Origin of the sequence: Paraburkholderia kirstenboschensis, from assembly GCF_032806925.1 — a bacterium.
GTDB classification, from domain to species: Bacteria; Pseudomonadota; Gammaproteobacteria; order Burkholderiales; family Burkholderiaceae; genus Paraburkholderia; species Paraburkholderia kirstenboschensis.
Genome location: NZ_CP136512.1, coordinates 922,746 through 979,925, shown reverse-complemented (window position 1 = coordinate 979,925; position 57,180 = coordinate 922,746). Strand labels below are relative to the sequence as shown.

Annotated in this window: 52 protein-coding genes, 1 tRNA gene, 1 pseudogene and 1 riboswitch (2 of these 55 running past the window's edge); of the genes and pseudogenes, 33 read left to right on the top strand and 21 right to left on the bottom strand. The window is 60.7% G+C overall.

What is annotated here, in order from left to right; translation table 11 throughout:
• The 3 genes in view from RW095_RS13080 to RW095_RS13070 are tightly spaced (at most 26 nt apart) and all read left to right on the top strand, a layout consistent with a single transcriptional unit that may run on beyond the window.
• On the top strand, positions 1-733 hold the 3' portion of the coding sequence (locus RW095_RS13080; RefSeq protein WP_317019415.1) for a CitMHS family transporter. 572 nt of this gene lie to the left of the window's left edge; the window shows 733 of its 1,305 coding nt (coding positions 573-1,305); its start codon lies beyond the left edge, outside the window; it ends in the stop codon at positions 731-733.
• 26 nt (positions 734-759) lie between these two features.
• A complete protein-coding gene (locus RW095_RS13075) occupies positions 760-2,118 on the top strand; it encodes an acyclic terpene utilization AtuA family protein (RefSeq protein ID WP_317019414.1) in 1,359 nt (452 codons plus the stop codon).
• Between the two features lies 1 nt (position 2,119).
• On the top strand, positions 2,120-2,437 hold the full coding sequence (locus RW095_RS13070) for an AtuA-related protein (protein WP_317019413.1): 318 nt from the start codon (positions 2,120-2,122) through the stop codon (positions 2,435-2,437).
• Positions 2,438-2,473: 36 nt separating this feature from the next.
• Here the strand turns inward: RW095_RS13070 and RW095_RS13065 are convergent, their stop codons facing one another.
• A complete protein-coding gene (locus tag RW095_RS13065) occupies positions 2,474-3,184 on the bottom strand; it encodes a FadR/GntR family transcriptional regulator (protein ID WP_317019412.1) in 711 nt (236 codons plus the stop codon).
• A gap of 413 nt (positions 3,185-3,597) precedes the next feature.
• Between RW095_RS13065 and RW095_RS13060 the strand changes: the two genes are divergently transcribed.
• The 3 genes from RW095_RS13060 to kdgD all read left to right on the top strand — a co-directional run bounded on the left by RW095_RS13060 (position 3,598) and on the right by kdgD (position 7,391).
• Complete coding sequence (locus tag RW095_RS13060) at positions 3,598-4,929, top strand: MFS transporter (protein ID WP_317019411.1); 1,332 nt, start codon at positions 3,598-3,600, stop codon at positions 4,927-4,929.
• A gap of 131 nt (positions 4,930-5,060) precedes the next feature.
• The gene (gene gudD, locus RW095_RS13055; RefSeq protein ID WP_317019410.1) at positions 5,061-6,410 is read left to right on the top strand and encodes a glucarate dehydratase; all 1,350 of its coding nucleotides are present in this window, start codon (positions 5,061-5,063) and stop codon (positions 6,408-6,410) included.
• Positions 6,411-6,473: 63 nt separating this feature from the next.
• The gene (gene kdgD / locus RW095_RS13050; protein ID WP_317019409.1) at positions 6,474-7,391 is read left to right on the top strand and encodes a 5-dehydro-4-deoxyglucarate dehydratase; all 918 of its coding nucleotides are present in this window, start codon (positions 6,474-6,476) and stop codon (positions 7,389-7,391) included.
• A 33-nt stretch (positions 7,392-7,424) separates the two neighbouring features.
• On the opposite strand, the gene RW095_RS13045 is transcribed toward kdgD, so the two are convergent.
• The 5 genes from RW095_RS13045 to RW095_RS13025 all read right to left on the bottom strand — a co-directional run bounded on the left by RW095_RS13045 (position 7,425) and on the right by RW095_RS13025 (position 12,625).
• The gene (locus tag RW095_RS13045; RefSeq protein ID WP_317019838.1) at positions 7,425-8,933 is read right to left on the bottom strand and encodes an MFS transporter; all 1,509 of its coding nucleotides are present in this window, start codon (positions 8,931-8,933) and stop codon (positions 7,425-7,427) included.
• Positions 8,934-9,183: 250 nt separating this feature from the next.
• Complete coding sequence (locus tag RW095_RS13040) at positions 9,184-9,414, bottom strand: hypothetical protein (RefSeq protein ID WP_317019408.1); 231 nt, start codon at positions 9,412-9,414, stop codon at positions 9,184-9,186.
• 107 nt (positions 9,415-9,521) lie between these two features.
• Positions 9,522-10,657, bottom strand: a protein-coding gene (locus tag RW095_RS13035; protein WP_394364999.1) for an IS3 family transposase whose coding sequence is annotated in 2 segments (ribosomal slippage) — positions 9,522-10,393 and positions 10,393-10,657 — 1,137 coding nt in all. Because the reading frame shifts where the segments join, the coding sequence is not laid out codon by codon here.
• A 103-nt stretch (positions 10,658-10,760) separates the two neighbouring features.
• Entirely contained in the window at positions 10,761-12,077 is a 1,317-nt protein-coding gene (locus RW095_RS13030; RefSeq protein ID WP_317019407.1) for an IS5 family transposase, read from the bottom strand.
• Positions 12,056-12,625 (bottom strand): hypothetical protein, encoded by a 570-nt coding sequence (locus tag RW095_RS13025; RefSeq protein ID WP_317019406.1) that lies wholly within the window; start codon positions 12,623-12,625, stop codon positions 12,056-12,058. Before RW095_RS13025 ends, RW095_RS13030 begins: the two co-directional genes overlap by 22 nt.
• A 372-nt stretch (positions 12,626-12,997) precedes the next feature.
• On the opposite strand from RW095_RS13025, the gene RW095_RS13020 reads away from it, so the two are divergent.
• Complete coding sequence (locus tag RW095_RS13020) at positions 12,998-14,626, top strand: methyl-accepting chemotaxis protein (RefSeq protein ID WP_317019405.1); 1,629 nt, start codon at positions 12,998-13,000, stop codon at positions 14,624-14,626.
• A 70-nt stretch (positions 14,627-14,696) separates the two neighbouring features.
• Entirely contained in the window at positions 14,697-16,280 is a 1,584-nt protein-coding gene (locus RW095_RS13015) for an alpha/beta hydrolase family protein (RefSeq protein WP_317019404.1), read from the top strand.
• Positions 16,281-16,321: 41 nt separating this feature from the next.
• Here RW095_RS13015 and RW095_RS13010 read toward each other — a convergent pair whose 3' ends face one another.
• Entirely contained in the window at positions 16,322-16,924 is a 603-nt protein-coding gene (locus RW095_RS13010) for a methylated-DNA--[protein]-cysteine S-methyltransferase (RefSeq protein ID WP_317019403.1), read from the bottom strand.
• Between the two features lie 91 nt (positions 16,925-17,015).
• Here RW095_RS13010 and RW095_RS13005 point away from each other — a divergent pair, with 91 nt between their 5' ends.
• From RW095_RS13005 to RW095_RS12995, 3 genes are all read left to right on the top strand, one after another.
• Positions 17,016-17,156: a hypothetical protein gene (locus RW095_RS13005; RefSeq protein ID WP_317019402.1), complete on the top strand. Its 141-nt coding sequence runs from the start codon at positions 17,016-17,018 to the stop codon at positions 17,154-17,156.
• A 59-nt stretch (positions 17,157-17,215) separates the two neighbouring features.
• Positions 17,216-18,601, top strand: coding sequence for a leucine-rich repeat-containing protein kinase family protein (locus tag RW095_RS13000; protein ID WP_317019401.1), 1,386 nt, complete (start codon positions 17,216-17,218; stop codon positions 18,599-18,601).
• A gap of 94 nt (positions 18,602-18,695) precedes the next feature.
• On the top strand, positions 18,696-19,658 hold the full coding sequence (locus RW095_RS12995) for a substrate-binding domain-containing protein (RefSeq protein ID WP_317019400.1): 963 nt from the start codon (positions 18,696-18,698) through the stop codon (positions 19,656-19,658).
• A 111-nt stretch (positions 19,659-19,769) separates the two neighbouring features.
• On the opposite strand, the gene RW095_RS12990 is transcribed toward RW095_RS12995, so the two are convergent.
• Complete coding sequence (locus tag RW095_RS12990; RefSeq protein ID WP_317019399.1) at positions 19,770-21,524, bottom strand: methyl-accepting chemotaxis protein; 1,755 nt, start codon at positions 21,522-21,524, stop codon at positions 19,770-19,772.
• Positions 21,525-21,884: 360 nt separating this feature from the next.
• On the opposite strand from RW095_RS12990, the gene RW095_RS12985 reads away from it, so the two are divergent.
• Together RW095_RS12985 and RW095_RS12980 are read left to right on the top strand one after the other, a co-directional pair.
• Positions 21,885-22,901 (top strand): transporter, encoded by a 1,017-nt coding sequence (locus RW095_RS12985; RefSeq protein ID WP_317019398.1) that lies wholly within the window; start codon positions 21,885-21,887, stop codon positions 22,899-22,901.
• A 165-nt stretch (positions 22,902-23,066) separates the two neighbouring features.
• On the top strand, positions 23,067-24,260 hold the full coding sequence (locus RW095_RS12980; RefSeq protein ID WP_317019397.1) for a GGDEF domain-containing protein: 1,194 nt from the start codon (positions 23,067-23,069) through the stop codon (positions 24,258-24,260).
• Between the two features lie 60 nt (positions 24,261-24,320).
• On the opposite strand, the gene RW095_RS12975 is transcribed toward RW095_RS12980, so the two are convergent.
• On the bottom strand, positions 24,321-25,172 hold the full coding sequence (locus RW095_RS12975) for an NAD-dependent epimerase/dehydratase family protein (protein WP_317019396.1): 852 nt from the start codon (positions 25,170-25,172) through the stop codon (positions 24,321-24,323).
• A gap of 172 nt (positions 25,173-25,344) precedes the next feature.
• Here RW095_RS12975 and RW095_RS12970 point away from each other — a divergent pair, with 172 nt between their 5' ends.
• The gene (locus tag RW095_RS12970; RefSeq protein WP_317019395.1) at positions 25,345-26,337 is read left to right on the top strand and encodes a LacI family DNA-binding transcriptional regulator; all 993 of its coding nucleotides are present in this window, start codon (positions 25,345-25,347) and stop codon (positions 26,335-26,337) included.
• 35 nt (positions 26,338-26,372) lie between these two features.
• On the opposite strand, the gene RW095_RS12965 is transcribed toward RW095_RS12970, so the two are convergent.
• Positions 26,373-27,662 (bottom strand): MFS transporter, encoded by a 1,290-nt coding sequence (locus tag RW095_RS12965; protein WP_317019394.1) that lies wholly within the window; start codon positions 27,660-27,662, stop codon positions 26,373-26,375.
• Between the two features lie 300 nt (positions 27,663-27,962).
• On the opposite strand from RW095_RS12965, the pseudogene RW095_RS12960 reads away from it, so the two are divergent.
• Positions 27,963-30,098 (top strand): annotated as a pseudogene (locus RW095_RS12960) (hypothetical protein).
• A 6-nt stretch (positions 30,099-30,104) separates the two neighbouring features.
• Here RW095_RS12960 and RW095_RS12955 read toward each other — a convergent pair.
• Complete coding sequence (locus tag RW095_RS12955) at positions 30,105-30,365, bottom strand: hypothetical protein (protein WP_317019393.1); 261 nt, start codon at positions 30,363-30,365, stop codon at positions 30,105-30,107.
• Between the two features lie 417 nt (positions 30,366-30,782).
• Here RW095_RS12955 and RW095_RS12950 point away from each other — a divergent pair, with 417 nt between their 5' ends.
• The 11 genes from RW095_RS12950 (at position 30,783) to RW095_RS12900 (ending at position 42,996) form a co-directional block, all read left to right on the top strand.
• The gene (locus RW095_RS12950; protein ID WP_317019392.1) at positions 30,783-31,340 is read left to right on the top strand and encodes an Hsp20/alpha crystallin family protein; all 558 of its coding nucleotides are present in this window, start codon (positions 30,783-30,785) and stop codon (positions 31,338-31,340) included.
• A gap of 62 nt (positions 31,341-31,402) precedes the next feature.
• Positions 31,403-31,478, top strand: a tRNA-Lys gene (locus RW095_RS12945).
• A gap of 201 nt (positions 31,479-31,679) precedes the next feature.
• Positions 31,680-31,779, top strand: a riboswitch (guanidine-I (ykkC/yxkD leader).
• Positions 31,780-31,837: 58 nt separating this feature from the next.
• Positions 31,838-32,908, top strand: coding sequence for a putative urea ABC transporter substrate-binding protein (locus tag RW095_RS12940; RefSeq protein WP_317019391.1), 1,071 nt, complete (start codon positions 31,838-31,840; stop codon positions 32,906-32,908).
• Between the two features lie 32 nt (positions 32,909-32,940).
• Positions 32,941-33,756: an ABC transporter permease gene (locus RW095_RS12935; protein ID WP_317019390.1), complete on the top strand. Its 816-nt coding sequence runs from the start codon at positions 32,941-32,943 to the stop codon at positions 33,754-33,756.
• Positions 33,753-34,544, top strand: a complete 792-nt coding sequence (locus tag RW095_RS12930; protein WP_317019389.1) for an ABC transporter ATP-binding protein — start codon at positions 33,753-33,755, stop codon at positions 34,542-34,544. Before RW095_RS12935 ends, RW095_RS12930 begins: the two co-directional genes overlap by 4 nt.
• A 13-nt stretch (positions 34,545-34,557) precedes the next feature.
• Positions 34,558-35,262: an urea amidolyase associated protein UAAP1 gene (locus RW095_RS12925; protein ID WP_317019388.1), complete on the top strand. Its 705-nt coding sequence runs from the start codon at positions 34,558-34,560 to the stop codon at positions 35,260-35,262.
• A gap of 14 nt (positions 35,263-35,276) precedes the next feature.
• Positions 35,277-35,918, top strand: a complete 642-nt coding sequence (locus tag RW095_RS12920; protein WP_317019387.1) for an urea amidolyase associated protein UAAP2 — start codon at positions 35,277-35,279, stop codon at positions 35,916-35,918.
• Positions 35,919-36,090: 172 nt separating this feature from the next.
• Positions 36,091-39,690 (top strand): urea carboxylase, encoded by a 3,600-nt coding sequence (gene uca, locus RW095_RS12915; protein ID WP_317019386.1) that lies wholly within the window; start codon positions 36,091-36,093, stop codon positions 39,688-39,690.
• Positions 39,691-39,708: 18 nt separating this feature from the next.
• Positions 39,709-41,523 carry an allophanate hydrolase gene (gene atzF, locus RW095_RS12910; protein ID WP_317019385.1) on the top strand — a complete coding sequence of 605 codons (1,815 nt, stop codon included), beginning with the start codon at positions 39,709-39,711 and terminating at the stop codon, positions 41,521-41,523.
• A 276-nt stretch (positions 41,524-41,799) separates the two neighbouring features.
• Positions 41,800-42,159: a hypothetical protein gene (locus RW095_RS12905; protein ID WP_317019384.1), complete on the top strand. Its 360-nt coding sequence runs from the start codon at positions 41,800-41,802 to the stop codon at positions 42,157-42,159.
• Positions 42,160-42,312: 153 nt separating this feature from the next.
• Positions 42,313-42,996 carry an HD domain-containing protein gene (locus RW095_RS12900; protein ID WP_317019383.1) on the top strand — a complete coding sequence of 228 codons (684 nt, stop codon included), beginning with the start codon at positions 42,313-42,315 and terminating at the stop codon, positions 42,994-42,996.
• A gap of 407 nt (positions 42,997-43,403) precedes the next feature.
• Here RW095_RS12900 and RW095_RS12895 read toward each other — a convergent pair whose 3' ends face one another.
• A complete protein-coding gene (locus RW095_RS12895) occupies positions 43,404-44,111 on the bottom strand; it encodes a hypothetical protein (protein WP_317019382.1) in 708 nt (235 codons plus the stop codon).
• A gap of 279 nt (positions 44,112-44,390) precedes the next feature.
• Here RW095_RS12895 and RW095_RS12890 point away from each other — a divergent pair, with 279 nt between their 5' ends.
• Complete coding sequence (locus tag RW095_RS12890; protein ID WP_317019381.1) at positions 44,391-45,692, top strand: IS5 family transposase; 1,302 nt, start codon at positions 44,391-44,393, stop codon at positions 45,690-45,692.
• Positions 45,693-46,473: 781 nt separating this feature from the next.
• On the opposite strand, the gene RW095_RS12885 is transcribed toward RW095_RS12890, so the two are convergent.
• The 3 genes from RW095_RS12885 to RW095_RS12875 form a co-directional block, all read right to left on the bottom strand.
• Entirely contained in the window at positions 46,474-46,698 is a 225-nt protein-coding gene (locus RW095_RS12885) for a hypothetical protein (protein ID WP_128586615.1), read from the bottom strand.
• 290 nt (positions 46,699-46,988) lie between these two features.
• A complete protein-coding gene (locus RW095_RS12880; RefSeq protein ID WP_006047703.1) occupies positions 46,989-47,192 on the bottom strand; it encodes a cold-shock protein in 204 nt (67 codons plus the stop codon).
• A 307-nt stretch (positions 47,193-47,499) separates the two neighbouring features.
• A complete protein-coding gene (locus RW095_RS12875) occupies positions 47,500-48,135 on the bottom strand; it encodes a LysE family translocator (protein ID WP_317019380.1) in 636 nt (211 codons plus the stop codon).
• A gap of 190 nt (positions 48,136-48,325) precedes the next feature.
• On the opposite strand from RW095_RS12875, the gene RW095_RS12870 reads away from it, so the two are divergent.
• A complete protein-coding gene (locus tag RW095_RS12870; protein ID WP_317019837.1) occupies positions 48,326-48,490 on the top strand; it encodes a hypothetical protein in 165 nt (54 codons plus the stop codon).
• 181 nt (positions 48,491-48,671) lie between these two features.
• On the opposite strand, the gene pcaG is transcribed toward RW095_RS12870, so the two are convergent.
• Together pcaG and pcaH are read right to left on the bottom strand one after the other, a co-directional pair.
• Complete coding sequence (pcaG, locus tag RW095_RS12865; RefSeq protein WP_317019379.1) at positions 48,672-49,259, bottom strand: protocatechuate 3,4-dioxygenase subunit alpha; 588 nt, start codon at positions 49,257-49,259, stop codon at positions 48,672-48,674.
• A 3-nt stretch (positions 49,260-49,262) separates the two neighbouring features.
• Entirely contained in the window at positions 49,263-49,967 is a 705-nt protein-coding gene (gene pcaH, locus RW095_RS12860) for a protocatechuate 3,4-dioxygenase subunit beta (RefSeq protein WP_317019378.1), read from the bottom strand.
• A gap of 106 nt (positions 49,968-50,073) precedes the next feature.
• Between pcaH and pcaQ the strand changes: the two genes are divergently transcribed.
• Together pcaQ and RW095_RS12850 are read left to right on the top strand one after the other, a co-directional pair.
• Positions 50,074-51,072 carry a pca operon transcription factor PcaQ gene (gene pcaQ / locus RW095_RS12855; RefSeq protein WP_317019377.1) on the top strand — a complete coding sequence of 333 codons (999 nt, stop codon included), beginning with the start codon at positions 50,074-50,076 and terminating at the stop codon, positions 51,070-51,072.
• A 255-nt stretch (positions 51,073-51,327) separates the two neighbouring features.
• On the top strand, positions 51,328-52,461 hold the full coding sequence (locus RW095_RS12850; RefSeq protein ID WP_317019376.1) for a 4-hydroxyphenylpyruvate dioxygenase family protein: 1,134 nt from the start codon (positions 51,328-51,330) through the stop codon (positions 52,459-52,461).
• A 2-nt stretch (positions 52,462-52,463) separates the two neighbouring features.
• Here RW095_RS12850 and RW095_RS12845 read toward each other — a convergent pair whose 3' ends face one another.
• Together RW095_RS12845 and RW095_RS12840 are read right to left on the bottom strand one after the other, a co-directional pair.
• On the bottom strand, positions 52,464-53,108 hold the full coding sequence (locus tag RW095_RS12845; protein ID WP_317019375.1) for a helix-turn-helix domain-containing protein: 645 nt from the start codon (positions 53,106-53,108) through the stop codon (positions 52,464-52,466).
• Positions 53,080-53,391, bottom strand: coding sequence for a hypothetical protein (locus RW095_RS12840; protein ID WP_317019374.1), 312 nt, complete (start codon positions 53,389-53,391; stop codon positions 53,080-53,082). Before RW095_RS12840 ends, RW095_RS12845 begins: the two co-directional genes overlap by 29 nt.
• A gap of 149 nt (positions 53,392-53,540) precedes the next feature.
• On the opposite strand from RW095_RS12840, the gene RW095_RS12835 reads away from it, so the two are divergent.
• From RW095_RS12835 to RW095_RS12825, 3 genes are all read left to right on the top strand, one after another.
• Complete coding sequence (locus tag RW095_RS12835; protein WP_317019373.1) at positions 53,541-53,936, top strand: hypothetical protein; 396 nt, start codon at positions 53,541-53,543, stop codon at positions 53,934-53,936.
• 159 nt (positions 53,937-54,095) lie between these two features.
• Positions 54,096-54,353: a hypothetical protein gene (locus tag RW095_RS12830; RefSeq protein ID WP_317019372.1), complete on the top strand. Its 258-nt coding sequence runs from the start codon at positions 54,096-54,098 to the stop codon at positions 54,351-54,353.
• 377 nt (positions 54,354-54,730) lie between these two features.
• Complete coding sequence (locus RW095_RS12825) at positions 54,731-56,443, top strand: PQQ-binding-like beta-propeller repeat protein (RefSeq protein ID WP_317019371.1); 1,713 nt, start codon at positions 54,731-54,733, stop codon at positions 56,441-56,443.
• A gap of 42 nt (positions 56,444-56,485) precedes the next feature.
• On the opposite strand, the gene RW095_RS12820 is transcribed toward RW095_RS12825, so the two are convergent.
• Together RW095_RS12820 and RW095_RS12815 are read right to left on the bottom strand one after the other, a co-directional pair.
• On the bottom strand, positions 56,486-56,866 hold the full coding sequence (locus RW095_RS12820) for a hypothetical protein (RefSeq protein WP_317019370.1): 381 nt from the start codon (positions 56,864-56,866) through the stop codon (positions 56,486-56,488).
• Between the two features lie 128 nt (positions 56,867-56,994).
• On the bottom strand, positions 56,995-57,180 hold the 3' portion of the coding sequence (locus RW095_RS12815) for a DUF4148 domain-containing protein (protein WP_317019369.1). It continues 108 nt past the right edge of the window; 186 of the gene's 294 nt are visible here — the last part of the coding sequence; its start codon lies beyond the right edge, outside the window; it ends in the stop codon at positions 56,995-56,997.

Below are 57,180 nucleotides of genomic sequence, written 5' to 3'. Positions count from 1 at the left end.
ATTCTGGCTTGGACGTCGCGAGGAAAAGCGGCTCGGTCTCGGCACCGCGAGCGGTGCCGTGCCGATGCCCAAGCGCGAACTGACGCCGGAAGAACAAGCGTTGCGTCGACCGAAGAATTTCTGGTTCAACATCGTGCTCACGCTCGTCGTGCTCGGCACGATGGTCGTGATGGGCGAAAAAATTCCGCCCGCAATCATGTTCATGGTCGGCCTGTGCGTCGCGTTGATGGTCAACTATCCGAACGTGGACATACAGCGCAAGCGGATCGACGCGCATGCACGCGCTGCATTGATGATGGCGGGCATTCTTCTCGCGGCCGGCGTGTTCACGGGCGTCATGCAGGGCAGCGGCATGCTCAAGGCGATGGCGCAAGCAGCAGTCGGCTTCGTGCCGCCCGCGATGGCGAGCCACATTCCCGTCGCGCTCGGCATCATGTCCATGCCGCTTAGCATGCTCTTCGATCCCGACTCGTTTTACTTCGGGGTACTGCCGGTTATCGCCGAAGTCGCGGGTCAGCTCGGCGTGCCCGCGGTGCAGGTCGGGCAGGCCGCGTTGCTCGGTCAGATGACGACCGGCTTCCCGGTCAGCCCATTGACGCCCGCCACTTTCCTCGTGGTCGGTTTATGCGGCATCGAACTCGCCGATCATCAGCGATTCACGTTCCCCTTGTTGTTCGGCGCATCCATCGTGATGACGATCGCGTGCGTTGCGTTGGGGATATTTTCACTGTGAGCTTTACCGAAACAGGTGTGAGCAGCATGACAGCCACTCAGCATGGACGCCTTGTGCGAATCGGCGCGGGCGCGGGCTATTCGGGTGACCGTATCGAGCCCGCGGTCGAACTCGCGGAATACGGCGCGCTCGATTACCTCGTGTTCGAATGTCTCGCCGAACGCACGATTGCGATTGCGCAGCAGGCCCGCAGCAAAGCCCCCGAACTGGGCTACGACCCGCTTCTCGAGACGCGCATGAAGGCGGTGTTGCCGGCCGCGCTACGCAATGGTGTGCGCATCGTTTCGAACATGGGCGCGGCGAATCCGCTTGCGGCGGCGCGCAAGACAGCAGAGATTGCGCGCTCGCTTGGGCTCGGCGACATCAAGATTGCGGCGATTACAGGCGACGACGTGCTCGATGCCGTGCGTGACGGCGACTTTCGCTTCGAGGAATCCGGCGAGCGCGTGGCGGACTACAAGTCGCGTCTCGTCTCCGCAAATGCCTATCTCGGCGCGAGCGCAATCGTCGACGCGCTCGCCGCGGGCGCACAAATCATCCTCACGGGACGTGTGGCCGATCCGTCGTTGTTCGTGGCGCCACTGATCCATGAGTTCGGCTGGCATATGGACGACTGGCAGACGCTGGGCCAGGCGACGGTGATCGGCCATCTGCTGGAATGCGCGGGGCAAATCACCGGCGGCTATTTCTCGGACCCTGGGTTCAAGGATATTCCCGCGCTCGCAAGGCTCGGCTTTCCCATCGCGGAAGTGGGCGAGGACGGCGCCGTGGTCATCACCAAGCTCGCGCAAGCTGGCGGACGAGTGACCGAGGCGACGTGCAAGGAGCAGCTGCTGTACGAGATCCACGATCCGCAACGTTATTTGCAACCAGACGTGGTTGCTGATTTCTCGCGTGTGCATGTCGAGGAGGAAGCGGCAGATCGGGTTCGCGTGAGCGGTGGCAGCGGTGCGCCGCGCACGGACACGCTTAAGGTCTCGGTCGCGTATTTCGACGGTTTCATCGGCGAGGGGCAGATTTCATATGCGGGCCCAGGTGCGCTGACGCGTGCCCGTCTCGCACTCGAGATCGTGCGCGAGCGGCTTGCACTGACTGGAGTTCAGACTCATGAGTTGCGCTTCGACCTGATCGGCGTGAACGCCTTGCACGGCGAGACGCTTGCCGCTAATTCGGCGGAGCCCTACGAAGTCCGCGCGCGCGTGGCGGGGCGCACTGCATCGTTGGAACAAGCTGTGCGCGTCGGCAACGAAGTCGAGACTTTATACACGAACGGTCCGGCGGGCGGAGGTGGAGTCACGAAGTCAGCGCGGGAAGTCGTTGCAGTGCAATCGGTGCTGTTGCCGCGCGAGCATGTGAAGCCGACGTTCACGATGGTGGAGGCGTGAGATGAAACTACGTGAGTTGGCCCATTCCCGAACCGGCGACAAGGGCAATACGCTGAACATCTCGGTGATCTGTTACGACGTGCGGCACTACGAGCATTTGCGCGCCATATTGACGCCGCAGCGCGTGAAGGCGCATCTCGCGGATGTCGTGCGTGGCAATGTCGCGCGCTACGAACTGCCGGTCATTGCGGCGTTCAACTTCGTGCTCGGCGAGGCGCTTGGCGGAGGCGTGACGCGCTCGCTCGCGCTCGACGCGCACGGCAAGTCGCTGAGTTCCGCGTTGATGAGCCTCGAAATCGAGGCGCCGCCGTCGGTGTGAATTCGCCGGCGGCAATGCGCCGCCGTTCGTGCTGTGCTATTCGCCCGGCGCACTCAACTCATGCGCGCGTCGCAGCCTCTCGCGGCTGTTGCTCAGATGCATGCGCATCGCGGCGCGGGCGTCGTCGGGGTCCTGGCGCTCGATCGCAAAGTAGATGAGTTGGTGCTCGTTGAGCACGTTGCGCAAGGTCTCGATCTGGTCGAGTTCTGCAATCTCCGCTGAGCCAAGACGCGTGCGCGGACTGACCGCGCTTCCTAACTGGCTCAGCACGTCGAAAAAATAGCGATTGCCGCTTGCGCGCGCGATCTGCAAATGAAACTCGACGTCGTGCGCGAGCGTGTCGGTGCTGCCGCGTTCGAGTTCGGACTCGAAGCGTCCGAGCGCCGCGCGCATCTGCCTGAGACTCTGCTCCGTGCGCCGCGCAGCGGCGAGCGCTGCCGACGCCGCTTCCACATCGATCCGGAATTCGATGATCGCCATCACGTCGAGCATGCTCGACAGATCGGCGGCGGGCAACTGCATGTTTTTCTCAGCGGCCGGCGCGAGCACGAACGTGCCGATGCCGTGACGCGTTTCTACCACCTTGGCCGCCTGCAGGCGCGAGATGGCTTCGCGCACGACGGAGCGGCTGACCGAGAGCTGCTTCATCATCGCGACTTCCGTGGGTATGCGGTCTCCTGGTCTCAGGACGCCGCGGCGGATTTCATCGGAAAGGGTGGCCACCACTTTCTCAGTTAGGCTGCTCATTGCTGTGGCTTGTTGACTTGATCGGCTGAAAACGCGCGGGTTGAGGGCGCGCGGGACGTCTGGTGACGTCTGGACATTAGCCATCATAGCGTCTGTCACGAAAATTCATGGGTCGCGCGATGGTGAAGCGGGTTGGCCGGCGCGGACGGTCCTCGTTGTAGTGGCTTTGTTGTCATCAGACGTCTTATTTTAACCGCTTTGGCCGCGTGCAGCCTTGCCGACGCGCCTTGTCGCACCGTTCAACTGGCGTGTTAGCAGGGGAGAAAGGGTAAACACCACATTGGAAACAGTCACACAACGGCGTTAGACTGTCATCAGACAACATATCTGTACGTCGCCATTCGACTGCTGACTCTGCCAGCCGCCCATGACGTCAGATCAAGACCGCTCGTCGGTCGCCACTGGAGACTCTCTTGACCTCTGCTCTCACCGCCGCACTCGATCCATTGGGGTCCGCCGTCTCGAAGGTCAAGCGGCATGTGTTGCCGCTCTTCCTGATCATGTTCATCGCGAACTATATCGACCGGGTGAATATCGGCTTCGTCAACACCCACATGAAAACCGACTTGGGCATCGGCGCGGCGGCGTATGGGCTGGGAAGCGGGCTGTTCTTCATCGGCTACGCGCTGTTCGAAGTGCCCTCGAACGTATTGATGCAGAAGTACGGCGCACGAGCGTGGCTGACGCGGATCATGGGCACGTGGGGTGTCGTCGCCGCGGCCATGGCGTTTGTGTCGAACGAAACGTCGTTTTACGTGTTGCGATTCCTGCTCGGCGTCGCGGAGGCGGGCTTCTTTCCGGGCGTGGTGTTCTATTTCACGCAGTGGCTGCCGCAAAAAGAACGCGGCAAGGCTGTGGCAATTTTTCTGTCGGGCTCGGCCATCGCTTCGGTGGTGTCGGGACCGATCACGGGTAGCCTGCTGTCCATTCGCGGACTCGGCCTGCACGGCTGGCAATGGATGTTCCTGATAGAAGGCGGCTTTTCTATCGTGTTGTGCGCGGTCAGCTGGATGTTCCTCAAGTCGCGCATCCGCGATGCTTCCTGGCTCACAGCAGAAGAGCAAGGCGTTCTCGAAAGCACGATCGCCGCTGAACAGGCGGAGCGCGTGGCACACGGCGGCGCGCATCTACCGGCGGTGAAGCTGTTGAAGGATCCGCAGATCGTGCTGTTTTGCCTTCTCTACTTCGCGATCCAGTTGACGATTTACGCGGCCACCTTCTGGCTGCCCACCATCATCCGCAAGATTGGCGGCCTGTCGGATTTCGAAGTCGGCATGCTCAACGCGATTCCGTGGCTCATCGCAATGGTTGCGATGTATTGCTTCGCATTGCTTTCGGCGAAGTGGCGTTTTCAGCAGGCGTGGCTCGCTGTGGCGCTCGTGATTGCGGCGTGTGGCCTCTTTGCGTCGACCTCGGGTAACCCGCTTCTGTCGTTCATCGCGATCTGCTTCTCGGCGATCGGCTTCAAGGCGGCGGCCTCGCTCTTCTGGCCCATTCCGCAGGGCTATCTCGATGCGCGCGTCGCCGCAGCGGTGATCGCGCTGATCAATTCCATCGGCAATCTGGGCGGTTTCTTCGCGCCCGCCACGTTCGGCTATTTGCAGCAGCACACCGGTTCGATCACCGGCGGACTTTATGGTCTTGGCGTGGCCTCGCTGATCGCGGCTGCGGCGGCTTTCCTCACGCGCAATCGGCGCGGCGACGGCAACCTGCTGCGCGATCCGCTGCAAAGCAGAGCACACTGACCGCTGTTTCTCTGGCCGCAGCTCATGAGCCACGCGCGCAAACAGTTTACGTCCGGCACAGGTGGTGAGCGTGTTCGCACAATGCGTTGCTCATCACCGTCCGGCTCACCATCTCAACTGGTCTAGTTCCTATGTCCACGAAACCATCCATGTCGAACGATACGCCTACCGTTACTGAACTACGCGTCGTGCCGGTTGCCGGCCGCGACAGCATGCTGCTGAACCTGAGCGGCGCGCATGGTCCGTACTTCACGCGCAACATTGTGATTCTGCGCGACAGCGCCGGTCACGTCGGCGTGGGCGAAGTGCCGGGCGGCGAAAATATCCGCAAGACGATCGACGACGCGCGTCCGTTCGTCGTCGGTCAATCTATCGGTAATTTGCAAGCTATCCTGAACAAAGTGCGCACGCAGTTCGCCGACCGCGATGCGGGTGGACGCGGCCTGCAAACATTCGATCTGCGCACCACGATTCACGCCGTGACCGCGCTCGAAGCTGCGCTGCTGGATTTGCTCGGACAGCATCTCGGCGTGCCCGTTGCTGCCCTGCTTGGCGAAGGTCAGCAACGCGACGCAGTGGAAATGCTTGGCTACCTGTTCTATATCGGCGATCGCAACAAGACGGACCTGCCGTATGCGAGCGGCGCCGATGGACGCGACGACTGGGACCGCGTGCGCACCGAAGAAGCATTGACGCCGGAAGCCGTGGTTCGTCTCGCCGAAGCCGCGCAAGCCCGCTATGGCTTCAACGATTTCAAGCTCAAGGGCGGCGTGCTGTCCGGCGACGCTGAAATGGAAGCGGTGACCGCGCTCGCCGAGCGCTTCCCGAATGCCCGCGTGACGCTCGATCCGAACGGCGCATGGTCGCTTGCGGAAGCGGTCCGCCTCTGTCGCGACAAACACGACGTGCTCGCGTATGCGGAAGACCCCTGCGGCGCAGAGAACGGCTATTCAGGCCGCGAAGTGATGGCGGAATTCCGCCGCGCGACCGGTTTGCCGACGGCGACCAACATGATCGCGACCGACTGGCGCCAGATGGGCCACGCGATCCAGTTGCAGTCCGTGGATATTCCTCTCGCCGATCCGCACTTCTGGACCATGCAGGGTTCGGTGCGCGTCGCGCAGATGTGCAATGACTGGGGCCTCACATGGGGCTCGCATTCGAACAATCACTTCGACGTCTCGCTCGCGATGTTCACGCATGTGGCAGCAGCCGCGCCCGGCAAGATCACGGCAATCGACACGCATTGGATCTGGCAGGACGGTCAGCGTTTGACGCGCGAACCGTTGCAGATCGTCGGCGGCAAGGTGAAGGTGCCGCAGAAGCCGGGGCTCGGCGTCGAACTGGATATGGACGAGATCGAGAAGGCGCACGCGCTCTACCAGCAGCACGGCCTCGGCGCACGCGACGACGGCGTCGCAATGCAGTACCTGATTCCCAACTGGAAGTTCGATAACAAGCGCCCCTGCCTCGTGCGCTGATTGCTTGCGACGCAGTCTATCGCCCGCTCATTCAACATTTGACGATATTCACGCCATTTACAAATGACTTCACCGCAAGAACTCAAAGCGATCGTATCCGAAGGACTGTTGTCCTTTCCCGTGACCGACTTCGACGCGCAGGGCGACTTCCGCGCCGACACCTACGCGCAACGGCTCGAATGGCTCGCGCCCTACGGTGCAACCGCGTTGTTCGCCGCAGGCGGCACCGGCGAATTTTTTTCGCTGACCAAAAGCGACTACACCAACGTGATTCGCACGGCGACTGAAACATGCAAGGGCAAGGTGCCGATTCTCGCGGGCGCGGGCGGTCTGACGCGCGTCGCGATCGAGTACGCGCGGGAAGCAGAGCGCCTTGGCGCAAGTGGCGTGCTGCTAATGCCGCACTATCTGACCGAGGCTTCGCAGGAAGGGATTGCCGCGCACGTCGAACAGGTGTGCAACGCGGTGAAGAACATCGGCGTCATTGTGTATAACCGCGCGAATTCAAAGCTCAATGCCGATATGCTGGAACGGCTCGCGGATCGCTGCCCGAATCTGATCGGCTTCAAAGACGGCGTCGGCGAAATCGAGGCAATGGTGACCATTCGCCGGCGCCTTGGCGACCGCTTCTCGTATCTCGGCGGCCTGCCGACCGCGGAGGTTTATGCGGCGGCGTATAAGGCGCTTGGCGTGCCTGTGTATTCGTCGGCGGTATTCAACTTCATTCCGAAGACCGCGATGGAGTTCTATCGTGCGATTGCCGCAGACGATCATGCGACCACGTCACGGCTCATCGACGAGTTCTTCCTGCCGTATCTGGCTATTCGCAATCGTCGCGCCGGTTACGCAGTGAGCATCGTGAAGGCGGGCGCGAAGCTGGTTGGTCGCGACGCCGGTCCGGTACGCGCGCCGCTGACCGATCTGACCGAAGAAGAGTCCGGGCAACTGGGCGCTCTGATCGCGAAACTCGGCCCGCAATAAGCGCTCTGCACGCGTTTCGCCGCGGGCTTGACGCTAGCCGCGGCGAAACACCACGTGCGAAATCCGCTGCACGAGCAAAGCAGCGGCGAGCGCCGCCACCGCGGTCAGCCACACACCGATGTGAATCGACTGCACCAGCGCATCGCGTGCGGTGTCGATCAATGCAAGCGTGTTCAGCCCTGACGGCTTCATGTCCGCGATCAGCTTCAGGCGCGATGCTTCGTCGATCAGAATGCGCAGATCGACGAAGCGCGGCCGCCATTGCGACGCCGTCGGCTCGCCGAGCACGCTCATCGTCCGCGTGACGACATCGCGATAGTGGTGTTGCACGACCGTCGCCACGATGCTCGTGCCCAGCATGCCGCCCACCATTCGCGTCGATTGCAGCAGCGCGGTCGTGATGCCGAAGCGCTCGCGGCCCGCGATCTCCTGTCCGAACACATTCAGATTGTTGAGGATGAAGCCGGGACCGATGCCGACCGCGCCCATCGGCAATTCGATCCACAGGTGCGGTGTTTCGGGATTCGCAAATGCAAGACCGATCGACGCGAACAGCAGCAACGCGAAGCCGATAGAGAGAATGCGCGTCGGCTTCTTCATGTGAATCACGATGCGCGTATTCAGCAGGCTGCCGAGTGCGATGCATGCGGCGATGGGCGTGGCGAGCAGGCCGGCCTGTTGCGGAGAAAGTCCGAAGCCGCCTTGCAGCAGCAGCGGCGCGAAGAAAATCAGCGAGAACATGACGAAGCCGGACAGCATGCCGAGCGTGAACAACGTGACGAGCTGCGAGTCTTTGAACAGATCGAGCGGAATGATCGGATGCGTGGCGCGCTTTTCGCACACGAACAACGCAATGGCGCCGACGATCACACACACGGCAAGCGTGATGTTGCCGGCGGTCAAGCCGTCTTTCGGCACCGCTTCGATGAAAGCCTGCAGACCTCCGAGCACCGCGGCCACGAGCCCGGCACCGAGCCAGTCGATTTTGACCTCGCCGTCATGGGGCCGCTGAAAGCTCGGCAGATGCACCCAGATGAAGTAGAGCGCCGCCGCACCGACCGGCAAATTGATCAGGAACGTGGAGCGCCAGCCGAGGTGCTCGCTCATCCATCCTCCGAGCGACGGACCCGCCGCCGTGCCGATGCCGTACGCCGCGGCCATCACGACTTGCCAGCGCACGCGCGCGCGCGGGTCGGGGAACAGGTCGGGTATCGACGCGAACGCGGTGCCGACCATCATGCCGCCCCCCACGCCTTGCAGGCCGCGCGCGATCACGAGAAACAGCATGTCGTTCGCGACGCCGCATAGCACCGAGGCTACCGTGAACGTGATCACTGCGGCGATCACGAAGCGCTTGCGGCCGAAATAGTCACCAAGGCGTCCGAATACGGGCACGGTTACGACCGACGCCAGCAGATACGCACTCGCGATCCACGCGTAGTACTCGAAGCCGTGCAGCTCCGCGACGATCGACGGCAGCGCGGAGCTGACGACCGTCTGGTCGAGTGCCACGAGCATGTTGACGAGACCGATGCCGAGCATCGCGAAGAGGGCGTTCCGGAAAGGCAGCGCGGTGGCAGCGGCGGTGGAAGTCACGGATCTGGGCAGGAAGGGCGATTAAGGTGAAGCACTAAGGGCGCGAAGTCTGGACAAGCGATGTGCCAAAGTTGTCTGACCACTTGCTCGTCATTATACGGGTTTGCCCCTAGCTAAAACTATTCCTCCCGGTTGAAAAGCGTGCGGGCACAACGAATCCGAAGATGCCCGCACGGGGTACGGCAGACACCGTTCCTTAGTGGTTGGCCCACCAGTCGGTCGCCTTCTGCTTGTCCCACGCCGGTAGAACTTCGCGCTCGATAGAAGCGTTCGTCAAGGCTGGGAAATCCTTTTTGAATTCCGCCACGTCGGCATCGAACTGATCGCTGACGCTAATGTTCCAGGTGCCTCCGCTAAATCCAGTCGCCGCCTGGTCGATCAGCGGAATAACGGGGCCCGCGCGCAATTCGCCGTCTTTACGTTCCACTACCGTCGCGTCGATATGCCCGAGATAGTCGGCCCTGAACAATTCGTCTAGAGGTGGCCCCGTTCGTTCGGACAGTTTTTTCGATTTTTAAGTGGAACGCTGGGTGGTCACGCTGCCAATTTAATCGCGGGCAGCATCGCGAAGTAAGCTTCATCCGGGGTCTTGTTCGATAGACTTGAATGAGGCCTTTGCTGGTTGTACCACGTCAGGTAATTAGCGATGGACTTCCGTGCCTGGCCGACGGACTCATAGGCGTTCAAATATATCTCTTCGTACTTCACGCTGCGCCACAGCCGTTCGATAAAAACGTTGTCCCGCCAACTTCCCTTGCCATCCATCGACAAGGCGATTCCGCGCGAGAGGACCGCGTCGGTGAAGACGGTACTGGTGAATTGGCTGCCTTGATCGGTGTTGACGATCTCAGGCAATCCATATTTCGCGAATGCTTCTTCAAGCGCTGCCACCGCATGTTCAGCTTCCATCGTGATCGCGACTCGGTGCGCTAAAACACGGCGGCTGGCCCAATCGATCACAGCAGTGAGATACACGAAGCCGTGTGCCATAGGCACGTATGTTGTGTCCAATGCGTACACCTGGTTGCTACGCTCGATCTTCCGATTGCGCAGCAGGTATGGCCAGATCTTGTGAGCCAGATGTTTGCGGCTCAAGTTCGGCTTGCGATATAGCGCTTCGATGCCCATTTTGCGCATCAACGTGCCGACGTGCTTGCGTCCGACCACTATGCCCTCTCGCTTGAGCAGGCGCATCAACATGCGCGCGCCGGCAAACGGGTGCTCCAGGTGCAACTCGTCGATGCGGCGCATGAGCGCCAGATCCGCGGCACTGACCGGGCTCGGCGCGTAGTACGCACTGGATCGGCTGATGCCGACCAGCTTGACCTGCCGGGAAACCGGCAGGGGGTGAGCACGATCAATCATTTCTTTGCGCTCAGCAGGCCTGCCTTGCCGAGCGCGCCGGACAAAAAATCATTCTCCAGCGCCAATTGGCCGATCTTCGCGTGCAACGTCTTCAGGTCCACCGGCGGCTCATTGACGGGCGCGCCCGCCGCGCCGAACACATCGGCCGCTCGTTCTTGCAACTGCCGCTTCCATTCTGTGATCTGGTTCGGATGAACCTCAAACTGCTGCGCCAATTCTGCCAGCGTACGCTCGCCGCGTACGGCTGCCAGTGCCACCTTCGCCTTGAACGCCGCTGAGTGCGTGCGCCGGGTTCTCTTCGTCATCGTCTGGTTTCCTTTGTAGGCATTATGCCCATTTCAGAACCCAGCGATTCCACCTAACCGACTGTCCAGATCTCCGGGGCCACCTCTTCTTGAGTTCCGGCGGTCACACCATCGCGTCGGTGGCCATTCTGAACAAAACAGCAAGAACGAAGGCATAAAGAAGCCGTAGCTTCCTGAGGATCATCCGCAGGTTGTGGCCAGCGCCGCACAGCACGGCGTGCAGTGCATCGCCCAGCGCACCCTTCAACCCGTTGCGCCCGAGCTTGGCATCGCTCTTCATGTGACCGATGGCAGGCTCGATCGCACTTCGCCGTTTGATCATCGCGCGTAGTCCGCATGTGATGCCGCGCCGCAGGCCGGGGTGATAGATCTTCACGCCATCAAGCGCAACGCCCTTGTAATCACGGTCCACGATGGCGACCTCTGGCGTAACGTCGCTGAGGATCGCGGCCTGCTCCAGCGCCTCAGCCAGCGTGTGGCCGTCGTATGGGTTGCCCGGCATTGAACGCATCCCCACCACGAGCCCTTCCTTGTGAGTCGTCGTGATCGACACTTTCACGCCGAATTCGTACGGTATGCGCGCCTTGCCCTTGGCCAGACACTCGACTTCCGGCGCGTGCAGCGCATACAGCTTGTTCTTGTCCTTCAGCTTCTGCGACAGAATCCGCTTCGTGCGGCCAATCAGTTCCTGCAATGCCGCGCGGCTGCAATCGGCCACCGCGTCGACTTGCCGCTCGACGTCGCGCATCACCCGACCCACACGCGAGCGCAACGTGCGCAGTGTCTTTCTCATCCGCTTGTATTGCTTCGCATGCGCGTAACGACTGATCTGGCTTGCCAGCCGTGGCGCCTCGCGATTGTAGTTCTGCCGCAGCTTCAGGCCGTGTCTCGCAGCGGCCTTCACCAGGTGTTCGCGACATCGTTCGAGCAGGCGTGAATCGGTCGGATACGCAATCGCCTTCTCCATGACCGTCGTGTCGACGATTACGCGTTTTACGCTCGAGGCCTTGATCACGCCGGCGCGCTTCGCTGCTTCAATCGTCTCTGCCAGCAACTCTTCAACGCCGGCTTCACCCAGCCGCTTGCGCCAGCGCGTCAGGCTCGATGGGTCGATTGGTGGCTGCGTCTGCAGGTAAGTCTCGCCCGTGAACACCTGCCAATACGGGTTCTCAACCCATTGCCACACAACCTCTTCGTCAGACAGGTCGAAGGCATGTTGCAGGTAGAGCAGACCCGCAATCAGGCGCGGTGATGTTGCCGGGCGGCCCTTGCCGGACACGAAGCTCTCGCTCATCGACGCGCCCAGCCGTTCCCAGTTGATCAGGTCCGTCAGGCGTACCAGCGGATGCTTCAGGTTGATCTGTTCACGCAGCGGTTGCCGGAAGAAATCTCCTTCCGTCACAGGTGTCTTGGGACCCATCCGCACCTCGTCAGAAATTGCAGGATTCCCGTACCAATATGCCAGGTCCCTGCAATTCCCACAACACCATTTCGGCCGTAAAGCCTCACCACACAACGACTTCCGGATTGTTCAGGTTCGACGAGATAGACGATGGAATTCGGCTTGATCTCTACCGTTTCGTGAAGCGGCGTAAAGAACATGCCATGGAACGGGAATATGCCGCTTTGTCCGGTAATACCGCGCATTACATATTTTCCAGGGGCAAGCGGAAGCCGGACAAAGTAGTGATTGCCGGTGCTGCTCGTCGTGGTCGCCTGGTCGTCGAATTTGAAATTCAGGCGGTCGGCACGGCTGTCCGCTGCGCCGCGCTCCATGTGCACGACGATAGGACTCGGCTGGTAGCTCGTGTGATACGCGTTGCTGAGCGTCACCGTCATTAACGCGTAGGAGTTTTGCTTCGTATCGACGGAGCTCATCGACGTGGTTGGCGACATGGGCGCAACAGTTGCGCAACCAGTGGTCAGCAATGTGCCGGCAATAGCGAAAGTGGCGAAAAGTTTATTCATTTCGAGTGGAGGGAGAACATTTTTGTGTTGTGTCCGATATCGAAACAGCCGGACGAGCGAACTATCGATATTCACTATGCGACGCGAATGAATTCATATGCGCCGCATGCCATGTAAACGACAGCGCTTGATGGAATTTAAGGGGGCGCTTCATGCGCACACGCTAATCGCAATGGGTTTGCAGCCGTCAGCAATTGATGCTTTCGATTTGAAAATCCGGCGGGGAGAGGGTTTGTCTCTACACATGCGGCCCGCATAGGTGCCGATAAATAACTCGAGTGGTCGTGCGATGCTGCCGCGCCGCCTGAACAATCAGAGGTGCGCGCAGCGGCCCATCGACCTTCTTCGACCGGACGAAACAGGAGCGCGAGCATGCATCGATTGAATTTCAAGCAGAAGCTCTGGGTGCCGCTCGTCGTCAGCCTGCTGGCGCTCCTCGCCGTGTCGGTGTCGGCGGCGTGGTTGTCGCGTGAGACGCGCGTTGAAGAGCGCAAGCACGACCTCGTGAATGTTGCGCACGTTGGACTCAGCATCGTGAAGGAATATGCGGCACTTGCGCAAAGCGGCGCGCTTAGCGAGGCCGATGCGCGCAAGCAGGCACTCGAGCGGCTGCGCGACGTGCGCTACGGAGAGGATGGCTACTTCCTCGTGCTCAACTCCACGCCGCGCATGGTCATGCATGCGATGAAACCCGCATTGGACGGCAAGGATCTCGCGGGCGCCGCGGACGCCGACGGCCGTCACCATTACGTGACGTTTGCCGCGACGGCGCAGGCACCGGAGGGCGGCTTCGTCGACTATGTGTTCCCGCATCCGGGTAATCCACCGTCCGCCGCGGTCGGCAAGATCGGCTATGTCGTGCGTTATGCGCCGTGGGACTGGATCATCGCGACGGGCGCTTACGTCGACGATATCGATGCCGCGTTCAAAGAGTCACTGTATGTGCTCGGCAGCGTGGTCGGCGCGGTCGCGCTGTTACTGTCCGCGCTCGTCGCGTTCACTAATCGCAGCATTCAACGCACGATTGGCGGCGACCCGGCGTACGTCGCGCAGGTCGCCGGTGAGATCACCAAGGGCAATCTCGTTATCCCCGTCGAGATTCGGGAAGGCGATGACTCGAGTCTTCTGCATACCATGCGGCAGATGCGCGACGCCCTTGCAAAGACCATCGTGCAGATCGGCGGCGCGGCCGAGAAGGTGGCGACCGGCGCGCGGGAGATTGCGGAAGGCAATACGGATCTGTCCGCGCGTACCGAGAGCCAGGCCGCGTCACTCGAAGAGACGGCGGCCAGCATGGAGCAGATGACTGCGATGGTCCGGCAAACGTCGGAGAGCGCGCAGACGGCGAGTCAATTGACGGCGAGCGCCGAGCAGATCGTCACGCAGGGCGGAAAAATGGCGGCCGAGGCCGTGTCGACAATGCAGGAGATATCGACCGAATCGCACAAGATGGTGGAGATCATTGCGGTGATCGAAGGCATCGCATTCCAGACCAACATTCTTGCGCTGAACGCGGCTGTCGAGGCGGCTCGCGCGGGAGACGAAGGGCGCGGCTTCGCCGTGGTGGCCGGCGAAGTGCGCACGCTTGCGCAGCGCAGCGCGTCGGCGGCGAAGGAAATCCGCGCGTTGATCAGCCGCGCGGTGGGTCGCGTTGAGACCGGCGTTGAACTCGTCGACAAAACCGGTACGACGATTCAGGCGGCGAGCGACGCCATTGCGAAGTTGTCGGGCGTCATGCGCGACATCGCCGCGGCCGCCGCGGAGCAGAGCGCGGGCATCGATCAGGTCGGCGACGCCGTCACGCAGATGGACAGCGTCACGCAACAGAACGCCGCACTCGTCGAACAAGCCGCGGCGGTGGCGCAAACATTGACCGAGCAGGCGAGACTGCTGGAAGCGTCGATTCATACTTTCCAGGTGCGAGACGATTCGCGTGGGGGTGGGGTGGGGGTGGGACGGGCGGTATCGAAACACCCGCACCGGTTAGCCGTGGCGATTTGAATGCGGGCGTGGGCGGCTCGGCGCAGCCCCCATAGTGGCGCTATGCTAGCGGTTTCGCTCGGAGACCCGCATGCCACAAGCGACCCGCACCGCAGCCCTCGCATTGCTGTCATGTCTTGCGTTGACCATCGGCACCTCGGCGCAAGCCGACTCATCGTGCGAACCGGCGTGCGGCGTGCGCGGCCAGCTTCTCGATCATCGGGTCACGTCGAAGCTTAGCGCTGCCGAATTGTCGGATCTACTTGCATCGAGCCCCTCAGGGCAGCGCCTCATGCGAATGGCGGGTGCGCCCGCTTGCGGCGTCGAGGTCGTGTATTTCCGCTACCGGACTATCGGCGGCGCGGGGGAACCGACCACTGCAAGCGGTGCATTGATGACCCCGCAAGGCGAATCTGCGGCGTGCGGCGGGCCGCGCCCGCTCATGTTGTATGCGCACGGCACCACCGCCTACAGCAAATACAATCTTGCCGATATCGCGCGGACCGACGCCGACAACGAGGGCGCCGGCGAAGGCCTCGCCGTGGCCGCGATGTATGCGGCTCACGGCTACATCGTGGCGGCCAGCAACTATGCGGGCTATGCCGGGTCCGATCTTCCGTACCATCCTTATCTGAACGCCGACCAGCAGTCCGCCGATATGATCGACGCGCTGCACGCGGCGCGCGCGATGCTGAACGACGAAGGCTCGCCTACCGCCACGCGCGAGAACGGCAAGCTCTTCATTACTGGCTATTCGCAAGGCGGTTTTGTTGCGTTGGCGACGCATCGCGCGCTGCAAGCAGCGGGCGTCAAGGTGACTGCGTCCGCGCCGGGCTCGGGCCCATATGCGCTGGCCGCTACCGCCGACGCCATCATTGCAGGTCAGGTCAGTCTCGGCTCGACACTTTTCACGACGATGGTGGTGACGGGCTATCAACATGCCTATAAAAACCTGTATCGCAAGCCGACGGAATTTTTCGAAGCCGCCCACGCGCACGATATCGAACGAGTGCTTCCGAATGCACAACCTCTCGACATACTTTTCTCGCAACGCAAACTGCCGTCAACGCACCTTTTCAGCAGTACTCCGCCGGCCGCGCAGTTCGCGTCGGTAACACCGCCCGTATCGCCGCTTCTCACGCCGCCCGCATTGACGCCGCTATTCGCCGCAGGTTTCGGCGGCGCCAACCTCGTGCGTAACGCCTACCGCCGCGCGCTTCTTGAAGACGCGGCGGACAATCCCGATGGCGCTTTCCCCCATGCAAGCGCAAGCCTCGCGCCAGCGGCCAATCCCGCGCATCCGCTGCGGCAGGCGTTCAAGCGCAACGATCTGCGTAACTGGGTTCCGAAGGCGCCGGTCCTGCTGTGCGGCGGCGGCTCGGACCCGATGGTGTTCTTCTTCAACGCCCGCATCGAGCAGGCCTATTGGCTCAACGCCAAGGTGCCTGCGGGACTGACATCCGTGCTGGATGTGGACTCGTCCGCCACCGGACCCGACGATCCATTCGCAACCGTCAAGCAGGGCTTTGCAAATGCGAAGGCATCGATTGCGCGCGAGGCCGTTGCCGCTGGCGCGACAGACGGGGGCGCCTCTGCCGTGTTGCGTTCTTATCACGGAGGGCTCGTTGCGGGCTCATGCATGATTGCTGCACGAGCATTCTTCGCGAACTTCTGAGTGCGCCTGCTTACAGCTTCAGCGACGCTACTCTGACGCCGTCAATTGCCGAACAACGAACTTTGCATGCCGCGAGCAGGCGCAGGGCGTGCGCGTTTCGCAGCGACGTTGGCTCGGTCTGCGGGTGCTTGCGCTTGCATATCCGCGGCGGCTTCGAGCGACGTTTGCCCCGCTTCCAGCGAAAGCAGCAGCATCTTGTTCGCGAGGCCGCCCGCGAAACCGGTCAGCTCGCCTGACGCGCCGATCACCCTATGGCACGGCGCCACGATAGAAATCGGGTTTCTGCCGTTTGCCGCGCCGACCGCCCGCACCGCGTTGATATTGCCGATCTGCACAGCGATTTGTGCGTAAGTGCGTGTCTGGCCGAAAGGGATGGTCAGCAACGCGGCCCACACTTTCTTCTGAAACTCCGTCCCTTGAAACTGGAGCGCCAGATCGAACGTCTGCCTCTTGCCGGCGAAGTACTCATTCAACTGACGCTCGGCTTCGAGCAGAATCGGCCGATCGTCGGCTTGCATCGACTCTGCCAGACGCACGCGGTTCGGCTTGTCGTTTTCCCAAAGAATGGCGGCCAGATGCTCGCCGCTGGCAACGAGCTTCAATTTGCCGACGGGGGAATCCATCAACTTGTAGGCGTAAGTCACTTGTCTGCTCCTGCGAATGAAGTGAGACTGCACGGCACGCGGTTGCAAATGCACGGATGCCGGACGCTACCGGTGTCGCAATGATTCCAGTGTGGACTTCCCGCCTGCTGAAGACACTTCGGATCTTGCTGTCTATATCGTCGTCAAGTATGAAGGATTTGTGCGCGAGACGGTCGGCTATCGCGCACCGGCCGCGTGGCTTCGCGGTGCGCAACAGCACGTCACGATATGACTCAGTAGAATTGACCCCTCCTGCACCATGGGCGCGGGCCACCGGATCTTCTTACGACTGTGACAACAACACTGGAACAACTGCGAGCGGGACAGCTATCGGGCGCACGCCAACTGAAACTCGCGTGCGGGCTCACTGAGTTTCCGCGCGAGGTTTTCGCACTCGCCGACACACTCGAAATTCTCGATCTCTCCGGCAATGCGCTGTCGGCATTGCCTGACGATTTCGCGCGGCTCCATAAGTTGCGCATTCTGTTTGCATCCAACAATCCGTTCACCGAGTTGCCCGAAGTACTCGGGCAGTGTCAGCAATTGAGCATGGTCGGCTTCAAGGCGAATCGCATTGGTACGGTTGCCGGCAATGCGCTGCCGCCGCGGCTGCGTTGGCTGATCCTCACGGACAACCAGATCGACGCGTTACCGCCGGAAATCGGTAACTGCGCACATTTGCAAAAGTTAATGCTGGCTGGCAATCGCCTGCGTTTTCTTCCGGAAGAACTGGCTGAGTGTTCGCGGCTCGAGTTGCTGCGGCTTGCGGCGAATCGGCTCGACGAATTGCCGCCATGGCTATTTCGCATGCCGCGGCTCGCGTGGCTCGCATATGCCGGCAATCCGTTCGGCGACGCATTGGAAGCTGCGGCGTTGACCGATACGCCCATCGCCGAAATTGGCTGGGACGATTTGCGCCTGCGGGAGCAGTTGGGCGAGGGCGCCTCGGGTGTGATCTACCGCGCCGAACTACGCGGGCGGGGTGGCGCATCGCGGCCCGTCGCGGTCAAGCTGTTCAAAGGCGCCGTCACGAGCGACGGTTTGCCCGACTGCGAAATGGCGGCCTGCATCCGGGCCGGCGATCACGCGAACCTGATTGCGGTCGCGGGGAAAGTAAAAGATCATCCGGCAAACGCGCACGGCCTCGTGATGGAACTGATCGAGCCGCAATTTCGCAATCTGGCGGGGCCACCGAGCTTCGAGTCGTGCACGCGGGACATTTACGCGGCGGCCGCCCGCTTCAAAGCCGCCGACGTCGTGGATATGGCGCACGGCATTGCATCTGCCGCGTGTCACTTGCACCGGCGGGGCGTGATGCACGGCGATCTGTACGCACACAACATTCTGCATGACGGCCAGGCACGTGTATTGTTAGGAGACTTCGGTGCCGCATCTTTCTATTCGACGGACAACCGCGAACGCAGCGTTGTGCTCGAACGTCTGGAAGTGCGAGCGTTTGGTTGTCTGCTCGATGAGTTGATCGACCGTTGCGATGGGAGCGATGGGAGCAATCGTAGCGATCTTAGCGATCAGGGCCATGTAGGCGATCCTGGTGCGCAACACCGCGTCGCTGAAAAGCTCGCGATGTTGAGAGACAGTTGCCTGAGCGAAGACGTTCAAAGCCGGCCGCTATTCGAGCAGATCGCATCGGATCTCCGCGCGCTGAAGGCTCGATGATGCTGAACTTGCAAGACGCTTGCGGGCCAGTCAGCTCGCATTCATCCGTTGGCGTCGATGCTGTTGTCGAGCGCCGCCGGCAAGGAGAGAAACCATGACGCAGGGAATGCGCCGCCGCGTGCTGATCGCCGGTGCTCTGGCTGCGGCCGGTCTCGCGCGAGCGGCCGGTGCGGCAACGGTGGAAGGCGGCACGCCGAAGATCGCGCTCGTGCTGAAGTCGCTCAACGATCCCTTCACGGTCGCGATGGCTAATGCGGCAAAAAACTATCAGCAGCATTACGCGTCGCAATTCGCGTTGACGGTTCGCGGTACCGCGACGGAGACTGACACGGCCGGACAGATCCGAATCGTCGAGGACTTGATCAAGGCAAAGGTGAACGCCATCGTGATTGCGCCGTCCGGGTCCAAAGCACTGACGGCCGTGGTGGCGCGCGCGATCAAGGCGGGCATCATCGTGGTGAGCATCGACAATCCGCTCGACGACGCATTGCAGGACGCCGCGAAGATCTCCGTGCCGTTCGTCGGACCGGACAATCGCAAGGGTGCGACGCTGGTGGCGAACTATCTTACCGAGCGGCTTCAGGCCGGCGACCAGGTGGGGATCATCGAGGGCATCGCCGCGGACCGCAACGCACAGGAACGCACGGCCGGTTACAGGGAAGTCATGAACACGGCGGGCATGCAAGTGGTTGCGACCCAAGCTGCGGATTGGGAGTATGGCAAGGGCCGCGACGTCGCGTCGAAAATGCTCGGCCAGCATCCGCAGATTCGCGGCTTGCTATGCGCGAACGACAACATGGCCATGGGCGCGGCGGACGCTGTTCGCGACGCAGGCCGAACGGGCGGCATTTATATCACCGGCTACAACGCGATTGAAGCGATCAAGCCGTTGCTTGCCGACGGCCGCGTGCTAGCCACGGTCGACCAGTTCGGAGACCGGCAGGCCGTGTTCGGCATGGACGTTGCGTTGAAAGCCGTGACCGAGCAGAGAAAGCAGCGCGAATTGTCGCGGACGATAGAAACGCCGTTGCAACTGGTGACGGCACCGGCGCGGTAAGCCGTTTGCGGCCCGCCAACCGAACGGCGAATGCGCGGCACTCCGACAAAGCGAACGGCAGACCGCCGGCTGCCGCTCGCCTCCATAAGCGTCCGAGGCGCTGGACGACGTTTAGAAGATATCCCAGCCGTCCGATCGGGTTGCAGCTCCAGCCCCGCTGCCAGCCCCAACCGAAGCGGCAGTAGCGGGGCGCAAGGTGGCCGCCGAAGTGCGTTTGTTCGCGATAGCCCTGTTGTTCGCAGAGGCGCTTCGCCCACGAGGCGCAGCGGAGGACACCTGCGATGCCGACACCGCGGCGCCTTCGAGACGGAAGAACGACACCGACTGATTCAACTGCCGCCCCTGATCTTCGAGCGATTTGGACGCGGCCGCCGCTTCTTCCACCAGCGCGGCATTCTGCTGCGTGACCTCGTCCATCTGCGTGATTGCCTGGTTGACCTGTTCGATGCCGCGGCTTTGTTCCGCCGACGCCGCCGCGATTTCGCCCATGATGTCGGTCACGCGCGCGACTGCCTGCGTGACTTCCGCCATTGTCATTCCCGCCTTGTCGGCGAGTGACGAGCCGTCCTGGATCTTCTGCACGGACGTACTGATCAGATCCTTGATCTCTTTTGCCGCGCTCGACGAGCGCTGCGCGAGGTTGCGCACCTCGCTTGCCACCACCGCAAAGCCGCGCCCCTGCTCGCCCGCACGTGCGGCTTCGACGGCGGCATTGAGCGCCAGGATATTCGTCTGGAACGCAATGCCTTCGATCATGCCGGTGATCTCGGCGATACGCGCAGAGTTGGCGCTGATCTCGCCCATCGTCCCCACCATTTGGCCGACGACGCCATTGCCCTTCAACGCGACTTCGGATGCATTGGCTGACAAGGTGCTCGCCTGCTGGGCGTTTTCGGCGTTCTGTTTGACGGTGGCGGTCAACTCTTCCATGCTCGACGCGGTCTCCTGAAGGGACGACGCCTGCTGCTCCGTGCGCGACGACAGATCCACGTTGCCCGACGCAATCTCACTCGAGCCCGTCGCGATGCTGTCCGCCGCGTTGCGGACATTGCCGATCAGACGAACGAGGCTCGACTGCATCTCGCCCATCGATGCAAGTACGCTGCCTGCCGGTGCATTGCTCGCTCCGGGAACCGAGCGCAAGTCGCCCTCCGCGACGCGCCGCGTGACTTCCGCAAGCGCGACGGGCTCGGCGCCGAGCGCACGCAGCAAGCCGCGCGTGATGACGATCCCGGCCACGACTGCGAGCGCAATAGCACCGAAACAGAAGACGATCAGCAGGTTGCGCTGATGTACAAACTGTTCCGCCGATTCCTGCGCCAACTGCATCGCATGTTCATGCGTGGCGTCGGCGTATGCATTCGAAGCCTTGATCAATGCGGTGAGCAATGGCCTGCACTTGCCCGCGATTTCCGCGATCGCGGCCTCGTGTTGTCCGTTCACGGCGAGCCTGTCGATCTCCAGCGCGACCGGTCGATAAAGCTGTTCGATCCGCGATATCTCGCCAGCCAGAGCACGGGCCTTGTCGGTCATGTCCTGTGCGCTCGCCACCATCGCACTGAACTTCTCAAGGTTGCTCTCCACTCGCTTTTCAGCATCGAGCACGGCGGCCTTTTCGAGCTCGATGTCGGCAGATGACGAAACCAGCACCAGGTTGCGCACTGCCATCGCACGGTCGTCGACGGCGTTTCGCACCGACTCGGCCATCCGCGCGCGCGCATCGACGCCACTCATAAAGCCGGTGAAGCGCTCGTTCGCGTCGTTGAGCGCTTTCAGCGATATCGCCGAGACGATCAGCACGACGACAGCCAGTAGACCGAATGCGATAGCCAGCTTGTCCTTTTCCGACAGGTTACGAAAATTCATGATCTTGGACTCCAGTCGCCACTTTTCTGGCCAAAAACTAAGTAAAGGCTTTCTATTCCCTTTAACGCGAACGGGCAGCAGCGCACGATCCCAATCACTTGCGCCGATGCTAAACGCAATAACGGCCCGCGGTGCGGCGGCAATAGGGCGACTACTTGTGGCAATGCAAGCGCAAAGGTTTGCGTGTCATTGATATTCGCTATGAAGCAATTGCTCAATCAGAAATCGCCATACTCCCAGTGATTCCAAGGCAATATGACGATCGCGTGGCCTGGTGATGGCGGCCATCGGGGCTTCATCTTCGGCTGGTAAATTGCGGGTTGTTATAAACCTGAAGCGGAAGCAGACATTGGACGACTTATGAAATCTGAACTTCTGCTGCAAACTTACGGCTCGGATTCTTCCGGCATCGTGTGCGGCTTTGTCTTTTCGCCGACGCAACCCGGCCGGCCCATTTCCGCCGATGACGCGCTCGAATGGCTGCATGCGCCGCATACCGACGAATTTCTATGGCTGCATTTCAATCTGGCGCACAGCGCGAGCGAACGCTGGATGCGAGCGCAGCTCGATTTGCCTGAAACTTTTTTCGACGCGTTGCAGGAGGGTTCGCACTCGACGCGAATCGAACAGGCAGACGACGCGCTGCGCGCGGTGGTCAACGACGTCATGTTCAATCTCGAGTTCATTCCGTCGGAGATCGCCACGTTATGGATTTACGCCCACCAGCGAATCATCGTGACGGCGCGTCTGAAGCCGCTGCGTTCCGTGGACCGGTTGCGCGCGTCGGTGAAAGAAGGGGAAGTGTTCCGCTCGCCGGTGGAACTGCTCGTCCATTTGATGCGCGACCAGGCCGACCTGCTCGTGCAGATCGTCCGCCGCACGAGCGCGGATGTGGATCGTATCGAAGACCGCTTCCTCTCTCAGCGGCCCACGCAAAACCGGCTCGACCTCGGCGCGATGCGACGCATGCTGACTCGTTTGCAGCGGATGCTTGCGCCAGAGCCGGGCGCAATTTTTCGCCTGCTCGCAAGACCGCCTCGCTGGCTTCATCCTGAAGACGTGCAGGATTTGCGCGAATCGACGGAAGAGTTTTCAGTCGTGCTCTCCGACATGGCAGGTTTGATCGAACGCGTGAGGCTGCTGCAGGAAGAGATCATTTCCCGGCTGGAAGAACAGAATAACCGTACGCTGTTCACGCTCACCCTGGTTACGGTTCTCGCCATGCCGATCAACATCGTCGCGGGGTTCTTCGGTATGAATGTGGGCGGCATTCCGTTTGCCGAGAACCACCATGGTTTCTGGGTGATGGTGGTGCTCGTGGCCTGCTTCACGGGACTGACGGCTTGGTGGGCCTTTCGACGAAGAAAGGACCGATAGCGCGGCGCCAAGCGCGACTCGCGGCCACTATTGCCGATGCATCGGGTGCCGGGAGAGCGGCAGCATCGAAATGAAGTCTGTCCGTAAGAGGGCTGTGCCAACGGACGCTATAGAAAAATCAAAGGCCGCACGCCACATGTGCGGCCAGCATAATGCCAAAAGACCATGTCCAGTTCCCTTGCGCTGCTCGCTACCTTGTTCGTCTCATGTCTTTCGAGCGCGGCTGTGCTGGGTTACCTTGCGCGATGTAAGGTGGCCGGATTACGTCGCTGGCTTGCCGCGCATTGCCTGTTCGCGGTCGCATCCGGGGTGCTGTTTCTCGTGCATGCTCGCCCTTCGGCGGCCGTGATGCTTGCGTCGTGCATGCTCGTGCTTGGCGGCGCACTACTCATGCTGCAAGGTTGCCGCGCGTTCGTCGGCAAGCCGCCGTGCCGGACAGGTGAGCATCTCGCGTTAGGTGTGTTCGTGGGCGCCGTCGTGTACTGGACGTGGGAGTCGCCGAACGTCAGCGCGAGAGCCGCGGCCATGTCGTTCGCGCTTGCGTATGCGCGCATCGCCGTAGGGTGGACGCTCTGGAGCTCGCGTGTGCGTGAGCGGCCACAATACGGGTACTGGCTCGTGCTTTGCGCGGCGCTTGCCGGCGGAATCGTGTACTTCGCGCGGGGCGTTCTGAACGCTTTCTTCGCCGATCACGCGATAAGCTGGCCGACGCACGTCGCTCCGGATTTCGCCTTTCTCGGCATCAGCATTCTTTCATTGCCGCTCCTGTCGATCGGCCTCGTGATGGTAGCCAACGACCGTCTGATGCAACAGGTCGAGAAGCTGGCCAGTTTCGACGAGTTGACCGGCGCCCTGGTGCGTCGGGCATTCATGACTCGCGGCGCAACGCTTTCGCAGACGGCACGTGCGGCGCACACTGAACTGTGCGTCGCGATCATCGACATCGACGACTTCAAAACCATCAACGATCGACACGGGCATGCCACAGGCGACCGCGTTCTTGCCGACTTCGGCGCCGAAGTGCATCGGCACATGCGTGCCGGTGACGTGTTCGGTCGCTTGGGCGGCGAGGAGTTCGCGATACTTTTCCCGCATACGTCGATGGCGGAAGCGGCTCGACTGGTCGGCAGCATGCTCGCCGCGGTCAGTTGCCCGCTGCCGGCTGCAAATGGCAAGCTGGCCTATGCGTTCAGCGCCGGCATCAACGAATGCGCTCAGGCGGAGAGTCTGAGCGACGCGCTGGCCGGCGCGGACGCAATGCTGTATCGCGCGAAACGAGCCGGCAAATGCCGGATCGAACTGGCGCGGACGGAACGCGTGAACCACTCTGCGAACGACATGGCGCGCTCGGCGTATTAGCGCCGTGCGTTGAATGCCTGCACGCGGCGCTGTGAGCACACGCCGCGCTGCGTTGACGCGCTATCGCGGGTTTTCACGCTCGAGCGGCTCGCCCAGCACGAAGGGTCCACCTTGAAAGCGCTGCGCCGGGTCGTCGCGCGAGCCGTCAGGCGCGGTTGCCGGGAAGCGTGCTGCAAACGGCGCTGAACTGTCGCGCGGATTAAAGCCAAGGAAACTGGCCTTGGTGTTGTCCCACCACTTGACCGGATTGTCCGATGCGCCGTACACCACCACATGTCCCACCCGGTTCGTGAACAGCGAGCAGCGCACGAGTTCGATCAAGTCGCGATAGCTCAGGTACGTGACGAGCATCCGCGGGTTCTTCGGCTCTTCGAACGACGAGCCGATGCGCATGCACACCGTCTCTATGCCGAAGCGATCGTAGTAGTAGCGCGAAAGCGCCTCGCCGAAGCACTTGGTCACGCCATATAAGGTGTCGGGGCGCTGCGGCGCATCGGCGTCGATTACTTCGGTTACCGGATGAAAGCCGATCACGTGGTTCGAACTTGCGAACGCAATGCGCTTCACGCCGTGTTTGCGCGCCGCCTCATAGAGGTTGTATGTGCCGGCAATGTTCGCGCCGAGCAGGTCGTCGAAAGGGGCGTCGATTGAAATGCCGCCCAGATGCACGATTGCGTCCACGCCTTCCACCAGTTGCATGACCGCTTCACGGTCCGCGAGATCCACCACGCTCGTCTCCTCATGCGGCGCGGGCTCGCCCAGGCTCGCAATGTCGGTCACACGAACGACATCGGCCCATTCGGCGAGTGCGCCGCGCAACTGGCGGCCCAGATTTCCGGCGGCGCCCGTCAGAAGCAGACGCCGGAAGGGCTTACGTGGTGCGGCTTCGGGTTGAGTCATCGTTTGGCTCATCGGTGAAACTCCTGCAAGTAGCGTGGCTAGTTAGGTGAACGTTTTTGACAACGAGCAAATCAACGGTAGGCCGAGTGTTAGTGAACATCTCAGCGAACCGGAAAGGCCCGCATATGCGGTCTTTTCTGCGACAATCGGTTAACAAAAAGAAAACGTTACCTTCGGGTTCGGGATGAAAAAACTTTCTCCAACTATTCGCGACGTCGCTGCCGCTGCGGGTGTCTCGGTCGCAACCGTGTCGAAGTACATGAACGGCGCGCAGCGCTTCTCCGCGCCGGTCGAGGCTCGACTGAAGGCCGCGATCGAAGAACTCGGCTACCGTTCGAATCCGCTCGCGCGATCCATGATCACCGGCCGCACGCGCGCAATCGGGCTGACGATTCTCGACATCAGCAATCCGCACTTCACCAACGTCGTGAAGGGCGCGAACCGCATTGCGCTGCGCCACGATTACACGCTGCTGCTCGTCGATACCGACGAAAACCAGGCGCGCGAACGACCGTTGATCGAAGCGCTTGCGCAGCGCGTGGACGGGCTGATCCTCAGTTCGCGCATGTCCGACAGCGAGTCGAAGTGGTTGCTCGATCTCGGCAAGCCACTCGTGCTGTTGCGGCACAGCGATACGTTGCCGATCCCGAGCGTGGGCATCGACAACCGGCTTGCCACCTACATGCTCGCGCGGCATCTGCTAAATCTCGGGCATCGTCAGATTGCTTACCTCGGCTTTGGGCAGGCACGCATCAACGACGAGCGGATTCGCGGCGCGCGCGAGTGTCTCGAAGAAGCGGGTCTGACGCTCGACGTGTACGACGCGCATGCGCCGACCGCTCATGCCGGCGAACATGCGTGTTCGCGCGTGATGCTCGGTCCGCGCAGGCCGCATGCGGTGATCTGCTATAACGACCTGATCGCGCTTGGCTTCATGAAAGAGGCAGCGTCGCTCGGTATCAAGGTGCCGCAGGAGTTGTCGGTAACCGGCGTCGACAACGTTCCTTACGGCGAATACGCAGCGCCGGCGCTGACCACGGTCGATATTCAAAGCGAGAAGATGGGCGAGCTCGCGATGCAAAAACTGATCGACGCACTTGCGGGCCACGCCGATACAGGACATTCGATGTTCGAGCCGAGGCTCATCGTCCGTGAATCGACGGCGGCCTGCGGCTGATACGCGTCGCGCTTTCACCTCACGTTTCTCGCGCTTTACGCTTCGAATTTCGCCGGCGCCATGCGCGGCGTCAGCATGTGCATCACGGCAAACGCGATAAGGTACGCGAGCGCGCCAATCGCGAACAGCACCCAGTAGTGACCGGTGCGTTGCAGCACCTGCCCGATCACTTCCGAAAACAGCACGCCGCCAATCGAACCAGCCATTCCGCCGATGCCGACGACCGCGCCGAGCGCGCGCTTCGGAAAGAGGTCCGACGCCGTGGTGAAGAGATTCGCGGACCAGCCCTGATGCGCGGCGGCCGCGAGGCCGACAATCGCAACCGCGCCCCACAGGTTGTCGATCTGCGAGACGAACGCGATCGGCAGCACGCAACATGCGCAGATGAACATCGCCGTTTTGCGCGCGGCGTTCACGCTCCAGCCTGCACGCAGCAACGCCGACGAAAGCCAGCCGCCGCCGATGCTGCCGACGGTCGTCATCGCGTAGATGCAAACGAGCGGCAGGCCGATGTGCTGCATGTCCATGCCGCGCGACTCGTTGAGCCACTTCGGCAGCCAGAACAGATAAAACCACCACACCGGATCGGTCAGGAACTTGCCGATCAGGAACGCCCACGTCTGACGCTTGCGGATCAGCACGCCCCAACCGGGCGCACGGGCGTTGACGTTGGCGGCATCGAGCGCTTCGACTTCGTCGCGGGCTTCTTCGAGATCGTCGTCGTGCGAACGCGGTTCAGCCGAGCGGTAAAAGGCGAACCATACGGCGAGCCACACAATGCCCAGCGCGCCGATGATCACGAACGCCGAGCGCCAGCCGAACGCCAGTGCAAGCGGCGGGATGATCGCGGGCGCGAATACCGCGCCGATATTCGCGCCTGAGTTGAAGATGCCGGTGGCCAGCGCGCGCTCGCGCCGCGGAAACCATTCGGCGGTGGTCTTGATTGCGGCCGGGAAGTTGCCGCCTTCGCCTATGCCGAGCAGCGCGCGCACCATCGCGAAGCCGGTTACCGAGCCCACCGCGGCATGCAGCATCGCGGCAATGCTCCACAAGAGCATTGCAAGCGCGTAAGAAATTCGCGTGCCGAGCCAGTCGACGATCCGGCCGAAGCACAACAGTCCCACTGCATAAAACGCGGAGAACGCGATGACGATGCGGCCGTACTGCACCTGGCTCCAGCCGATGTCGTGCTGCAGCAGCGGCGCGAGCAGACCGAGAATCTGCCGATCCATGTAGTTGATGACGGTCGCGAAGAACAGCAGCGCGCACACCGTCCAGCGATAGCGGCTGGCGGTACGGGCAAGACCGATTACGGCAGTTTGCATGAATGTCTCCGTCGCGCAGCCTCGCTCGTCGCGCCGCGCTATAGGTACTGGGCGACGAGCGCCCCAAGCCCGTCACGCGCGACGCAGCGCAACAACGCCAAGTCGGCGATTTGGACCCAATTAGGAAAACGTTTTTCTAAGCATAGAAGCTTTGCCGGCGCTTTACTAGTACTGAGTTTACCTAGGATTGTGCGCACTGCCGCAGTAGTGCGAGCATGCAGATCTGACGAATGGTTAATCGTTTTCTTTCGGTTTTCAGAGGCTAGCTGTGCTCCATCCAATTCCAATCAGGAGACAAACATGCGTTCCCCACGAAATTCCTTCGGCGTGTGTGCCGCAAGTGCGCTGACACTTCTCATGACGGCCTGCGGAGGCGGCAGCGATGCGATCCAGCCGCCTGCCGCCACGCCCACGCCTTCTCTTCATTCAATCGTCTACGGCGCGAGCGATACAAGCGTCCCGCCCGGGACCGATGTGCCCATTACGATGATGGGTCAGATGCGAGCGCTGTTCGACCTGATCAGAAAGGCGCCGGACTTTACGCAAGTCGTGATGGATCTCGGCGACGGCAATCCGGTACACGTGCTCGACACCAACACCGGCGACAAGTTTTTGCCGGGCAAGCTGGCGCTCGGCCTTTCGTACATCCTGATCGATATGAAGGCCAAAGGCGACCCGAAGTACACGGACTATCTCGCGACGTACCAGAAGATCACCACCGCGATGATGAGTCAGTCGAGCGGCGCGGATTACCTGTACGCGAACACGTCGTGGGGCGAATACTATTACCTGGTTGCCCTGAACAATTTCAAGGCGCGCGGCATGCTGAACGAAGTATTCAGCGACGCAATGCTGGCGACGCTGCAAAACCGCCTGACGTTTTGCGACATGTTCGGCGCCGATTCCAGCGGCAAGACCAACACATGCCCTGCTGCCGGCGTGCCGATCGACGTTGCCTCGCTCAATACCGCGCAGAATTATTACGCCGTGTCGTACGGTATTGCAGGACTACGGCAGAAGCTCGGCTGGAGCAATCCGACTTTCTCGTCTACCAGCGACCCGGCCGTTGCGACGATGAGCGCACGCGATGCGTTGTTGTACACGCTCGCCAATCATATTCGCAACGACTCGTCCGGAGGGTTTTCGGACGAAGCGTCGAACACACATACGACCTATTACGACAAGGCGCGCTTCGACAGATATAGCACGCTGCTGATCGGCGAAGTGGTGGAGCGCACACTGGAAATGGGCAATGAGGCCAATCTCACGCCGGAATTGAAGGGCTATTTGAGAAAATCGGTGGATCTCATTCTTCCGCAATTGAATGCCGACGGCGAGGGCTTCAACTACGGGCGTTCGATCGGTCCTTATGGCGATTCGGCGTTCATGGAAGTGCTCACCGCCGCAGCCAATGCGGGTGTATTGACACCGCAGGAAATGCAGATTGCCTATACATTCATCTATAAGGCGGCTCATCGCTATGAGACGTTCTGGTATGACCCGACGTTGCCGACTCCTTCGGTGAATATGTGGGTGAAAGGTCGTGGCACCGACACTTACCGCGGCAAGCCACGTGTAATGGGTGAGAACTTCAGTCTGCTGCATCAGTACATGTATGTGGATGCGTGGTGGAGCAAGCTCGGCTTCGGCGGCAAGGCGCCTATGTCGGACTCCGACTTCCAGGCCTGGCTCGATGCGCGGCCGCGCTATACGCTCACCTGGTACAACCAGCCTACCGATACCGCGCATCCGTACAGCGCGGCGCTTGTCACGGTACGCGACGGCAATCGGGTCATCAATCTGAACCTGAGCCAGGCGCCAGACTATAACTCGTACACGCCGTATTACCCTGTTCCTTTCTCCGACAAGCTCATCTACGGCACGACGGACCTCGGCTACGCACTGCTCATTCCGCAAGTGTCGTACAACGGCAAAACGTACATACCGGTCACGTACTATAAAAATCTGAACGTCACGGAAAGCAATGGCTAGGTGATCGTGTCGTTCGATACCGCGAAGTTCAGGCAAGCCACAAAGAACGCAGCGTTTTCCACCGACCTCGATTTGCAGGCTCACACCGTTCTCACGTTCGGTCGGGGCGCGCTTACGCGAACCGATACGCTAAGCTCGGCAACGCTGACCGGCAGTCTGGCCGTCGAAACGGATTTCACATCGTTCGCCGATTTCCAGAAGACGACAACCAACAGCGACGGCTTCTCGGTCAGCTATGCCAATAGCAGCGCGACTGCTTACGGCACCACGGGCTTCGACGGTTGCGCTCTGTCCAACTTCGACACGGCGGGCGGCGCGACGAACCCATTGTCGACAACGCCAATCGGACAGTTGCATTCGAAGTTTGCGTGTACCACGCAGCCCTTCACGCTGAATGCGGGCGGCAATCGTACGTTCACGTGGAGTCTGAAGTACTCGAGCTAGCGTCCTTCAATGCGGCTGCTCGATCATCAGATAGCGGATCACCAGCGCGGGGTCGGCTATATCGAGTATCAGGCGCCGCAGGATGCGCTTGCGCATATGGTTCTCGTCGAGCAGCCACGGGCCGCCTGCGTCGCTTAGATAGCGGCACAGCGCGGCCCGCGTGTCGGTGTCGGAGGGCAGGTTCAGGCGTACCGCGAAGAGCCCGGCGACCACGTCGTCGAGTTCCAGCGTCAGCGGACGCGAGTCGATGGTGAGCGTCAGTTCCATAGGTATTCGAACCTCACGCAAGGTGGCTGCGGCTCATGAAAAAAGCGGCTCCGCCAGTCGTGAACCGACAGCGGGCTGCGCGCAAACAGCGAGAATGGGTAACGCCCGCGGTTGGGGCGCAGCCGTTGCCAGCGCGCTGGCGGAAAGCGAAATAGGGTTTCTACGTGCGACTTCAAGAGGGTGTTTGCCGGGGAGTTTGTAACAAGATTTTTCGGCGGGCGAGGGTAGCCGACGCGCCGTATCGTTCTGCAAAACGCGTACTTGAAAAACCTTGGCCGCCAGCCTATTTTATTTTCGGCTCAGCAGTCGCGTTGCACGCGCTGCGTGTTTCGATTTGTTTGTCAGTGGACAGATTTCCCTGATCGGCGAGCTGGAGCGCGTGGTCCGGTTCGCCTCCAGGGGCGAAGGAGCAACACCATGAGCGATAAAAAATGGAATCCGTTCAAGTTTCTTCGCGGCTCAGGCCGCAAACCCGAGGCGGAGAGTGCTTCGGCGCCACCGTCGAGCGAGCAATGGCGCGCGGCGTGGCCTGACATTTCGCGGCTCTTTCCTCGCGATCCGTGGCGCGCGGTCGAGGAGTTCTTCCACGATCCGTTTGCAGGCCGCGGCGCGCTCGAGCGATGGTTTGGCGACTTCAGTTCGTCGCGCTTCCAGCCGCGTATCGACGTGGTCGACGAAGGCAAGATATTGCGCGTGACGGTGGAACTGCCGGGCATGGAGCGCGAGGACCTGACCGTGAGCGTCGAGGACGGCGCACTCGTATTGCGCGGCGAAAAGAAGCAGGACGTGCATAGCGAGGAAGACGGCTGCTATCGGCTCGAACGTGCATACGGAAGGTTCGTGCGCACCATTCCCATGCCGGAGAACGCCGATCCTGAGCGCACGCTGGCCAGGTTCGACAAAGGCGTGCTGACTCTAACCGTACCGAAGCAGGAGCCGACCCGAGCCGCGAGCCGCAACATTGAAATTGGCTAGCACGATGGGCATGGGCTTGCAGAGCTTATAAGCGCCCGGCGGCGAGCCGGCGCGAGGGGACCGGGCCGTTAGCTCAGCTGGTAGAGCAGCGGACTTTTAATCCGTTGGTCGGCGGTTCGAATCCGCCACGGCCTACCATCCAATCCGGTGTGGCCGGACCCGACCGGCCGCCACGCCCGAAAAGGGTGCGCGTTGACGCATCGCAGTGCAGGTCGTCACCGCACGAGGGCACAAAAGACGTCTGACACGCGGAGAACGTGCAATCTCTTCGTTGGCACACTTCCCGCTTAAGAGAGTGGGCAAGGGGCCGGCGCATCATCCGGTTCGTCAAACAATTTGGAAATGGACGGCTAGGGTTCCGGCCTGCTTCTCGCAGGCGCTGGTCCGAGAGCTGTCGACCTCAGGCGAGGTTACACGGCGGGATAAAAGCCCGGGAGAGAACGCGATGTTTGCGCTGCTCCCTGCCGTCGCTAACCGTCCCCTCCGAGGTCAACCTCATGCGCAAGCTCGCTCGCTGTCTTGGCATCGCCGCCATCTCCCTCGCCACATTCGCCTCCAGTGCCGCGTTCGCCGCGGGTCGCAACGACTTCAAGGTTTGCTGGACCATCTACGCGGGCTGGATGCCGTGGGGCCAGGCGAAGACTCAAGGCATCGTCTCCAAGTGGGCCAGGAAGTACGGCATCAATATCGATGTCGTGCAGTTGAACGACTACGTTGAGTCCATCAATCAGTACACCGCCGGCAAGTTCGACGGCTGTGCAATGACCAATATGGACGCGCTCACCATTCCGGCTTCGGGCGGTGTCGATTCGACGGCGTTGATTGTCAGCGACTACTCGAATGGCAACGACGGCGTGCTCATGAAAGGCAAGGGCAAGCAGATCGCCGATCTGAAGGGGCAGCAGGTCAATCTCGTGCAGTTCTCCGTGTCTCATTACCTGCTCGCCCGCGCATTGGAAAGCGCACATATGAGCGAGCGCGACCTCAAGGTGGTGAACACTTCCGACGCCGATATTTCAGGTGCTTTCGCGACGCCCACCGTCCACAACGCGGTGACGTGGAACCCGATGCTCGCTGACCTGAGAGCACAGCCCAACGTGACCGAAGTCTTCGATTCCAGCAAGATTCCTGGCGAGATCATGGACATGATGGTCGTCAACACGAAGACGCTGCAGGCGGATCCCGCACTCGGAAAAGCACTGACGGGGGCATGGTTCGAAATGGTCGCGTTGATGCACAGCAACTCGGCGGAAAGCACCTCCGCTTTGACCGCAATGGCGAAAGCCTCCGGTACCGACCTTGCAAACTTCAGAGGTCAGCTTTCGACAACGGCGCTTTTCTACACGCCGAAGGCCGCACTCGATTTCGTCACCAGCCCTGACATGCCGAAGATCATGACGCGTGTCGCAAAGTTCTCCTTCGACCATGGCCTGCTCGGACAGGATGCCCGCAGCGCGGACGCCGTGGGCATGGCTTTCGATAAGAACGTCGTGGTTGGCAACAAGAACAACGTCAAGCTTCGCTTTGACCCGACCTACGTCGAGATGGCTGCCGCGGGCAAGCTGTAACACGGATATCCCGGCTTAAAGAGGCGGTCACCATGAGATTGATCAATCGACATCCGAGCCGGATCGGCGGCCTGATGCTACTTCTGCTGCCGTTCGTCGTGCTGTTGGCTGTGTATTTCACGGGGTCCGCCGAGCGGCTCAAGCTCAATCCTGATGACAAGCTGCTGCCGAGCGCAGCGCAAATGAACGATGCCGTGAAGGCAGTCGCATTCACCGAGGACAAGCGCACCGGTGAGTACCTGTTGTGGGCCGACACGCTGTCGAGCCTGAGACGACTCGGAATCGGCCTTCTCGTAAGCGCGGTGATTGCTCTTGTGGTGGCCGTGGCGACGGGCTCGTTTCCGGTGGTGAGTGCAACGCTCTCGCCGTTCGTCACGGTGATCTCGATGGTGCCGCCGCTCGCGGTGCTGCCGATTCTTTTCATTGTGTTTGGACTCGATGAATTGTCGAAGGTGGTTCTCATCGTCGTCGGCATCACGCCAATGATCATTCGGGACTTGCATGCTCGCGCGAAAGAGATACCAACGGAGCTGTGGGTCAAGGCTCAGACGCTTGGCGCTACGAGCTGGACGTTGATCTTGCGGCTCGTGCTGCCGCAACTCCTGCCGCGATTGCTTGCGGCGATGCGTCTTTCGCTGGGAGCCGCATGGCTCTTTCTCATCGCGGCCGAGGCGATAGCGTCAACCGATGGCTTGGGCTACCGCATTTTCCTCGTGCGCCGATATCTGTCGATGGACCTGATTCTGCCGTACGTCGCGTGGATTACGCTGCTTGCCTGGCTCACGGATGAACTGCTTCGCCGGATCACGCAGTGGTCCTTCCCCTGGTTTGGCGGAGGCGCGCGATGATCGAAGTCCGCAACGTCTGGAAAGAGTATGGCGATCAGGTTGTGCTTGAGCGTTTGAATCTGACCGTCAAGGAGGGTGAGTTCTGTTCGATGGTCGGCGCGTCTGGATGCGGCAAATCGACGTTTCTGCGACTTCTGCTGGGACAGGAGCAAGCGACGCGCGGCGAGATTCTGTTGGACGGACAGCCCCTGCCGGGCGAGCCGGATGCACACCGTGGCGTGGTTTTTCAACGCTACTCTGTGTTCGACCATCTCACCGTGCTGCGCAATGTGACGCTTGGACTGGAGCTTCCACGAGCGAAGTTCACGGGGCGGCTGTTCGGCGCTCAACGACGTCGCGCCCGCGACGAGGCTGCCGCGATGCTCGAACGCGTGGGCCTCGGCGCCGCCGCTGACAAGTATCCGCGGCAGCTCTCCGGCGGCATGCAGCAACGCCTTGCAATCGCTCAGGCGCTGATGATGAAGCCCCGCGTCCTGCTGCTCGACGAGCCGTTCGGCGCGCTCGATCCCGGCATTCGCCGAGACATGCATGAGTTGCTGTCCGACCTGTGGCGCGAATCGAACCTCACCATCTTCATGGTCACGCATGACCTGAAAGAAGGTTTCACTCTGGGCAGTCGCGTGCTCGTCTTCGACAAGGTTCGGGTGGACCCGCAAGCGCCCGGAGCTTACGGGGCGCGCATTACCTACAACATTCCGCTCGACCGTAGCCGCGAATCCGTGTCCGCTGTTCATCTGGCCCAAGCGGCGGTGCAAGGCGCGTCGAATGTCGAAGCAATCTCGGACTGAAGGGAACGTGGACATGAATCTGTTACTTGAAGAAACCGTGCCCGGCGGCGGTCATACGTCGCTCATCGTCAAGCGCGGACAGTCGCTTCGCGTGACCGACCTGCGCGGTGGCGCAAACGTCAGCGTCATGATGGTCAATGCAACGGAAAAGAGCGAGCGTCTTAACCTGCCTGATTCGCTGAAGTGCCAGCACACCGCGAAGCTGACCATCGGCCACTGCCTGTATTCGGACATGGGCCGTGTTCTCGCTGCGATCGTGGCAGACACGTGCGGCTGGCATGACAGCATCGGCGGGGTGTCGAACGCTGACGAAGTCTTCGAGCAATACGGCAGCGGGCGCTACCAGGAATTGCGCAACTCTTTCTATCGCAATGGCACCGACAACCTGCTCGTCGAGATGAGCAAGTGGGGGCTCTCCATTTCCGACTTGCTGATGACGCTGAACCTCTTCAGTCGTGTGGACGTTAGCGGCGACGGAACACTCAGCTTCGTGAAAGGCAACTCGAAGGCCGGCGACTACGTCGAGCTGTATGCGCCGATGAACACGCTGGTCGTGCTCACTGCGATCCAGCATCCACTGGACCCAAGCCCTGAATATTCGCCGAAGCCTGTGAAGCTCGAATTGAGCGAGGCAGACCCGGGCGTGGCCGAAGTATGTCGCACCGCATGCGATGAGAACGTGCGCGGCTTTATCAACACCGAACGATTCTTTCTGTGAGCGGAGGGCTACTCATGACCAGCACACTTGTTGTCAGTGACAAACGTCCCGAAACGGCGGCTTTCCGTCAGACCGTCGCGGCCGGCGAACCCTGGCTTCACGAGGTAAAGGCCGGGCGCACATTGCGCATCGTCGATCTCGAAGGCAATCAGGCGGTCGACACGCTTTTCTATAGTCTTGCCGACCCTCGCGAGCGTTTCGACCCGCAACGCACGCTGCGGCGTCAGAAAAGCCTGTACCTGACAGCCGGTTCCGTTCTGTATTCGAATCGCGGCAACGCGATGTTGACCATCGTTGCAGATACCTGCGGTCGCCACGATACGCTCGGCGGTGCCTGTGCGCAGGAGAGCAACACGGTTCGTTATGCGCTGGAAAAGCGTTACATGCACAGCTGCCGCGACAACTTCCTGCGTGCTTGTGCGCATGACGGCCGTCTTTCCAAACAGGACGTCGGCGCGAACGTCAACTTCTTCATGAACGTGCCCGTGACTGCTGAAGGCGGCCTTACTTTCGAAGACGGCATTTCTGCGCCGGGCAAGTATGTCGAGCTGCGCGCGGAGATGGACGTCATCGTGCTGATTTCGAACTGCCCGCAGTTGAACAACCCGTGCAATGCCTACAACCCTACGCCTGCGGAGTTGCTGATATGGGACTGAAGCGCGTTCGCAGTTTGATCTACTTCCTCCTGCTTGTTCGCTCCGGACGCTGCGTGACTTGCACCCGAGAACAACTGAATCTGGCAAATCGCTGACGCGACTTCAGCCGTGGACGACCGCGGCTGCAAATTCCCACGGCGGGACGACCCGCCTTTGAATCCGGGTTCCTCCCATGTTTGAGAAGATCCTCATCGCCAATCGCGGTGCAATCGCTTGCCGCATCCTCAGAACGTTGCGCGAACTCAATGTGACCGGAGTCTCCGTTTTCTCGGAGGCCGACAGGGCGAGCCGTCATGTGAGCGAAGCGCCGATTGCGCACGAATTGGGCGACGGCCCCGCAGCGATGACCTACCTCGACTCGACGAAGATCCTCGAGATTGCTCGCCGCGAAGGCGTGCAGGCTATTCATCCGGGATATGGGTTCCTGTCCGAGAACGCAGCTTTCGGCGAGGCATGTGAAGCAGCGGGTATCGCCTTCATCGGTCCGACGCCCGCACAGTTGCGAGCATTCGGGCTCAAACATACGGCTCGGGAAATCGCGGGCAATCAGGGTGTGCCGATGCTCAAGGGCACCGGCTTGCTGGAAGACTTGCCGGCAGCACTCAAGGCAGCTGAAACCATTGGCTATCCGGTGATGCTGAAAAGCACGGCGGGCGGTGGCGGTATCGGCATGCGAGTGTGTTGGCATGCGGACGAACTCGGTGCGCATTTCGATGCGGTCAAACGCCTTGGCGAAAACAACTTCAGCGATTCGGGGGTGTTCCTCGAAAAGTACATCGAAAGAGCCAGGCATCTCGAAGTTCAGGTTTTCGGCGATGGAAAGGGAGACGCGATTGCGCTCGGTGTCCGCGACTGCTCAGTGCAGCGGCGCAATCAGAAGGTGCTGGAGGAAACTCCCGCGCCTTGCTTGCCGGAAGGGATAGCGGAGGCATTGTGCGATGCTGCCGTCAAGCTTGCCAAGGCGGTGGATTACCGCTCTGCCGGTACGGTCGAATTCGTGTACGACAGCGCCGCCCAGCAGTTCTACTTCCTGGAAGTGAACACGCGTCTGCAGGTGGAGCACGGAGTGACCGAGCAGGTTTGGGGTGTCGACCTCGTTCGCTGCATGATCGAACTGGCGGCAGGAACACTCGCGCCTCTGAATGAACTCGCCGCAGGTCTCAAACCGCGAGGCCATGCGATTCAGGCTCGACTTTACGCCGAAGACCCGGGCCGCGACTTCATACCGAGTCCGGGCCTTCTCACCGATGTGGCTTTTCCGCAGGCCGACGGAAGTGCGCTGCGTATCGATACGTGGATTGAATCCGGTTGCGAGGTGCCGCCGTACTTCGATCCGATGCTTGCAAAGATCATCGCGTGGTCGCCGACGCGCGAAGAGGCGCGACACGCGCTGAACGATGCGTTGCGGAACACACGTACCTTCGGCGTCGAGACAAACCGTGACTACTTGCGCCAGATTCTCGACGACGAGCCTTTTGCTTCCGGAGAACCGTGGACCCGTTGCCTGGAAGGCCTAAAGTATCGAGCGAGCACCGTTGAAGTAGTCAGTGGCGGCACCCAAACCACGGTGCAGGATTTCCCCGGCCGACAGGGTTTCTGGGCAGTAGGCATTCCGCCGTCAGGTCCGATGGACGACCGCGCCATGCGGCTCGGCAATCGCCTGCTCGGCAACGCGCCGGAAGCGGCTGCTCTAGAGATCACGATGAGCGGGCCGACGCTGCGATTCAACACCGACGCCGTCATCGCCATCACCGGTGCGGAGATTCCGGTACTGCTGAACGACGTGAGGCAACCGCTCAATACCAGCGTCTTTGTCCCGGCGGGCTCTGTTCTGGCGCTCGGTACGATTCGGGGCGCGGGCGCGCGCGCATATATGTGCGTGCGCGGCGGCCTGGACGTTGCGCTGTATCTGGGAAGCCGCAGCACTTTCACGCTCGGCCAGTTCGGTGGGCATGGTGGCCGCGCCATTCGCGCGGGCGACGTGCTTCACCTTTATCCACTGCAGGATACGCGAGCTGCCGCTGCGCTCGCCAATGTACCGAAGCTGGAGAGCGTTCGCACGATACGCGTGATCTACGGTCCGCACGGCGCGCCGGAGTACTTCAGTGCCCGTTACATCGAGCAATTCCTCGATACGGAGTGGGAGATACATTTCAATTCGAGTCGTACCGGCGTGCGCCTTATCGGACCGAAGCCGCAGTGGGCGCGCGAAGACGGTGGAGAAGCCGGGCTGCATCCGTCGAACATTCACGACAATCCCTATGCAGTCGGTGCCGTCGATTTCACCGGCGACATGCCTGTGATTCTCGGGCCAGACGGTCCGAGTCTCGGCGGCTTTGTCTGTCCTGTGACGATTATCGAAGCCGACCTTTGGCACATCGGCCAGCTAAAGGCAGGCGACAAGGTTCGCTTCGTGCCCGTGGAAATCGGGCATGCGCGCGAAGCGGCACGCGAGCGCAATCGCGAGCTGGAGAGCCTTGAGATTGGGCAATGCGCGCCAATCGGGAGACGCTCGTCGCTGACGTCTCCCATTGTTCTCGACTCGGGCGATGCCGGCGAAAGGCTCGTAGCACGTTTGTCCGGCGACACACATCTTCTTCTGGAGATTGGTCCGCCGGAACTCGACCTCGTTTCGCGCTTTCGCGGGCATGCACTGATGCAGGCACTGGAAGCGAAAGCGCTTCCGGGCGTGATCGACCTCACGCCGGGGATACGTTCGCTTCAGATTCATTATCGTCCCGACGATTTATCTCTTGCGCAGCTGCTTGGCATCGTAGGGGAGGCCTGGGAGCGAGTCCTGTTGATGAAGGACCTTCGCGTGCCGTCGCGCGTCGTCCATATTCCTCTTTCGTGGGACGACCCCGCGTGCCAACTCGCGATCGAAAAGTACATGACCACGGTGCGCAAGGACGCGCCGTGGTGCCCGAGCAACCTCGAATTCATCCGGCGTATCAACGACCTCGAGTCGATCGACTCAGTCAAGCGCATCGTCTTCGACGCGAACTATCTCGTGATGGGGCTAGGCGACGTGTACCTGGGCGCACCGGTCGCGACGCCGCTCGATCCGCGTCACCGTCTGGTGACGACCAAGTACAACCCGGCGCGGACCTGGACCGCGGAGAATTCGGTGGGCATCGGCGGCGCGTATCTCTGCGTCTACGGAATGGAAGGACCCGGCGGCTATCAATTCGTGGGCCGCACGCTGCAGATGTGGAATCGCTACCGGAAGGTTGCGGACTTCGCCGGGCAGCACTACTTACTGCGCTTCTTTGACCAGATCCGCTTCTATGAAGTCTCGCCCGAAGAACTGCTGCGCATTCGCGCCGACTTTCCGCTCGGACGCTACCCGTTGCGGATCGAGGAGGCGGAGCTTTCTCTGCCGGCCTATCAGGCGTTCCTTGCGAGCGAATCTGCCAGCATCGACGCGTTCCGGTCCCGGCAACAGGCAGCATTCGAAGCCGAGCGTGAGCGCTGGCGAGAAGCGGGCACATCGGAAGATGCAATCGAGGCACCCGTGGCCGAAGACGCTCAACTGACTCCGCTGGAAGACGGCGAGGTTGCAGTGGACAGCGAGATTGCCGGAAGCCTCTGGCAGGTCAAGGTAAAGACTGGCGACGTGGTTGCCGCAGACGACGTACTCCTTATTATCGAGTCAATGAAAATGGAAATATCGGTGTGTGCTCCCTGCGCTGGAACCGTCGGCGAGATTTACGTGGGTCCCGGCTCGCCTGTGCGCGCCGGGCAGCGGATTGCAGTCATTGAACGTCACTGAATACGAGGACACACAGCCATGTCGTCATTTGACCTGCGCCTTCCGATACTGCGTAATGCATACCGTGCCGGAACCCTTGCGCCTCGTACTCTCGTGAATGAACTTCTTCGGAAAGCCGCGGAGCTTAATGCAGAGTTCAACCTGTTCATACATCTTCTGACCGAAGAAGAAATCGCGCCATACCTCGATTGGCTCGATCGGCAGAACATTGAGAACCTGCCGCTTTACGGCATTCCATTCGCCATCAAGGACAACATCGACCTAGCCGGTATCGAGACCACGGCTGCGTGCCCGGCTTTTGCGTACACGCCTTCTGAGTCGGCGACGCTGGTCGCGCAACTGATTGCGCTCGGCGCCATACCGCTCGGGAAGACCAATCTCGATCAGTTCGCTACCGGTCTTAACGGTACTCGCTCGCCTTATGGAAAGTGCCGCAACAGCGTGCATCCCGACTATCCCTCTGGGGGTTCCAGCGCTGGGTCGTCGTTGGCTGTTGCGCTCGGTGTCGCCAGTTTTGCGCTAGGTACCGACACGGCCGGTTCCGGCCGCGTGCCTGCGGGACTCAACAATCTCGTCGGACTCAAACCAACTAAAGGCATTCTGTCCACGGCGGGCGTAGTGCCCGCTTGCCGCACCCTCGATTGCGTGACCTTCTTCACGGCCACAGCGGAAGAAGCGAGCGAGCTTCTCTCGCTGACTGCGCTCACCGATCCTCGCGATGCATACAGTCGCAAGAATCCGCAATGGAATTCCGCGCGAGCCTTTGGCGCGCCGGCCGCTTTCCGATTCGGCGTTCCTTCGCAACTGGAGTTTGCGGGATGCGCGGAGAGTCCGGCGCTTTTCGCCACGGCTCGTGAGATGCTTGAAGCAGCGGGAGGCGAGGCTGTCGAGATCGACTTTGCGCCATTCGTTGAAGCAGCAAATCTTCTTTATCAGGGGCCGTGGGTCGCGGAGCGTTACAGCGTGGCGGGCGAGTTGATGTCGACGAGGCCGGACGCAGTGCTTCCAGTCATTCGCGACGTGCTCGCCAAGGCGCCGGGCGCAACCGCTGTCGAATTGTTCCAGGCGCAATACCGCCTTCAGGCATTGAAAGCTCGTTGCGATGCATTGATCGAGACACTCGATTGCGTCCTCACACCGACATATCCGCGCGCTGTGACGCTCGCCGAACTGGAGCAAGATCCAATCGGGCCGAACTCATTGCTCGGTTACTACACGAACTTCATGAACCTGTTGGACTACGCGGCTGTCGCCACTCCGACAGCATTTATGAAGAACGGGCTTCCGTGGGGTGTGACCGTTTTCGGACGCGCGTTCACCGACCAATATCTGTTGGGAATTGCGGATCTTTTGCAACGGGCAAGCGGCATCGAATGCGTTGGCGGGAACAGGATAGCGCTGTCCGAGCGACGCCTGGCGACGAACGATCAAATGCTCGTCGCGGTGTGCGGCGCGCACATGCAAGGCTTACCGCTGAATAAAGACATGCTTTCTCGCGGCGCGGTTTTGCAGCAGTCCATGCAGACGGCGCCTCACTATCGACTTGCAGCGTTGCTAGCGTCGCCGGATGGCACTCGGCGTCCGGGGCTATGGAGAGTCGGCGATGGCGGCGTCAACGTCGAGGTCGAAGTCTGGAAGATGCCTGCCTCGGAGCTTGGCTCATTCATCGCGACGGTTCCGTCGCCGCTGGCTCTCGGCAAGATCGAACTATCGGATGGCTCGTGGGTGACCGGTTTCCTGTGCGAACCGTATGGCGTTCAGTCGGGCACCGACATCTCCGGATTCGGCGGATGGCGGGCATGGCTTGCCAATGAGCGCGGCGTCGACGCTTGAGCGTCGTTCTTTCAGTTTGGGTTTGAGCGGAGCAACACGCGCGCACTAGTGCAGCGAAGCGTTTCCCAACGGGGCGTGCTCGCTGCGTCGTCGTCCGGCCGCGCACTCACAGTCCCGCCTCGGCTACGAGTTGCAACGCTGGCGCGAGCTTCATGCAAACTTCGAGCCGCTCCAGCGCGTACGCGAGATTCCTTTGTGCGATCTGCACGTGCTCTGTGGCCAGTGCGAACGCTCGCGTACCCTCGCCGCGCTCCACATCGCCTGAACCAGGCTGTGATGCTGCTCATGGGCCATGAGCAGCCATTGGCGGCCTTTCTCGATGGCCGATTGCATCGGCAGCATCGCGCTTGCGGCGAGCGGCAGCCGGTTGTTCGTGCCGGTATAGCCGGCAAGTCATCGAGGTCGAATTCTGACTTCAGTTGGTATCCGGTGCCTTCAATTGCGATGCCTTTTACGCTGCGGTGCGTCCTCAAAATGAACCGTGCATTGCCGGACTTCGTCCCGCTTGCAAGCCGGCTAGGCCAGTGCACACCAGCGCTGGCAGAAAACACCGTTTCGTTGGCCGTGATCCCGGCATCAATCGAATTGAAAGTCGGCTGTCTCCGTCCGATACTTGGCTTGTGGTTTTTCCTTTGATGAAGTACTCGACGATAGACACACCGGCTCGGCTAACGCAGTGAAAGACTGGCAATCCGAACTCCGGCATACGAAGGTCCCGATTCTCAACATAGCTTGCTGAAGCCGCTCGTAAGACGCGCGGCTCGACCAGGCACATATGGAGCAACGAACATGACGACGATCGCAGGAATCAAGATTCCCGATAGCACGATGGCACGTGCGGCTACCGAACTCGTTCGCGACACGGAGTCGGACCTGCTTTTCCATCACTCGACCCGTGTGTTTCTTTTCGGCGCTCTCACCGGTGAGCGCAGGCGGTTGAAATATGACCCGGAGCTTCTGTACATCGGCGCAATGTTCCATGACCTGGGGCTTACCGAACAATTCCGCGCGTCCCAGAACCGCTTCGAGGTGGACAGCGCGAATGCAGCGCGTAACTTCCTTGAGGAGCACGGTATTCCCGAAGGAGATGTCGACCTCGTGTGGGACGCCATTGCGTTGCATACCACGCCGGGCATTCCGCCATTCAAGAAGCCGGTGGTCCAACTGGTGACGGCAGGCGTCGAGATGGACGTGCTCGGCTTTGCATTTGACGAGTTCACCGAGGAACAGCGCAAGGTGGTGGTTTCTGCTCACCCTCGTGGGGAGAACTTCAAGGAGCAGATCATCAATGCCTTCAACGATGGAATGAAGCACCGGCCGGACTCGACATTCGGCACGGTCAACGACGACGTGCTTGCGCTGAAGGACGTGGGTTTCCGTCGCAAGAACTTCTGCAGCATCATTCTTGGGAATGCGTGGAACGACTCGAGTTACGCGTGCACTTGCAACGATCCGGCACATAAGCATGGTTGAATGCGCGGGCTGCGATCTGTCTGGCTGCGCAAGCGTCGGTGAGACACCCGTGATTGCAAGGGATTTGTCCGCGAAGCGGATTCGCTGCGAGCCAGGGCGCGATGTCTGAATGCATGACTAACGTGTAGCGCAAGCTTGAGAGCCAGACAGCCGACGAGGCGTGTCCCACAACACGCGTCGGCATCTGGAATCAGGCGTTCGACGAGCGTGAGGGGCGGAGCTTGATCAATCCGCACCGGCGAGCGCCGAGACGTCGGTTCGCGACAAAGCGCAGAACATGTCCATCAAAGACCGCACCCGAAAGAGATGCAGAGAACTGAGGCCCGCGCAAAGCGAACCTCAGTTCTACCGAAAGGAGCCAATCAGCAGTCGGAGAACTTTCCGAGTTGCTGTGGCCCGTAAACGGCTTAGTGCTTCGTCACCTGGCCGTAGGCGATCACCGAGTTATCGGCTGCCTTGATCAGATAGATGATCGAGCGTTGATACAGCGTCGTGCTGCCGGCAACGGGCAGGAACGTGATAGCGGCATTACCCGAGTAAGTCGCTCCCGAAGCCAGCAAGCAGGTACTTGTGGTGCCGCTCACCGTCATCGTGTAGAGGTTCTTGTTTGAGCCGGGGGTGGTCAATGCCAGCGACCCCGTGACACCGCAGCCGGAAAGGTTGCCAGTGAAGCCGCCGGCGTCGTCGACGGTCAGCGTCGTCCCAGTTTCCGCCCACGTTCCAGCAACGCTCGATTGCGTTACAGCAAGCGCGTTCGCCGGATCGTAATTCAATGCGAGGTTCACCGTTTGGCCGTTGGCGACATAGCTGCCGGTCAAGGTCTGCTTCGCGCTGAACGTCCCGCTTCCCGAGGTGGCCGTATAGCGGAAGCCTCCCGTGCTCTCGAAGCCGCTCGTCAATGTCCAGTTCGGCGCCGCAGGCGCTGCGATGCCGAAGAAAGTCGATGTGACGACCGTGAAGAGACCGCTCAGGTAGGAAATGTTGTTCGCCGGGTCCACCATGGCGGTCGTCCGGGAGGACGACGCGTTGGTCCAGATACCCTCGAAGCCATTCCCCGTGGCGGCAGTCGCGCCGGCTTGCGGGGACGTCAGGCTCGGCAGCGACTCGCCCGCCACGACAGGCGCCGACGAGGGCGCCGGTGCGCTGGCACCGGTGGCCGGCGCACCGGTTTGAGCACCCGGCGAACTGTCGCCCCGCCCCCGCCGCACGCGGCGAGCGTGAATGAACCGAACGCGGCAATGATTAAAGGTAGTTTTTATTTCATTTTCATTAGTCGAACCTGAACAATCCGGAAGTCCTTGTGTGGTGAGGCTTTACGGCCGAAATGGTGTTGTGGGAATTGCAGGGACCTGGCATATTGGTACGGGAATCCTGCAATTTCTGACGAGGTGCGGATGGGTCCCAAGACACCTGTGACGGAAGGAGATTTCTTCCGGCAACCGCTGCGTGAACAGATCAACCTGAAGCATCCGCTGGTACGCCTGACGGACCTGATCAACTGGGAACGGCTGGGCGCGTCGATGAGCGAGAGCTTCGTGTCCGGCAAGGGCCGCCCGGCAACATCACCGCGCCTGATTGCGGGTCTGCTCTACCTGCAACATGCCTTCGACCTGTCTGACGAAGAGGTTGTGTGGCAATGGGTTGAGAACCCGTTCACGGGCGAGACTTACCTGCAGACGCAGCCACCAATCGACCCATCGAGCCTGACGCGCTGGCGCAAGCGGCTGGGTGAAGCCGGCGTTGAAGAGTTGCTGGCAGAGACGATTGAAGCAGCGAAGCGCGCCGGCGTGATCAAGGCCTCGAGCGTAAAACGCGTAATCGTCGACACGACGGTCATGGAGAAGGCGATTGCGTATCCGACCGATTCACGCCTGCTCGAACGATGTCGCGAACACCTGGTGAAGGCCGCTGCGAGACACGGCCTGAAGCTGCGGCAGAACTACAATCGCGAGGCGCCACGGCTGGCAAGCCAGATCAGTCGTTACGCGCATGCGAAGCAATACAAGCGGATGAGAAAGACACTGCGCACGTTGCGCTCGCGTGTGGGTCGGATGATGCGCGACGTCGAGCGGCAAGTCGACGCGGTGGCCGATTGCAGCCGCGCGGCATTGCAGGAACTGATTGGCCGCACGAAGCGGATTCTGTCGCAGAAGCTGAAGGACAAGAACAAGCTGTATGCGCTGCACGCGCCGGAAGTCGAGTGTCTGGCCAAGGGCAAGGCGCGCATACCGTACGAATTCGGCGTGAAAGTGTCGATCACGACGACTCACAAGGAAGGGCTCGTGGTGGGGATGCGTTCAATGCCGGGCAACCCATACGACGGCCACACGCTGGCTGAGGCGCTGGAGCAGGCCGCGAACACCGACGTTACGCCAGAGGTCGCCATCGTGGACCGTGGTTACAAGGGCGTTGCGCTTGATGGCGTGAAGATCTACCACCCCGGCCTGCGGCGCGGCATCACATGCGGACTACGCGCGATGATCAAACGGCGAAGTGCGATCGAGCCTGCCATCGGTCACATGAAGAGCGATGCCAAGCTCGGGCGCAACGGGTTGAAGGGTGCGCTGGGCGATGCACTGCACGCCGTGCTGTGCGGCGCTGGCCACAACCTGCGGATGATCCTCAGGAAGCTACGGCTTCTTTATGCCTTCGTTCTTGCTGTTTTGTTCAGAATGGCCACCGACGCGATGGTGTGACCGCCGGAACTCAAGACGAATTGTTCAGGGCCGACTCATTATAGTGTCTGGCATGCGGACCGTTGCTTCCGCAATATGATTGTTGAACTCTCGATATGCCCGCGCAGAATCGCGCACCGATTTAAACGGCAGCAAAAGAAAAATCTTTGGTGTTATTTGAAGAAGTATCTTTCGAGTTCGGCTTTGAATGCATTGCGCATAAAGCGATCGCCAAACGGACTCGTTGTTCGAAAGATAAGCGACTCGTGGCGTGCGCCAATTCAGTTTGTTTTTCGACGGAAATGAATGCCTAAACTTCAGGCATTGATTCGTCATTGAGGCGTGGTGAATGCAATTGTCCGCGCAAGCACTGCGAAGCTATTGGGCGTCGCGAGGCGGTATACCTGATATCAGGCGTTGTTGGAAGCGAAACTATTTCTGCGTCGGCTCTTGCCGCATTGCAGGGTGCCGTTATGTCATGGGTGATTGGCCAGGGACAGGCGGCACGTTTGCGATGTCCCCTTTAGGGTGGTTGAGCTGCCGTCGGTGGTTATTCGACGTCGAGCCAAATAACGCCGGGCATGTGGTGCAAGTCGCGACGGGGAAGCGATCTGATCGACCGCTCGAAGGAGGGGCTGCTTGTGCTGAAACGAATATCAGCAGTCGCCGTCATCGCAATGGCGCCGTTAGCGCTTTGCTTCGACGCGTCGAACGGAACAGTGATGACGGCTTGAGAGTTTGCCTGAACTAGATATTCGCCAGGCGCAGGCATGCACGCTGTTTCGCAGCGCTTATTGTCGCGTCAACCGCGTGTATCGACCCACTCGTGCGCCCAACGCGCGGAATGCTGCAATGCCTGTTCTTCGTCGGTGAAGTAGTCGAGCGAATAGAACTGGTAAAGCCCTTCAGTGCGTGCGCTGTCGGCGCGCTCAAGCAAAAGGTTGGACGAGAATGTACCGTCGGGCAAACGATGCGCCGAAGGTTTGATGGCGTAGCCATTGTAAAGGTGAATTTGTTGGTTTTGCATTTATATTTTAATAATGTACGAGTGCGCGCCTGCCGTGCGAACTTCTATTCAGTCGCGCGGACGAGTCGATTCAAAGCCATTGCGAGCCGAATCAGAACGCAGTCGGAAAGCTAAAAAGGGCGTTAAAGCCGAGGGGAGAATGAGGTGCAACGAGGCGATTGGCGCTTGAGCGAGCTGCCTGATACATGCAACTCAAAAGCGATTGTGCGCCAACTGTGGGAGACAAAGCTCCGCGAGGATGTCGCTGCAGCCCGATGTCCGTTGCCGGACACCGAGCCCTTCAAACTAGCTTACAGCGGCGTGATGTTGGCCGCTTGCAGACCCTTCGGGCCTTGCTTCGTTTCGAAGCTCACCTTCTGATTTTCAGCGAGCGTCTTGAAGCCGTTGCCGCTGATTTCGGAGAAGTGCGCGAACAGGTCGTCGCCGCCCTTGTCCGGGGTGATGAAGCCAAAGCCTTTGCTGTCGTTGAACCACTTAACGGTACCGGTATCCATGAAGAATCCTTGAGGAAAGAAATTGAAAATGTGCTCTGTGAAGGAGCGTTAGAAGCGTCAAGGAGGGAGAGGACAACGAATACCGCTGAGAGAGCGAGACATTGATGAACAGCAATCGAACTTCTTGAACTTCGGGTGCCACAGTAACCGCTCAGGCACAGCAGCGTCAACAGTTAACTTGTAACTGTCCTGTCGGGCGGTTCCACTCAGCGGGGCAAAGGCGCCGCAATGCGGCCCCGTTAGCGGCTTGCCCGTTTCTTCACCTGGCCGCCGCGACCACGGGAAAGCCGCTCGCGCGAGGGTGGGTTTAGATGCCGACCTTGTGCGCGGTCACAATCAGACGCAAGCCAAGCGCGGCTACTGCGCTTGCAGCGACACGATCGATCCATCCTTTCCATTGCAGATAAATTTCGCGCGGACGCTTGCTCGAAAAGCACAGCGCGACGACCGTGTACCAGCCCGCTTCGATGGCGAAGATCGCGGGCGGCAATGCGAAGTAGCACCACAGCGGCGGATGTTGCGGCAAGAGCGCCGCGAAGATGCTGCCGTAATAGACCGCCGTCTTGGGATTGCTCAGTTGAGTGCTAAGGCCGATCCAGAAGGACTTGCGCGGATTGGTGGTGACGGTTTGCGTGGCGTCGAACGCGAGCGGTTTGGCGGCACCGCGCCAGATCTTCGAGGCCAGATAAATCAGGTAAAGCCCGCCGGCTACTTTGAGCCCGATGTAAAGCCATTCGACGGTAGCGAGCAGCGTATATAGGCCGAGCAGTGCAATGCCGCTAAAGAAGACTCCGCCGATTCCCATGCCGAGCGCCGTCGCAAGACCGTCGCCGCGAGACAGACCGATCGCATTGCGTGCGACGATGACAAAGCTCGGTCCCGGACTCATTGCGCCTAATAACAGCGCAGCGAGAATAGTGAGGATGGCGGTTGATGCTGGCATGGTTGTGTCTCCGGTCGATTGCATATGAATAGAGCGTGTCGTCCAAACATAGCATGAGAGCCCTGGCTCTCGTCGGCATTATTTGATCGCTCGGACGTGGATGATACCCAGCCGCCTTTAATCGTGTGAGCGGTGTTTTTATAATGAATGAACTCACACGGTGCTCGCCGAAAAGCAGGCCGATCGCCTCATGCCAATTGCTTCGATATCCAAACTAATGACAACCATCGTGTCGCTCGATTCAAGGCGCGCGTTGAATGCGCCGCTCGACGTCACCGTTGGGATGGGGACTTCGACAAATGCACCGGCTCACGGCTTAGTGTCGGTTCCGTGCTGCCGCGCCATGACATGCTGACCTGATGACGATTCGCCGCTGGCTGCGTTGCTCATTGCACTGACTAATGCTCGTACTTTTCATCAAGCGCAAAAAAAGCCCGCGCAAGGCGGGCTCAACTACTCGGAGTTTCGCGATCCAGTCGCTAGACGGATCGCTTTTAGTGTAGGTGAAAGCTTTATGAAAGTGTAGGAAATTCGCGTTACAGGTCGAAAAAAACCGTTTCCTTGTCGCCTTGCATATAGATGTCGAAGCGATACACGTTGGCCGTGTTCGGCTCGCGGCGCGCGATCAGGGTTTCGCGCCGGTCCGCCGGAATTGCCGCCAGCACGGGGTCGCGCTCGTTGGCTTGCGCTTCGTCCTCGAAATAAATGCGAGTGAACGTGTGAAGCAGCATGCCGCGCATCGTCACGATCACATTCAGATGGGGCGCCTCGTCCGGGCTCACGCGGCCCGGTTTCACCGTCTCGACGACAAAGCGCTTCTGCGGGTCCGTGCCCGTGCCGACGCGCGCAAAGCCGCGAAAGCCGGTCTTGAGAATTTCTTCGCGCGACTCCGGATAGTGGCCATCGGCATCGACCTGCGACACTTCGAGCATGGCATCGCCGATCACGTTGCCGTCGCCATCGAACACCTGGCCCACGATCGTGATGTGCTCGCCTGCCGCTTCGCGGTCGGCGACCACCGGCGTGAACAAGCTCTTGAAGTCGAAATCGTACTGCTGCGGGCACAGGCCGTACGCGAAATACGGTCCAACCGTCTGCGAGGGCGTTTGTTTGAGAGTGGTCATGGCTTAGCGCTCCATCGGAGTTTCGTTGCGGCCGCGCAGCACGATGTCGAAGTCGTAGCCGAGCGCGTAGGCCTCTTGCGTGGTATCGAGCGAAAAGTTCGCAATCAGACGATCACGCGCTTGCTCAGGCGTGCCCTGGAAAATCGGATCGAACGCCAGCAGCGGGTCGCCGGGGAAATACATCTGCGTGACGAGGCGCGAACCGAAATGCTCGCCAAACAACGAGAAGTGGATGTGATTCGGACGCCACGCGTTCGGATGATTGCCCCACGGATATGCGCCCGGCTTGATCGTCAGGAAACGATAGCGGCCTCCGTTGTCCGTGATGCAGCGACCCGCGCCCAGGAAGTTCGGATCGAGCGGCGCGTCGTGCTGATCCAGTTTATGCACGTAGCGGCCAGCCGCATTCGCCTGCCAGATTTCCACGAGCGTATTGCGCACCGGACGACCACCCTCGTCGAGCACACGCCCCGTCACGATGATGCGTTCGCCGAGCGGTTCGCCGTTGCGAACCGCGTTGCGCGTGAGGTCGTTGTCGAGCTCGCCGAGGTCTTCGGTGCCATAGACGGGCACGCGCTGATCGCGGAGCTTCTCCTTCAGCGGAATCAGCGGACGTGTCGGGCCGCGTTTAACCGAGGAACCGTAGCCGGGATAGATGTATCCGGGATGCGACGCGAAATCACGTGCGCTGAGAAAGGAATCGTCCATTAGTGTCTCCTTCGGGATTTGTGGGATAGGGCTTATGAACGGACTGTATCCAAACTGGACGGTTATGAAAAATGACGTTTTGGCGTTTTTCATATAACCTGACGTTATGCAACGCAGCCTCGCGGACAGTCGCGTCAAATTCCGTCATCTCCAGTGCTTTCTGGCCGTAGCCCAGTTCGGGAGCGTCCAGCGGGCCGCTGACAGCCTGTCGATCACCCAGCCGGCCGTCTCGAAGACGGTCGCGGAACTCGAAACCATTCTGGGCGTAAAACTCTTTGAGCGCGGCCGTCACGGAGCGGTGCCGACGCGGGAGGGCCAACTCTTCATGCCCCACGCCAGCGCCTGCGTCAGTGCGTTGCGGCAGGGCGTCGATCTGCTCGCGCGCGCCGAAGGTGCGGCCGCTGCCACGCTTGAAGTCGGAATTCTGCCGACCGTCGCGGCGGCGCTGATACCGCCCGCGCTCAAGCGTTTCGCGTCTCTCTGGCCGCGCGTGATCGTGCGCCTCGCGACCGGCGCAAATCCCGAATTGCTCGAGCGCCTGAAAGCGGGCACGATCGAATTTGCCGTCGGGCGGCTGGCCGATCCCGAACGAATGGTGGGGCTCAGCTTCGAGCAGTTATTCAGCGAACCGCTGATTGCGGTCGTGCGCGCAGGACATCCGCTCGATTCAGCGCCCGGTTTGCCGTCGGCCGCATTGCAGGATTTTCCCGTCGTGTTGCCGCCGTTTGGAACGCTGATCCGCCAGTCGGCGGAAAGTTTGCTGAGCGCTTGGGGTGTACCGCCGCTGTCGGCATTCGTGGAAGTGTTGTCGGTCTCGACCGGCCGCGCGCTGACGCTCGACAATGACGCCGTGTGGTTCGTGCCGCTCAGCGCGGTGGAATACGAATTGGCGCACGGCATGCTTGTGCGTCTGCCGTTGCCGTTCGCGGGCACCGGCGAGCCGGTTGGCTTGATCCGACGCTCGGACACGCAGCCGTCAGCGGTTGGAAGGGCTTTTATCGACGCCGTGCGAGAAGTTGCGCAGTTGCGAATGGCGGCAAGCGCGAGCAAGCCAGCGAGCAACGCGGCGCGCAAGCGTGCGCGCCGCCCGACGCCGACGACTTGATGCGCAAGGCGCAACGAACGGTGCGGCGCGATTAGCTGTGCGCGCGGGCCGGTTGCGGCTCTAGTGAACCAGTCAGTACAAAATGAAGTTGCGAACGTCACGTGAGCCGGTGTACAAACACGGTGCAAAAGCCGTCGCCGACCGCGCAATGCTGCGGCACACCACGCAGGTGGTGGCGCGTTGCCAGTTGAGACGGGTTGCACCGACATCGGAAACACTGGAAACAGCGTCGTAAGACAGTACAAGGAGATTGCCATGCGCAGCGACTTGCCCACTCCAGACGCCGCGCTTCGCGCCGTGTCGGCGCCTGAGCACAATCCGCTCGGCACGGCCGGCCTGGAATTCGTGGAGTTTGCCTCGCGCGATCCGCAGGCGCTGGGCGAGACGTTCACCAAACTCGGCTTCAAGGCAATTGCGCGCCACATCAGCAAAGACGTCACGCTGTTCCGGCAGGGCGAGATGAATTTCCTCATCAACGCGGAGCCGGATTCGTTTGCTGCGCGCTACGCCGAAGAGTACGGCGCGGGCATTTGCGCAATCGGCATTCGCGTGGCCGACGCGCAGCGCGCTTTCGACCGCGCGATCGAGCTTGGCGCGTGGGCTTTCGAAGGCGAGAGGATCGGCGCTGGCGAGTTGCTGATTCCCGCGATTCAGGGCATTGGCGATTCGCATATCTACTTTGTCGACCGTTGGCGCGGACGCGGCGGGCAACGCGGCGGCCTTGGCGATATCTCGATCTTCGACATCGACTTCCGTCCGATCCAGATCGACACTGCGCACGCCGACCTGAGCCATGCGGGCACGGGCCTCGTCGCTGTGGATCATCTGACACAAACGGTCGGCGAGGGTCGCATGCAGGAATGGCTCGACTTTTACCGCGACCTGCTCAACTTCCGCGAAATTCATGAGCTGCACGCGAACTGGCATGTGTCGGCCGAATCGCGCGTGATGGTGTCGCCGTGCGGCGCAATCCGCATCCCTTTGTATGAAGAGGGCACGCGCCGGACCGATCTGATGCACGAGTATTTGCCGGATCATCCGGGCGAGGGCGTGCAGCACCTCGCGCTTGCGACAGACGATATTTTCGGGTGCGTCGAGCAGTTGCTCGCAAACGGCGTGGAATTCGTCGAGCCGCCTCCGCGCTACTACGAGCAGCTGGACGCGCGGTTACCGGGACATGGCCTCGACGTGGAGCGGCTTAAGCGCACGCATGTTCTCGTGGATGGCGAGATCGGCCCGGATGGCGTGCCGCTGCTGTTTTTCCAGACTTTCGTGCGTCGCGGTGCCGGCGAGATTTTCTTCGAGATCGTGCAACGCCAAGGACATCATGGATTCGGCGAGGGCAACCTCAGCGCGCTCGCGCGGGCGCGCGAGCAAGTCGGCGCCTGAGCTCAGATTTCGCGCTGCTTCTTCGGCGATTCGTTGACGCCTGGTGGTTGCGGAATGTCGGCGCTGGTCGCCATCCATAATACTTCGGCATCCTCTTCACTTGTCGAGACCGCGGCGTGGCCGGTGCGGCTGTCGAAGTACAGGCTGTCGCCGGCGTTCAGATGTGTCGGCGCATACAACTCGGAGTGAAGGCACACGCTGCCGCTGATTACATACAAAAACTCCTCGCCTTCATGGCGGCCCCAGTCGTCGAACGCGTCCAGCGTGTGCGCCGAGATGCGGATGCGGAACGGCAGCATTGCTTTGTGCGCGAGGTCGGTCGCGAGCAACTCCATCTGATAGCCGCGATACGCGTGACGCTGCCCTTCGCCTTTGCGCGTTAGCGCGCGACGTCCGCTTGCGCTGACTTTGGGCATCGAGCCGAACAACTCGCCGATTTCGATCTTCAACCCGAGGACGATTTTCTGCAGGACGTCGAAAGTGGGAGACATCAGGCCGTTTTCCACTTTCGATAGAGTCGAGCGAGATACGCCGCAAAGGCGGCTCGCCGTTTCGAGCGTCAGATCCTGCGACTGACGGGCAGCGCGGACGCGACGGCCAAGATCGGTTGTCGAGGGTTCAGCGGGCTTGGTGATGTGGGTGTCCATGGGGCTTGCTGCTTTCGTTGCTGCTTGGAGCGGTGGTTTTCTGTTTCCGATAATAACATTTGGCGCGGCTCGTAAAGTTAGGGCCACGGCTGGCGAGTCGGCTGTCGAGAATGATCGACGGTTCTTCGGCTTTCTGATTGGAAACGGAGCGCGCTGGCGCGCGGCGTTTGATAGTTTCCTGCGCTCTGAGCAATTCTGCCGTTGCTGCCGAAAGACCATTTAAAATCTTTGGGGTGACATAAAACTGACTCGGCGAGATTTGATACGCCGTCGGCATATCCATTAACTTAGGTTAAAACAAGCGTCTGTCGATTGATTTATTGTCCCAACGTATTACGATGCTGAAACTAAAAGTAGCATCAAGAAGATAAACGGCCCATGTCGCAGAATCGGAAGAAACGCCAATCGGGGAATCAGGTACGCAGAAGGCCCTTGGGAAAAGCGCAGTTGTTGCCGCATACGGCTGCGTACGTGCGCGAACAGTCGCTCGGCTGGCATCTGGCATTGGCTGCTTTTAAAACAGGAAATGGTAACGGGCATTTGCTCGCCAAAATCGTCAAGGCGCTTTATCTCACCTGGTACCTTCAGGAGGCAGGTTTTGGTGCGGCGGAACGTGAGGTTTATCTCGACGCTGAACGTATTCTCGATGTCGCAGCTTCCTGCGCAAGTCGCGGTGTTTGGGTTATTGAAAGCGCCGATTGTCCGCCTATTATAAAAATTCTCGATTTACACGAACGTCAACTGCTGTGTGCGTCTGTGTTTGCTGTCGCTGAGGCGGAATCATGTGTTGTGCGGTTTGGCAAAACCGAGAAGCGGGCGCCCTGGTGATGCTGTCCTACGAATTGCGCAGTTCTTCACGACGATTCACGACTTCCGCGCGCTCCTCTTTGACGCAGGCGGTGCGTTCTGGCAAACGTGAAGCCAGTGGCTAGCCCTGGCGCACGGCTTGCTCACACAGTGCATGAACGCAAATGCACGGAGCGCGAGATGGCGAACAACGGGTCAGACGAAGTCGACGATCAAGGCAACGCTTCGAAGGCTACCGGAGCTTCAGGAGGCGGCTCATTCGGTAATCAGCGCGGCGCACCAGTCACTGGAGGCGCGCCCGAGAACGGAAAGAGAGGCGAGGGAGATGTCCACCCTGAGCCGGATGCCAGTCCGCGAGGCAATCGCGCCGGCGATGCAACCGAGGGGCAGGACAAGGAAGAGCACAAGGAAGAGGACAAGGGACAGGCGAAGCGTTGACGGCGATATGCCTGGCCACATAGGCGGTGAAGCTACTGCGCGGCTCGGCAACTGTCGTCCATATGACGGCTCCGGCGGCACGGAAGAAGTCGGGCTAATGGCAACTGCCGCGTACACCGCGCGGTCTCTAACGCCGGTGTTCGGACGTAATGCGTGCTGGAACCTCGAACGAGGATCAATGATGACAGACTTCAAAGCACCGCCGCGATTCGATTCCCGACGACGACCCCAGACGATTTTGACCAACACGAGTTGGCATTCTGACGAGTGGCCCGACGCAAGGCTCCGCTCTTTGCGAAGCAACGAAGGGTAGATCTGCACTAGAAAGTCGACGGTCATTGGGACTGGCAGTCTTCCCGATCGCCTGGGAGACGTCTATGAACCGCAACAAGTGCCTGCGCAAATGCGCGCTGTCCTGGCGCCGGGTAGTGTCGACCGGCCTGTTTGCCATCTTTTGTATTGCCTGTGGCGGCGGCTCGGGCAGCAATTCCAGCACAAGCAGTACGAACGGCGGAACCGGGTCCGGCGGAACGGGCGGCGGCGGGACCGGCTCTGGTGGATCGGGCTCCGGTGCGACATCCACTGCGAGCGACGTTCTGACGTATCACAACGACCTGGCCCGCACGGGACAGTACCTTGCAGAGACGACGCTGACGCCCGCCAACGTTAACGCGGCAGGATTCGGCAGGGTTGCCTTCCTCGCGGCAGACGGCAAGGTCGACGCTCAACCGCTCTACGTTAGCAATCTGCCCATAGGCGGCAATGCGCACAACGTCGTCTATGTCGTGACTGAGCACGCCAGCGTCTACGCATTCGACGCGGACACCAATACACAACTCTGGCAGCGCTCCCTGCTTGGCTCCGGCGAGACGACGAGCGACGATCGTCATTGTGGTCAGATCACACCGGAAATCGGCATCACGTCCACACCGGTTATCGACCGCACGCGCGGCACAACGGGCGTCCTGTACGCGGTTGCAATGAGCAAGGACGCGAGCGGAGGCATTCATCAGCGCCTGCATGCAATAGATCTGGTGACAGGAGCGGAGACGCTCGGCGGTCCTACCGAGATCGCGGCCACGTACCCAGGAACGGGCGCAAACAGCAGCAACGGTGTCACCGCTTTCGACCCCCAGCAATATGCGGAGCGTCAGGCGCTAACCCTCGTGAACGGGAATGTCTATCTTGCATGGACGTCGCACTGCGACCAGGGCACTTACGGCGGTTGGGTGATGGCCTACAGCGCGGATACGCTTTCGCAGACGAGCGCGCTGAACCTCACGCCGAACGGAAGTGAGGGCTCGGTCTGGATGAGCGGTGCGGGTATGGCATCCGACGGCGCATTCCTGTACCTGCTGGACGCGAACGGCACGTTCGACGCAACGCTGAATGCGCAGGGTTTTCCCATCGGAGGCGATTATGGGAACGCCTTCCTCAAGCTGTCGACGTCACCGAGGCTCGGCGTGGCCGACTATTTCGCGACTTTCGACACTGTCGCGCAATCGGCGAGGGACGCAGACCTAGGATCGGGAGGAGCGTTGGTACTACCGGACCAGGCAGATGCAAGCGGCACGACTCGGCATCTCGCCTTGGGAGCTGGCAAGGATTCGAAGATCTACGTGGTCAATCGCGATGCGATGGGCAAATTCAACACGAGCGCCAATCAGGTCTGGCAGGAGATCGACGGGCAACTGCCAGGAGGCGTTTTCGGCATGCCTGCTTACTACAACCACGTCGTCTATTTCGGCTCAGTGGGCGACAACCTCAAGGCGTTTCCCGTGACCTCGGCACTATTGGCAACGAGCCCCGCATCGCGCAGTCCCGGCACCTTCCCTTACCCCGGTGCGACGCCGAGCGTTTCGGCGAATGGCGCGTCGAATGCGATTGTTTGGGCCGCCGAGAATGGCGCCGTTGGCGCGTTGCATGCCTTCAACGCCGGCGATCTCAGCCAGGAACTCTACAACAGTAACCAGTCCGGTACGAGAGACACATTCGGAGCGGGAAACAAGTTCATTACGCCAATGATCGCGCACGGCCACGTGTACGTGGGCACAACCAGCGGCGTGGCGGTGTTCGGTTTGTTGAAGTAAGAAAGACACTTAAGCTCGCAGCGCCGCCAAGCGCAGCGAGCTTCAACTGCCAATCACCGTCTTTGCCCTTTTCTTCCTGACGCCCGGCTCGACTCCCACTCGCAAATCTCGCCTCTTAACCGCCTCGACAACAACACGAGCGACCTGCTCGAACTCTTCCTCCCGCTGCGACAAATAAAGCCATTTGCCGAGCACGGGATGCGGCGCGAGTTGCGCAAACTCGCGAGTGAGATCTGCGTGCCGATCACGCGACGTACACACCAGCAGTCCATTCCAAGGCTCCTCGCCGTCGCCGACCGCAAGGCATAGCAAGCCATCCACATAAGCCGCTTCGAAGCCGAATAAACGCTTCCTCATAAAGCCGGGATCGTCCTCGAAGGGCTCGAAGACCCACAGCAGAGAATTCTTAACGGATGAACCCATGACCGCTCCTGTTTGCGAGCGGTCATCTTAAGCGGAAGAGACTGAAGAGAGGGGAATCGCACAGTTCCAAAGGGCCCCGCGCGATAGCAACCGAGGCCGGTAACCGGCCATAGCGCAAAGCTCAACGCTCACTTAGCCGGCGCAGGAGTTCCTGCTTGCGACGAACCCGTAGCCGCAGAACCGTAGCCCGTGGTATCGCTTTGAGCGATGGCATTTTGTGTAGCAATGCGAGCCTCGGCCGCCTGAATGTCGGCAGGATAATTCGCATTCTCCGCAACCGCCGGGTTGTATCCCGCCTGCTCGATCTGCTTCAA

Excerpts from the sequence above, each read along its gene's own strand:
- RW095_RS13030 (WP_317019407.1), bottom strand. The coding sequence starts at position 12,077 with ATGGGTCCCAAGACACCTGTGACGGAAGGAGATTTCTTCCGGCAACCG.
- RW095_RS13025 (WP_317019406.1), bottom strand. The coding sequence starts at position 12,625 with ATGAATAAACTTTTCGCCACTTTCGCTATTGCCGGCACATTGCTGACC.
- RW095_RS12920 (WP_317019387.1), top strand. The coding sequence starts at position 35,277 with ATGACCAGCACACTTGTTGTCAGTGACAAACGTCCCGAAACGGCGGCT.
- RW095_RS13075 (WP_317019414.1), top strand. The coding sequence starts at position 760 with ATGACAGCCACTCAGCATGGACGCCTTGTGCGAATCGGCGCGGGCGCG.
- RW095_RS12985 (WP_317019398.1), top strand. The coding sequence starts at position 21,885 with ATGAAATCTGAACTTCTGCTGCAAACTTACGGCTCGGATTCTTCCGGC.
- RW095_RS13015 (WP_317019404.1), top strand. The coding sequence starts at position 14,697 with ATGCCACAAGCGACCCGCACCGCAGCCCTCGCATTGCTGTCATGTCTT.
- pcaQ (WP_317019377.1), top strand. The coding sequence starts at position 50,074 with ATGCAACGCAGCCTCGCGGACAGTCGCGTCAAATTCCGTCATCTCCAG.
- RW095_RS12905 (WP_317019384.1), top strand. The coding sequence starts at position 41,800 with ATGCTGCTCATGGGCCATGAGCAGCCATTGGCGGCCTTTCTCGATGGC.
- RW095_RS12935 (WP_317019390.1), top strand. The coding sequence starts at position 32,941 with ATGAGATTGATCAATCGACATCCGAGCCGGATCGGCGGCCTGATGCTA.
- RW095_RS12880 (WP_006047703.1), bottom strand. The coding sequence starts at position 47,192 with ATGGATACCGGTACCGTTAAGTGGTTCAACGACAGCAAAGGCTTTGGC.
- RW095_RS12875 (WP_317019380.1), bottom strand. The coding sequence starts at position 48,135 with ATGCCAGCATCAACCGCCATCCTCACTATTCTCGCTGCGCTGTTATTA.
- RW095_RS12980 (WP_317019397.1), top strand. The coding sequence starts at position 23,067 with ATGTCCAGTTCCCTTGCGCTGCTCGCTACCTTGTTCGTCTCATGTCTT.
- atzF (WP_317019385.1), top strand. The coding sequence starts at position 39,709 with ATGTCGTCATTTGACCTGCGCCTTCCGATACTGCGTAATGCATACCGT.
- RW095_RS12820 (WP_317019370.1), bottom strand. The coding sequence starts at position 56,866 with ATGGGTTCATCCGTTAAGAATTCTCTGCTGTGGGTCTTCGAGCCCTTC.
- RW095_RS12830 (WP_317019372.1), top strand. The coding sequence starts at position 54,096 with ATGGCGAACAACGGGTCAGACGAAGTCGACGATCAAGGCAACGCTTCG.
- RW095_RS12965 (WP_317019394.1), bottom strand. The coding sequence starts at position 27,662 with ATGCAAACTGCCGTAATCGGTCTTGCCCGTACCGCCAGCCGCTATCGC.
- RW095_RS12900 (WP_317019383.1), top strand. The coding sequence starts at position 42,313 with ATGACGACGATCGCAGGAATCAAGATTCCCGATAGCACGATGGCACGT.
- RW095_RS13045 (WP_317019838.1), bottom strand. The coding sequence starts at position 8,933 with ATGCTCGGCATCGGTCTCGTCAACATGCTCGTGGCACTCGACCAGACG.
- RW095_RS12955 (WP_317019393.1), bottom strand. The coding sequence starts at position 30,365 with ATGGAACTGACGCTCACCATCGACTCGCGTCCGCTGACGCTGGAACTC.
- RW095_RS12925 (WP_317019388.1), top strand. The coding sequence starts at position 34,558 with ATGAATCTGTTACTTGAAGAAACCGTGCCCGGCGGCGGTCATACGTCG.
- gudD (WP_317019410.1), top strand. The coding sequence starts at position 5,061 with ATGTCCACGAAACCATCCATGTCGAACGATACGCCTACCGTTACTGAA.
- RW095_RS12970 (WP_317019395.1), top strand. The coding sequence starts at position 25,345 with ATGAAAAAACTTTCTCCAACTATTCGCGACGTCGCTGCCGCTGCGGGT.
- RW095_RS12890 (WP_317019381.1), top strand. The coding sequence starts at position 44,391 with ATGGGTCCCAAGACACCTGTGACGGAAGGAGATTTCTTCCGGCAACCG.
- RW095_RS13070 (WP_317019413.1), top strand. The coding sequence starts at position 2,120 with ATGAAACTACGTGAGTTGGCCCATTCCCGAACCGGCGACAAGGGCAAT.
- RW095_RS12995 (WP_317019400.1), top strand. The coding sequence starts at position 18,696 with ATGACGCAGGGAATGCGCCGCCGCGTGCTGATCGCCGGTGCTCTGGCT.
- RW095_RS12975 (WP_317019396.1), bottom strand. The coding sequence starts at position 25,172 with ATGAGCCAAACGATGACTCAACCCGAAGCCGCACCACGTAAGCCCTTC.
- RW095_RS12950 (WP_317019392.1), top strand. The coding sequence starts at position 30,783 with ATGAGCGATAAAAAATGGAATCCGTTCAAGTTTCTTCGCGGCTCAGGC.
- RW095_RS12940 (WP_317019391.1), top strand. The coding sequence starts at position 31,838 with ATGCGCAAGCTCGCTCGCTGTCTTGGCATCGCCGCCATCTCCCTCGCC.
- RW095_RS13065 (WP_317019412.1), bottom strand. The coding sequence starts at position 3,184 with ATGAGCAGCCTAACTGAGAAAGTGGTGGCCACCCTTTCCGATGAAATC.
- RW095_RS12840 (WP_317019374.1), bottom strand. The coding sequence starts at position 53,391 with ATGGATATGCCGACGGCGTATCAAATCTCGCCGAGTCAGTTTTATGTC.
- RW095_RS12870 (WP_317019837.1), top strand. The coding sequence starts at position 48,326 with ATGCCAATTGCTTCGATATCCAAACTAATGACAACCATCGTGTCGCTC.
- kdgD (WP_317019409.1), top strand. The coding sequence starts at position 6,474 with ATGACTTCACCGCAAGAACTCAAAGCGATCGTATCCGAAGGACTGTTG.
- RW095_RS12885 (WP_128586615.1), bottom strand. The coding sequence starts at position 46,698 with ATGCAAAACCAACAAATTCACCTTTACAATGGCTACGCCATCAAACCT.
- uca (WP_317019386.1), top strand. The coding sequence starts at position 36,091 with ATGTTTGAGAAGATCCTCATCGCCAATCGCGGTGCAATCGCTTGCCGC.
- pcaH (WP_317019378.1), bottom strand. The coding sequence starts at position 49,967 with ATGGACGATTCCTTTCTCAGCGCACGTGATTTCGCGTCGCATCCCGGA.
- RW095_RS12990 (WP_317019399.1), bottom strand. The coding sequence starts at position 21,524 with ATGAATTTTCGTAACCTGTCGGAAAAGGACAAGCTGGCTATCGCATTC.
- RW095_RS13020 (WP_317019405.1), top strand. The coding sequence starts at position 12,998 with ATGCATCGATTGAATTTCAAGCAGAAGCTCTGGGTGCCGCTCGTCGTC.
- RW095_RS12930 (WP_317019389.1), top strand. The coding sequence starts at position 33,753 with ATGATCGAAGTCCGCAACGTCTGGAAAGAGTATGGCGATCAGGTTGTG.
- RW095_RS12825 (WP_317019371.1), top strand. The coding sequence starts at position 54,731 with ATGAACCGCAACAAGTGCCTGCGCAAATGCGCGCTGTCCTGGCGCCGG.
- RW095_RS12845 (WP_317019375.1), bottom strand. The coding sequence starts at position 53,108 with ATGGACACCCACATCACCAAGCCCGCTGAACCCTCGACAACCGATCTT.
- pcaG (WP_317019379.1), bottom strand. The coding sequence starts at position 49,259 with ATGACCACTCTCAAACAAACGCCCTCGCAGACGGTTGGACCGTATTTC.
- RW095_RS12850 (WP_317019376.1), top strand. The coding sequence starts at position 51,328 with ATGCGCAGCGACTTGCCCACTCCAGACGCCGCGCTTCGCGCCGTGTCG.